The sequence below is a fragment of the Phycicoccus sp. Soil803 genome, assembly GCF_001429685.1.
GTDB lineage: Bacteria > Actinomycetota > Actinomycetes > Actinomycetales > Dermatophilaceae > Pedococcus.
In genome coordinates this window covers 3,261,174-3,316,162 of record NZ_LMST01000001.1, presented here as the reverse complement: position 1 = coordinate 3,316,162, position 54,989 = coordinate 3,261,174, and the positions used below count along the sequence as shown (strand labels likewise).

Here is a 54,989-nt window from a genome sequence, read left to right as displayed (position 1 = left end):
CACCGCACCTGCCGGTCGGCACCGCCCCGACGTGGCCCTGAGCGCCCACGAGGACGTGTCGGTCGCGGACGCGACGGGTCTCGTCGCCGGTGCCGAGGGCGACTTCGAGGAGATGGGCGCCCGGTGAAGGCACCCGCCGCCACTCGCATCTACGCGACCTCGATCGTGCACGCCCGCACGACCCCGCTGCGCCACAGCTTCCGGCACCGCAGCCACACCTGGCTGGTGGACCTCGACGAGCTGCCCCGACTGGGGCTGCTGGGTCCACTCGCGAGCTTCGAGTCCCGGGACCACCTCGGGTCGCCGGACCACACGCTGCGCGAGAACCTCGACACCTTCCTCGCCACCCAGGGGATCGACCTGGAGGGCGGCCGGATCCTTATGCTGGCCATGCCACGCGTGGTCGGGACCGTCTTCAACCCCATCAGCGTCTACTGGTGTCACACGCCGGACGGGCGGTTGGCCTGCAACGTGGTCGAGGTCCACAACACCTACGGCGACCGGCACGCCTACCTCGTCCACGCGGACGACAAGGGCCACGCCGAGGTGGACAAGGCCCTGTACGTCTCACCGTTCAACGATGTCTCCGGCCGGTACCGGCTGACCATCCCGAACCCGGGCGAGACCGTGCAGGTGCAGGTGGTCCTCGAGCGCCCCGACCAGGCGCCCTTCGTGGCCGGCCTGCGCGGACGCGCCTTGCCCGTTCGCGCCACGACGGTGCTGCGCCTTGCCGTCACCCAGCCCCTCGAGCCCCTCGCCGTCGCCGCGCGAATCCGCTGGCACGGCATCCGCCTGTGGTTGCGCCGCCTGCCGGTCCAGCCGCGCCCTTCACACCACCAGGAGGCAGTCCAGTGACCACCGCCACCGCCGGCCTGTCCACGCGGCCCGCCATCGACGCCAGCCGCTGGCCCGACCTCACGGCACGCCGCGCCAAGGCGCGCCGCGCCGTCGAGGGTGCAGTCGCCCGCAAGATCTTCCTCTCGGTCGCACGACGGCTGCCCGTGCGCATCCAGCTCGGGCGTGAGGCCATCGTCGGCGGCGCCGCCACCGACCCCACGGCGCCCCTGATGGTCATCGAGCGCCCCGAGAGCTTCTTCGCCGCGCTCGGCGCCGGTGGGCTAATCGGCTTCGGTGAGTCCTACATGACCGGCGACTGGAACGCCGAGGACCTCGGCGGGCTGCTCGAGGTCTTCGCCGCCCAGATGGGGACACTGATCCCGGAGCCCCTGCAGAAGCTCCGCGCCTTCTACGTCGCTCGCGCCCCGCACACCGAGAAGAACACGACGACCAACACCCGCACCAACATCGCGCGCCACTACGACCTGTCCAACGACATGTTCGCGACCTTCCTCGACGGCACCCTGAGCTACTCCTCGGCCCTCTTCGACGGGGCAGAGGACTCCGGTCGGGCCGTGGCCGGTGAGGTGGTGACGACCAGCGTGCCGACCACCGTCCCCACGTGGGACCAGCTGGCGGACGCGCAACGGCAGAAGATCGACCGGATGCTCGACTCCGCCGGAGTACGTGACGGGAGCCGCGTCCTCGAGATCGGCACCGGTTGGGGCGAGCTGGCCATCCGCGCTGCGTCGCGCGGTGCCCGGGTGCTGTCGGTGACCCTCTCCAGCGAGCAGCAGGCCCTGGCCCGCGACCGGATCGCCGTCGCCGGCCACGCCGACTCCGTGGACGTCGAGCTGCTCGACTACCGGCTGGTCGAGGGTGAGTTCGACGCGGTCGTCTCGGTCGAGATGATCGAGGCCGTCGGGCACGAGTACTGGGGCGAGTACTTCCGCAAGATCGACAGCGTCCTGGCCCCGGGCGGCAAGGTCGCCATCCAGGCGATCACCATGCCGCACGACCGCATGCAGGCCACGAAGTACACCTACACGTGGATCAACAAGTACATCTTCCCCGGTGGCTTCCTGCCCTCGACCGAGGCCATCATCGATGTCAGCGGCGAGGAGACCAGCCTCCACGTCAGCGAGCGGCTCTCGTTCGGGCAGCACTACGCCGAAACCCTGCGACTGTGGGACGAGCGGTTCCTCGACTCCCTCGACCGGGTGCACGCGCTCGGGTTCGACGAGGTCTTCGACCGGATGTGGCACTTCTACCTCGAGTACTCACGAGCGGGCTTCCGCTCGGGCTACCTCGACGTCCAGCAGCTCGTGCTCGAGAGGAAGGCAGCCTGATGACCACCCTCGAGTGGGTCGAGTCCCCAACCGTGACAGGGCGATCCGGCGTCGCGGGCGAGATCGCGAAGGCTCTGGCCCCCTTCGCCGGCGGCGAGCTGCCGGTGCGACTCACCGCATGGGACGGCAGCGAGGCCGGACCTGCTGACGCCCCCCACGTGGTCCTCCGATCGCCGCGCGCGCTGCGCCGGCTGCTGCGCCACCCGGGCGAGCTCGGGGCCGCGCAGGCCTACGTCACCGGTGAGCTCGACGTCGAGGGTGACCTCGACGAGGCGCTGACCCACGTCCGGGCGGTGGCCCACGAGCGCCAGCTCACCGGCATACGTCCCACGCCTGCCGCCATCGCGGCGCTGCTCAAGGTCGCCCGCGGTGCGGGTGCCATCGGACTACCCCTGCCCGCACCGGCCAGCCAGGCCGCGCTGAGCGGACGGTTGCACAGCCTGGGTCGCGACCGTCAGGCGATCCACCACCACTACGACCTGTCCAACGACTTCTACAGCCTCATCCTCGACCCCCACATGGCCTACTCGTGCGGCTACTGGCGCTCCGAGGACGAGGGTTACACCGTCGAGGACGCCCAGCGCGACAAGCTCGAGCTCGTCGGCCACAAGCTCGGGCTGGGCTCGGGATCGCGGCTGCTCGACGTGGGCTGTGGCTGGGGTTCGATGAGCCTGTATGCCGCGGAGCACTTCGGCGCGCAGGTCGTCGGCGTGACCATCGCCGCGGAGCAGAAGCGCTTCATCGACGCCCGCATCGCCGAGCGAGGTCTGCAGGACCGTGTGGAGATCCGGCTGCAGGACTACCGCGACGTGCCCGACGGCGACTTCGACGCGGTCGTGTCCCTGGAGATGGGGGAGCACGTGGGCCGACGCAACTACCCGACCTACGCCGAGGTGCTGCACGACCGGGTGCGCCCGGGTGGCCGCGTCCTCGTGCAGCAGATGTCCCGTCGCGGCCGGCACCCCGGCGGTGGTCCGTTCATCGAGTCCTTCATCGCTCCCGACATGCACATGCGGCCGGTCGGGGCGACCGTCGACCTCATCGAGGCGTCGGGGCTCGAGGTGCGCGACGTGCACGCCCTGCGCGAGCACTACGTGCGCACCGTCGCGGCCTGGCACCGCACCTTCGAGGACAACCTCGACCAGGTCGTGGCCCTCGTCGGCGAGGAGGTCGCGCGCGTCTGGCGGCTCTACCTGGTTGGTGGCGCGATGGCCTTCCGTGACGGCCGGATGGGGGTCGACCAGATCCTGGCCGTCCGCCCCGACCGCGGGCTCGCGGACCTCGAGCCGGCGCGACCGGCGGACTGGTCCTGATGTTCGACGGTTCGAACTTCCTTGCGGTCACTGGGTTCTCGCTCCTGGCCATCGTCCTGCTGATGGTCGCCACCGCCGTGGAGGGGCACCGCCAGGGCAGGGTCAGTGTCGTCGACACCACGTGGGGGCTCGGGTTCGTCGTCGTCGCAGCCGTGGCCGCCGTCGTGGGTGACGGCGCCGTCTGGCGTCGCCTGGCACTGTTCGGCATCATCGCCGCCTGGGGGCTGCGCCTCGCGTGGCACATGCACCAGCGCAACCGCGGCAAGGGCGAGGACCCGCGCTACGCCGCCATGCTCGAGAAGGAGTCCGGCAACCCGACCCTGGTCGCCATCCGGAAGGTGTACGGCATCCAGGGGCTCTCCGTGTGGTTCGTGTCGCTGCCGATCCAGGTCAGCGCCGCGGCGGGCGGGGGAGTGGTGGTGGTCGCTGTGGTGGGCCTGGCCCTGTGGCTGCTCGGCGTCTCCTTCGAGTCGCTGGGCGACAAGCAGCTCAAGGACTTCAAGGCTGACCCGGCCAACAAGGGCACCGTGATGGACCGTGGGCTGTGGTCCTGGACGCGGCACCCCAATTACTTCGGCGACTCCTGCGTCTGGTGGGGGACCTGGCTCGTGGCGGCGAGCGCCTGGCCGGGCGTCCTGACCATCCTCTCGCCCGTGGCGATGACCTACTTCCTGGTGTTCGCCACCGGGGCGAGGCTGCTCGAGAAGCACATGGCGGAGCGTCCCGGCTACGCCGAGTACCAGCAGCGGACGAGCTACTTCCTCCCGCGGCCACCCCGACGCTGACGGTCTCAGACTGGCGCAAACGAGCGCAAACCTCGCTCGGACCCGTTACTGTCCTGCCTTGGCGAGCAGGGCGCCACGGACCAGGTGCGAGTGGAGGTGGAGACCGTGGACAGTGCTCTCATGGACGCCGCCGTCGCCCGGGCGAAGGTGGGCGACCGTCCTGCGTTCGGACAGCTCTGGCTCGACCTGTCGCCCCGAGTGGCCGCGTACCTCCGCTCGCACGGCGTGGCCGACGCCGAGGACGTCACGAGCGAGGTCTTCCTCGCGGTGTTCCGGCAGATGGACCGGTTCTCCGGTGGGGGAGCAGCCTTTCGCGCGCTCGTCTTCACCGTCGCGCACCGCAGGCAGGTGGACTGGCACCGGCAGCGAACCCGCCGCGGGACCTGGCTGACGCTCGATGACCTGGGATCCGAACCAGCTTCCCCCTCGGCCGAGAGCGCGGCCCTCGCGGCCATCGCCGACGAGCAGGTGGTGGCGGCGCTGGGCACCCTCACCGCCGACCAGCGGTCCGTGCTGGCGCTCCGGGTGGTGGCCGAGCTCAGCCTCGAGGAGACGGCGGCCGTGCTCGGCAAGGACCTCGGCGCCGTGAAGTCCCTGCAGCACCGGGCGCTTGCGCGCCTGCGGAGAAAACTCTCGCCGGACCCGTATCCCCGGGACGCCCTCGCGCGATTGAACGCCCGTCATGCCTGAACCCGAAGACCTCACCCCCCGAGGACTGCACGTGCCCGCCAGCGACTCGGCGGCCCCTGCCGTCGAGGCGCTGCGTGCCCTGGCCTCGCAGGGGCCGGTGGCGGCCAGCGCCGAGCTGGCCGCCTTCCTCGACGAACCCGCAGGTCAGGGTCTGGGCACCACATCCCCCCAGAGGAGCGATCTCGTGACCGTTGTCCGACTTCCCATCCGCCGAGCCGGCCGCGTTGCCGTGGCCGTCGGCGCAGCCCTCGCCCTGGCGGCCATCGGCGGCGTCGCCGTGGCCGCGACCGGTGGCGCCCCCGACCGTGAGCCCGCCCAGGTCCAGCAGGACGACCCGAGCGACACGACCACGTCGACGTCCACCGAGACCGAGACCGAGGCCCCCGAGACCGAGGCCCCCGAGACCGAGGCCCCCGAGACCGAGGACACGTCCGACGACGAGAGCACCGACGAGGACGCCGCGACGCACACGGCGAACCCGACCGCCTCGGCCAACCACCACGACGGCCAGGGCAGCGACGACGAGCACGCCGACGTCAACGGCGGTGGTGAGATCGACCACCGGGCCGAGCACTCGCCGACGGCCCACCCGACCGGCGGCGACGACGCCGACGAGCAGGGCGATGACGAGGGCGACGACCAGGGCGACGACCAGGGTGAGGACCAGGGCGACGAGGGTTCCTCGCACCGTGGCGGCTCCCACGGCGGCTGACCGGCACCGCATACCCGGCAGCTGAGCTGGTGGCTGTCCCGCACCCGCGGGGCAGCCACCATCTGCGTCCGGCCCCGACGCGCGGCTAGAGTCCGCCCGTGGACTGTCTGTTCTGCCGGATCATCGACGGCGCGCTGCCGGCAACCGTGGTGCTCGACGAGCCCTTCACGCTGGGCTTCCTCGACACCCGACCGGTCTTCAAGGGGCACGTCCTGCTGGTGCCGAAGATCCACGTCGACACGCTCGTCGACCTGCCCGCTGAGCTGCTCCCCGTGCTGATGGGGGCGGCCCAGCGGCTGTCCGGCGCCGTGGTCGCGGGTCTCGGCGCGCAAGGCTCGTTCGTCGCGGTCAACAACGTCGTCTCGCAGTCCGTGCCACACCTCCACGTGCACGTCGTGCCACGCACCAAGGGCGACGGTCTGCGTGGCTTCTTCTGGCCCCGCACCACCTACGCCTCGGACGACGAGGCGCAGGAGTATGCCGCGCGGCTGGCTGCCGTCCTCCCGCCACCTCCGAGCTGACCAACCCGGCGCCCTGTCACCGGGGGCTGGCAGGATCGGCTCCGTGCGCAGCCACCTCGTCACGCCCTCGCCGCTCGGCGAGCTGACCCTCGTGGCCGAGGACGGCGCCCTGGTGGGGTGTCTGATGGCCCTGCCCGACCGCGACCCGTCCGAAGAGACCCTGGGTGCGGCTGCCGAGCCGGGGTCGGCCGACCAGGTGCTGCGCGGTGCCGCGTCCCAGCTCGCCGAGTACTTCGCGGGGGAGCGCACCGAGTTCGACCTGCCGCTCGCACCCCGCGGCGACGAGTTCCAGCTCAAGGTCTGGGCCCTGCTGCGCGAGATCCCCTACGGGCAGACGCGCAGCTACGGACAGCTCGCCCGGGTATTGGGTGACGTCAGCCTCAGCCAGGCGGTCGGGTGGGCCAACGGCCGCAACCCGATCAGCATCATCGTGCCCTGCCACCGGGTGATCGGGGCCGACGGCACGTTGGTCGGCTACGCGGGAGGGCTGGACCGCAAGCGTTTCCTGCTCGCGCTGGAGGAGCCACCCGCCGACGAGGCGCACCGCCTGTTCTGACGGCTGACCTGTGACGGATGTGACCCCTGTCCGTTTGGTGCTCGTCCGTTCGTCCGGCATTGCCCGGAGTGTGCCTGTCGGTGTGGTCGCGACCGCGAGGATCCACGGTGGAAAGGGGGCGCCATGTGGATGCGGAGGCGCCGGGCGGGCGCGGCGGTGCTCGCGGCTGCGACCGTGCTCCTCAGTGCCTCCACGTCGCCCCCGGCCGGTCGGTCGACCGACGCTCGTCTGCGACCCGCCGCAGACCTCACCACCCCGGCCCTCGTCGCCGTGCCTGCGCTGTACTCGTTCGACGACCTGGGGCCGGCCGAGGCCGTGGCCCTGGAGCACACCGGACCGCCCACCTCGCTGGTGACCGGCCTGCGCCAGCCGCCCCGACCCCCGCGCACCGGTGCCCACGGCAGCTCGCCCGCCCCGGGGACGCCCCAGGCCGTCCTGGTGGCCGCCTACCGCAGGGCCGTGGCCCGGTCGCCGCAGAGCTGCCACCTCCGGCCCGAGCACCTCGCCGCCATCGGGCAGGTCGAGTCGGGCTCGATCGGTGGCCGGTCGGTCACCTCGGGGCACCGGGTCACGCCAGCGATCTACGGACCCCTGCTGGACGGCGGGCCGTTCGCGGTGGTGCACGACAGCGACGGCGGCAGCTACGACGGAGACGGCCAGTACGACCGGGCGATGGGGCCGCTGCAGTTCCTCCCGGGCACCTGGCGCTGGGCCGGCCGCGATGGCGACGGCGACGGACGCCGCGACCCGCAGAACGTCTTCGACGCCGCCCTCGCGACGGCCGGCTACCTCTGCCTCGGCGGGCGAGACCTGTCCAGGACCGGTGACCTGAGGTCGGCGGTGCTGTCCTACAACCAGTCCGGCGCGTACCACTCGGCGGTGCTGGAGTGGGTCTCGTACTTCCGCCAGCACGGTCTGGCCGCGCTGACCAGCGTGGCGTTCCGGGTCGGGTCGGGTGGCCGGGCGAGCGCGCTGGCCGAGCCCGAACCCGACGACGACAAGGCGGAGAAGGCCGACCAGGCCACCGAGCACGCCCAGTCGACGCCCACCAAGGCCCCCCAGAAGCAGCCCCCTCCGACCGCCGCAGACCCACCCGACACCCCCACCACGAGCAGCCCGTCGACCACGCCGACGCAGCCCGGTCCGCCACCCACGACGCCCACGACACCACCCACGACGACACCGAGCGACCCCACTCCGGAGCCGACCGTCCCGGCCCCGACCACGACGACACCACCCCCCGCCTCGTCCACCAGCTCGCCGCCCGACCCCGAGCCGTCACCCGCCGGCTGACCAGCTGGTGGGACGGCGACGTGACGCGCGTCGCACTTCGCGCAGGGAGGTGACCGAACGGCATACCCAGGGGTCTAGCGTCGTTGACGAGAGTGACTGCTGGTCCGCACAGCAGACGTCAGCGAGGACGGCGCCCCAGGCAGGGGTAGCCGTCCTTCGCCTTTCACAGGAGAGTGGTGGAATGACCTCGCAGCAGGTGCCTACAACAACGTCGCGTCACCGGGTCGTCGTCATCGGTTCCGGCTTCGGCGGCCTGTTCGGGACGCAGGCCCTCAAGCGTGCCGACGTCGACATCACGCTGATCGCCAAGACCACGCACCACCTCTTCCAGCCGCTCCTCTACCAGGTGGCGACCGGCATCCTCTCCGAGGGCGAGATCGCGCCCGCGACGCGGGAAGTCCTTGCGCGCCAACGCAATGCGCGAGTGCTGCTCGGCAACGTCACGAAGATCGACCTGACCGCGAAGACGGTGACGTCCCGCGTCCTCGACCGCGACACGGTCACCCCCTACGACACCCTGCTGGTGGCAGCCGGCGCGGGTCAGTCCTACTTCGGCAACGACCAATTCGCGCAGTTCGCCCCTGGCATGAAGTCCATCGACGACGCCCTCGAGCTGCGCGGCCGGATCTTCGGGTCGTTCGAGTGGGCCGAGCTCGCGAGCACGCCCAAGGAGATCGAGCGGCTGATGACGTTCGTGGTCGTCGGCGCCGGTCCGACCGGTGTGGAGATGGCCGGCCAGATCGCCGAGCTGTCGCGTCGCACGCTGCGCAAGGACTTCCGGAACATCGACACCAGCCGCGCCCGCATCGTGCTGCTGGACGCCGCACCCACGGTGCTGGCCGCCTTCGGTGACCAGCTCGGCGCCAAGGCCGCGAAGCGGCTCGCCGAGATCGGGGTGGAGGTGCAGCTGGGGGCCAAGGTCATCGGCGTCGACGCCACCGGCATCGACGTCGAGGACGCCGACGGCACGCAACGCCGGATCGAGTCCGTCTGCAAGGTCTGGGCAGCCGGCGTGCAGGCGTCGGAGCTCGGTGCCCAGCTCGCCGAGCAGTCCGGTGCGCAGCTCGACCGGGCCGGACGCATCGCCGTCAACGACGACCTGACGCTCCCCGGGCACCCCGAGGTCTTCGTCGTCGGTGACATGGCCTCGCTCAAGGGTTACCCGGGCGTCGCCCAGGTCGCCATCCAGGGTTCGCGGTATGCCGCCGACCAGCTCAAGCGCCGACTCGCCGGCAAGGAGCCCAAGGGTCCGTTCGAGTACCACGACAAGGGCTCGATGGCCACGATCTCGCGGTTCAGCGCGGTCGCCTCGATCGGCAACCTGCGGTTCACGGGCTTCGTCGCCTGGGTGCTGTGGCTGGCCGTCCACCTCGTCTACATCATCGGCTTCAAGCACCGCCTGACCACGCTCCTGCACTGGGCCGTCAGCTTCCTCGGTCGCGGTCGCTCGGAGCGCACCGTGACGGAGCAGCAGGTGTTCGCCCGCACGGCGATCGAGCAGCTCGGCTCGGGCTACGCACCGTCGCTGCCGCGAGTCGCCGCCGACAAGAAGTCTCCGACCCAGTCCGTGGCACAGGCACGCGAAGAAGGCAGTCGCATCCTCTGAGCCGTCTCGACGTGCCCGCTGCGTGAGATGCCACGTGCGCGGCGGGTGACTCGCCTAGGGTGGCGCCATGCCGCTGGACTACCCGATCCACGAGACGACGCTGGCCAACGGCCTGCGGGTCGTCGTCTCGCCCGATGCCTCCGTGCCCACCGTCACCGTCAACATCTGGGTGAACGTCGGGTCGCGCCACGAGGTCCCGGGGCGCACCGGCTTCGCCCACCTGTTCGAGCACCTGATGTTCCAGGGGTCACGGCACATCGCCAGCGGCGAGCACTTCACCCGGTTGATGGCCGAGGGCGGGCGCCTCAACGCGACGACCTGGTTCGACCGCACCAACTACTTCGAGACCATCCCCAAGGGTGCCTACGAGCTCGCCCTCTGGATGGAGGCCGACCGGCACGGGCACCTGCTCGACGCGGTCACGCAGGAGAACCTCGACAACCAGCGGGACGTGGTCAAGGAGGAGAAGCGCCAGCGCTACGACAACGTCCCCTACGGCACTGCCCTGATCGAGGTGTACGCCGCGGTGTTCCCCGCCGGGCACCCGTACCACCACCCCACGATCGGGTCGATGGAGGACCTGGACGCGGCCAGCCTCGCCGACGTGCATGACTTCTTCCGCCGCTACTACGGACCCAACAACAGCGTGCTCACGCTCGTCGGCGACGTCACCCCGGAGGAGGGGTTCGCCGCGGCGGAGCGCTACTTCGGCCACCTGCTGCCATCGGCGGAGCCGGCCCGGCCCGCAGTGCCGCCCCTGGAGCCGCTCGCCGAGCCGGTGCGGGTGGACCGACCGGGCCACGTCCCCAACGACCGCCTGCACATCGCCTTCCGGCTCCCGGTCGACAACACCCCTGAGTTCTTCGCGGCAGGTCTGGCCATCGACGCGCTGGGTGGGCTCTCGACCTCCCGGCTGGTGCAGCGGCTGGTCCGCCGTGAGCAGGTGGCCAACTCCGTGCAGGCGCACGCGATGGGTTTTGTCGACGGCGTCTCGCTGGGGTTCCTCGTCGTCGACGTCGCCGACGGCCAGGACCCGGAGGCCGTCGAGGCGGCCGTGGTGGAGGAGCTGGAGCGGTTCGTGGCCGAGGGACCCACCGAGGTGGAGATGGAGTCCGCGATGGCCCAGTCCGAGCGCTCGTGGCTGTCGGCGCTCGCAGGGCAGGAGGAGCGGGCCGACCTGATCAGCCAGCACGTGCTGCTCCACGATGACGGCCAGTTCGTCAACACCTTCCTGGACCGGATCGGCGAGGTCGGGCCGGACGACGTCCGTGCCGCCGCGTCGCGCTGGCTGCAACCCGAGAGCAGGGCCGTCGTCCGGCACCTGTCCGTCCGTGACGAGGAGGCGGTGGCATGAGCGACGTGACCGAGGTGGTCGACCGCACGCTCGACGACGGCACCCCACCCGAGCCCCCCGTCCAGGCCCCCGGCGCGTGGCGGTTCGCGACGCCTGCGCGGCACACCCTGTCCAACGGCATCGAGCTGCTGGCCTACGACATCCCGGGGCAGTACGTCATCTCGGTGCGCACCGTGCTGCCGTTCCCGTTGTCCGTCGAGCCCCGCGAGGTCGAGGGAGTCGCGAGCATCATGGCCAGGCTCCTCGACGAGGGCACTGCGGAGCACTCGCCTGAGGAGTTCGCAGAACTGTTGGAGCGCAAGGGGATTGCCCTCGGCGCCTCGGTGACCGACGGCGGTCTCGGGGTCGACCTCGACGTCCCGAAACGCCGGCTCGCCGAGGCCCTCGACCTGCTCCGCCAGGCACTGGCCGAGCCGGTCTTCCCCGAGCCGGAGGTGGACCGCCACCGCAAGACCCGGCTCGCCCAGATCGAGCAGGAGCGTGCCCTCGCCCCGCAGCGGGCCGCGCAGGAGTTCATCAACACCTTCTTCGACGGGGCCGACCGGGCCTCCCGACCCACGGCCGGCACCACCGCGAGCATCTCCGCCCTGACCCGACAGCACATCGTCGACTTCCACACCGAGCGGGTCGGCCCGACCGGCATGACTGCCGTCGTGGCCGGCGACCTCACCGGACTCGACGTCGTGACCCTGGCCGAGGACACCCTCGGCACGTGGCGCAACGCCAGCCACGTGCCGGCCCCGGCCGCGACCGCGCCCCGGCGTGCCGGCGACGCGGCACGCGTCGTCCTCGTCGACCGACCCGGGTCGGTCCAGAGCGAGCTCCTGGTGGGCTGGGCGGGACCGGACCGGCACACGACGACGGGCTGGGCGGCATACCCGGTCCTGGGTTTCATGGTGGGTGGCTCCCCGAACGCGCGCATCGACGCGGTGTTGCGCGAGGAGAAGGGCTACACCTACGGGATCCGCTCGGTCTTCCGCCCCCGTCGCGTCGGAGGTCTCTTCCTGACGTCCGGCTCGGTGCGGGCCGACGCGACCGTGGAGTCGGTGCGCCTCCTGCTCGACCTGCTGGCGTCGGGTCGCGAGGGGTTCAGCCCCGAGGAGGTGCGCGCGGGTGTCGACTTCATCAGCAAGACGGCGCCGGGCCGCTTCGCCACGGCCGACGCGGTCGCCGACGAGGCCGTCCTGATGGCCCTCGACGGCCTCACCACCGACTTCACCACCCGGACCCTCGAGGCCATGCGCAGGCTCGACAGCGAGCAGCTCACCGCGGCCTACCGCGAATGGGTGCAGGGGGAGTGGACCATCGTGGTGGTCGGCGACGCGAGCTCGTATGCCGATGGCGTGCGTGCCCTGGGTGTCGGCGACGTGAGCGTCGTCCCCGCCTGAGCGACGGCGGCCTCCCGGGTGGGTGCGTCAGGCGCGGGCGCCGGTGCCCAACCGCTCGAGGACCTGGTCGTGCAGCAGGCCGTTGGTGGCGAGCGCGTTGCCACCCCACGGCCCGTCCTTGCCGGCCAGCGACGTGAACCGACCGCCGGCCTCGGTGACGATGGGGACCAGGGCGGCCATGTCGTAGACGGCGAGGGAGGGCTCGGCGGCGATGTCGACCGCGCCCTCGGCGACGAGCATGTAGGACCAGAAGTCACCGAAGGCGCGGCTGCGCCAGCAGTCGTCGGTGAGCTGGAGGAACTCGTCGTGCCGGTCGACGTCACGCCAGCCCTTGATGCTGGAGTAGGAGATGGACGCGTCCGCGATGTCGGAGACGGCCGACACGTGGATCCGCTTCGCTGCCGCGAGGCTGCGCCCGGACCAGGCGCCCGAGCCGTTGGCGGCCCACCACCGTCGCCCGAGGGCCGGGGCGGCCACCAAGCCGAGCACGGGCATGTCGTTGTCGACCAGTGAGATCAGCGTCGCCCAGGCCGGGACCCCGCGCACGAAGTTGTGGGTGCCGTCGATGGGATCGATGACCCAGCGCCTCGGGCCGTGACCCGTGGTCTCGAACTCCTCGCCCTCGACGGCGTCGCGCGGTCGGGTCCGCTTGAGCTGCGACCGGACGAGCTCCTCGGCGTCCTTGTCCGCGTCGCTGACCAGGGACAGGTCGGGCTTGGACTCCACCACGAGGTCGTGCGCCCGGAAGCGGGACATGGTGATCCGCTCGACCGCGTCGGCCAGGACATGGGCAAGGCGCAGGTCGTCGTCGTAGGGCACCCGGCCACGCTAGCCCGTCGGCGCACCACGGCGGTGGACCCCGGCTTCGACGGCGCCGTCCACGGGCGTCGGAGGGGCTTGGGCGACCCGGTCGGGGGCCGAGGGGCATTCCAAATCAAATAGCACCAAATAGGGACAAAAGGCATCCGCGCCGAAGATCTGCTCTCAAGTCGGCGGCAGGACGATCACGTTTTTGTCTCGGGTTGGCCCAGAGCGTCGCCTTTACTCCCTGCTTGCCCTTTCATGGGTGCCACAACACGAACGCCCTGTGCGTTACAGGGCTGCGCTCCACTCGGTGCACAGCCCGGACCGACCGCCCATCAATCTGGGCGGCAGACCCTAAGTAGGAGGACGTCAATGCGAGGAACTACTCGCACGGTGGCCATGCTTGCTGGTATCACTTCCGTCGCGCTGCTTGCTGCAGCCTGCGGCGGCGGCGACAGCAGCGATGACACCAGCTCCAGCGCCGCTGGCAAGACCGGCGGGGCTGTCACGGTCCGCGGGTGCAACCCCCAGAACCCCCTTGTCCCGGGCAACACGAACGAGACCTGCGGCGGCAACGTGCTCGACGCCATCTCGGCCAAGCTCGTGCACTACAACCCCGAGACCGCGGCCCCTGAGAACGACATCGCCGACAAGATCGAGACGGCGGACAACCAGAACTTCACCGTGACCCTGAAGAAGGGCTACAAGTTCCAGGACGGCACCGAGGTCAAGGCGAAGAACTTCGTCGACGCCTGGAACTGGGTGGCTGCTGGCGAGAACGCCGCGCTGGGTAGCTACTTCTTCGACCCGATCGAGGGTTACGCCGAGACGCAGTGCACCGGCTCCGGTGACGACCCGTGTGCAGGTGCTGGCAAGGCCAAGACCAACAAGCTGTCCGGTCTCGCGGTGAAGGACGACTACACCTTCACCATCAAGACGAAGGAGAAGGTCTCGAACCTTCCGGTCCGCCTTGGCTACACCGCCTTCGCGCCGGTCCCGGACTCGTTCTTCAACGACCCGAAGGCCTTCGGCGAGAAGCCGATCGGTGCGGGTCCGTTCAAGTTCGACAGCTGGACCAAGAACACCGAGATCAAGATCAGCAAGTTCGCTGACTACTCGGGCAAGTTCGGCGGCAAGCTGGACAGCATCACGTTCAAGATCTACCAGGACGACGATGCTGCCTACAACGACGTCATCGCCAACCAGCTCGACGTGATCGACACGATCCCGTCCTCGGCCCTGATCGACGACAAGTACAAGACCGACCTGCCGGACCGCAACCTGTCCAAGGCTGTCGGTGTCATCCAGGCGATCAACTTCCCGCCGGCCAAGACCGACCCGAACTACTCGGACGTCAAGCTCCGTCAGGCGATCTCCATGGCCATCGACCGGCCGACCATCGTCAAGCAGATCTTCAACGGCACGCGTGAGCCTGCCACCGGTTGGGTCTCCCCGGTCGTCGACGGCTACAAGGCCAACGCCTGTGGCGAGTCCTGTGTCTTCGACCCCGCCAAGGCCAAGGCCAAGCTCGACGAGGCCGGTGGCTTCAAGGGCGGCAAGATGACGATCTCCTACAACGCCGACGCGTCGCACAAGGCGTGGGTCGAGGCGACCTGCAACTCGATCAAGACCTCGCTCGGTGTCGACTGTGTCGCCACCCCGGTCGTCGACTTCGCCACGTTCCGTAGCCAGATCACGGACCGCAAGATGAAGGGCATGTTCCGCGCCGGATGGCAGATGGACTACCCGTCCATCGAGAACTTCCTCGCCCCGCTGTACGGCACGGGCGCCGGCTCGAACGACAGCGACTACAGCAGCGCCCAGTTCGACCAGCTGCTGAAGGAGGCTGCGGCTGCCAAGGACGGCGCTGCCGCCAACGCCAAGTACCAGGAGGCTGAAGGCGTTCTCGCCAGCGACATGGCTTCCATCCCCATGTGGTACTCCACCGCGCAGTTCGGGTGGTCGAACAAGGTCACCGGCGTGAAGGTCACGGCGTTCGGCACGATCGACTTCTCCACCCTGGCGCTCAAGTAAGCCAACCCCGGTGCCCCCACCTTCTCGGTGGGGGCACCGAGGCAGTGTCGTCGGCCTGCCGGCCCAGTGCCGGCAGGCCGACGACCTGTCCGGGGTCAGTCGAGGGGTTACCCCCGCCTCCTGACGCCCGCACCATCCAAACGACTATGTTGTGAGCAGCAGCACACGGGCGTGCACGTCTCGCCCCACACGACTGGTCTCAGTCACGCCGGCGGGACTCACCCCCTCCCCGCGGCGTCCAACAAGGAGGTGACGTGTACAAGTACATCCTTCGCCGAATGCTCCAGATGGTCCCGGTGATCATCGGATCGACATTCATCATTTTCTGGATGGTCTTCTCCATGCCTGGCGACCCGACTGCCGGCATGTGTGGTGACCGACCCTGTGCGCCCGGGTTCGTGAAGCAGTTCCGTCTCGAGCACAACCTCGACGATCCCTTCCCGGTCCAGTACGCCAAGTACATGGGCAACGTGGTCACCGGCGACCTGGGCACCAACTTCCGCCAGATCAAGGTGTCGGACGAGCTCGGACAGCGCTACCCGATCACCGGCAAGCTCGCCCTCATGGCGATCGTCTTCGAGACGGTGATCGGCATCATCGCCGGCATCCTGTCCGGCGTTCGCAAGGGCAAATTCATCGACAACCTCGTCCTCGTCAGCACCTTGTTCGTGATTTCGGTGCCCGTCTTCGTCATCGGCTTCCTGCTCCAGTTCTACGTTGGCGTGAAGTTGGGCCTCGCCCCCGTGACGTACCAGGCCGACCACCCGACGAGGTCGCTGATCATGCCGGCATTCGTGCTGGGCAGTGCCTCGATCGCCTACGTCGCGCGCCTGACCCGCACCAACCTGGTGGAGAACCTCCGGGCCGACTACGTGCGCACCGCCGTGTCCAAGGGCCTGACGCGGGGACGCGCCATCGGCGTGCACGCCATGCGCAACTCGCTGGTGCCCGTCGTCACCTTCATCGGTGCCGACTTCGGAGGGCTGCTCGGTGGTGCCATCGTCACCGAGCGAATCTTCAACATCCCGGGCGTGGGAGGCTTCCTCTACCAGGGCATCCACAACCACGACGGCGTATCCGTCGTCGGCACGGTCACCGTCCTCGTGCTGGTCTTCCTGCTCGTCAACCTTTTCGTCGACCTGTTGTACGGCGTGCTCGACCCGAGGATCAGCCATGACTGAGTCATCGACCATTGCCATTGGTGCCGAGACAGCTGCCCCGGCCGGAGGCCAGGACGAGGCTCGCTCGCTGACCTCGGACGCCTGGAAGATCCTGAAGGGCAATCCCGTCTTCTGGGTGTCGATCGGGCTCATCCTGCTGTTCGTCCTGATGGCAGCCGTGCCGCAGCTGTTCACCCATGTCGACCCCGACGCCGCCCTCCTGAAGGAGGCCCGGCAGAAGCCCAGCGGAAGCGCCTGGTTCGGCCGCGACATCCAGGGCTACGACATCTACTCGCGCACCATCTACGGTGCCCGTGCCTCGATCCTGGTTGGCTTGTTCGCAACGTTGTTGACCACCCTGATCGGCGTGGCGCTGGGCACTCTGGCGGGGTACTACGGCGGGTGGCTGGACGCCATCGTGTCGCGCATCACGGACATCTTCTTCGCGATCCCGCTGCTGCTCGGCGGCATCCTCTTCATGTCCGTGAAGCCGAACAACCAGGACACCCCGTACCTCGTCGTGGTCGGCAAGGTCGTCATCGTGTTGGCGATCTTCGGTTGGCCGGGTATCGCCCGGCTGATGCGGTCCAGCGTGATGCAGGTCAAGCCGAACGACTACGTACAGGCAGCCAGGGCCCTCGGGGCGACGCCGTGGAGGATCATCCGCGCCCATGTCCTCCCCAACGCCATGGCGCCGGTCATCGTCGTGTCCACGATCAACCTCGGTGTCTTCATTGCTGTCGAGGCAACCCTGAGCTTCCTCGGTATCGGGCTGACGCCTCCCGCGATCTCCTGGGGCGTGGCGATTTCTGACGCCCTCGTCGGGCTGAGGACCACTCCGCACATGCTGCTGTTCCCCAGCCTCTTCCTGAGCCTGGCGGTGCTGGCCTTCATCATGCTCGGTGACGCAGTCCGCGACGCCTTCGACCCGAAGTCGCGCTGAGGCGGGAGAAAGACGACACATGACAACCTCTGAAACCATGGCCCGCCAGTCGGCGAAGTCATCCGGCCAGACCTACGCGCCGAAGGACGGTCTCCTCCTCGAGGTGGAGAACCTCCACGTCGAGTTCCACACGGCCGACGGGATCGCCAGGGCGATCAACGGCGTCAACTTCGACCTCTACGAGGGCCAGACCCTGGCCATCCTCGGGGAGTCCGGGTCGGGCAAGTCCGTGACCGCGCAGGCGATCATGGGCATCCTCGACATGCCACCGGCGGTCATCCCGCAGGGCCAGATCCGCTACTGCGGCCAGGACCTGCTGACGATGCCCGACGAGCAGCGGCGCAGGACGCGTGGCCCGGAGATCTCGATGGTCTTCCAGGATGCGCTGTCCTCGCTCAACCCGGTGTTCCCGGTCGGCTGGCAGATCGCCGAGATGTTCCGCGTGCATCGTGGCATGAACAAGTCCGACGCCCTCGAGCGTGCGGTCAAGCTCATGCAGCGCGTGCAGATCCCCGCGGCGAAGGAGCGGGTCAAGGCCTACCCGCACCAGTTCTCCGGCGGCATGCGCCAGCGCATCATGATCGCGATGGCGATCGCGCTCGACCCGGCGGTGCTCATCGCCGACGAGCCGACCACCGCGCTGGACGTGACCGTGCAGGCGCAGATCATGGCGCTGCTGCAGGAGCTGCAGGAGGAGCGCCAGATGGGCCTCATCCTGATCACGCACGACCTCGGGGTCGTCGCCGACGTCGCCGACAAGATCGCGGTCATGTACGCCGGCCGGATCGTCGAGCGGGCGGACGTCTTCGACCTGTACCGGCAGCCCGGGCACCCCTACACCAAGGGTCTGCTCGAGTCGATCCCGCGCCTGGACCAGAAGGGTCAGCAGCTTGCCGCCATCGGTGGCCTGCCGCCGAACCTGATGCGGATCCCCGCGGGTTGTGCGTTCAACCCGCGGTGCAAGTACGCCCAGGACATCTGCCGTGAGGACCGTCCTGCCCTGCTCGAGGTCGTTCCCGGCCGAGAGAGCGCCTGCCACTTCGCCGAGGAGGTCCTCAATGGCTGAGGCCATTCTTACCGCGACCGACCTGGTCAAGTACTACCCCATCAAGGGCGGCGTGCTGCGCCGGACGGTGGGCAACGTCAAGGCCGTCGACGGTGTCAGCTTCGAGCTCCTCAAGGGCGAGACGCTGGGCATCGTCGGTGAGTCCGGGTGTGGCAAGTCCACCCTCGGCCGCCTGCTGATGCGGCTGGAGGAGCCCACCTCGGGCAGCGTGGTCTTCGACGGCGTCGACATGTACGCCCAGAAGGGCCGCGCGATGCGCCGCCTCCGTCGCGACATCCAGATCGTGTTCCAGGACCCCTACACCTCGCTGAACCCGCGCAAGACGGTCGGCGACATCGTGGGGGAGCCCTTCGACATCCACCCCGACGTGGTGCCGAAGAAGGGCCGCCGCAAGGCCGTGCAGGACCTGCTCGACCTCGTGGGCCTGAACCCGGAGCACATCAACCGCTACCCCCACCAGTTCTCCGGTGGCCAGCGGCAGCGCATCGGCATCGCCCGCGGCATCGCGCTCAACCCCAAGGTGCTGATCTGCGACGAGCCGGTCTCCGCGCTCGACGTGTCGGTGCAGGCGCAGGTCGTCAACCTGATGGAGAAGCTGCAGGACGAGCTCGGCCTGTCCTACATCTTCATCGCCCACGACCTGTCCGTCGTCCGGCACATCTCGGACCGCGTGGGGGTCATGTACCTCGGCAAGATGGCAGAGCTGGGGGAGGAGGACGAGATCTACGGTCGTCCCACCCACCCCTACACGCAGGCCCTGCTGTCCGCCGTCCCGGTGCCCGACCCGACCCTGCGGGACAAGCGCGAGCAGATCGTCCTCAAGGGCGACGTGCCCTCGCCGGCGAACCCGCCGTCCGGCTGCCGCTTCCACACCCGGTGCTGGAAGGCGCAGGACAAGTGCAAGACCGACACCCCGCTGCTCGAGCCGCGTCCTGACGGCGTCGCGGAGCACCTGTCGGCCTGCCACTTCGCGGCTCCGCGCGAGATCATCGAGACGATCGACCTCACCGAGGTCGACCCGAAGGCGCAGACCGCAGGCGCCTGACCGCCTCACCGCACGACCACGGTGCCGCCCTCCTGCACAGGAGGGCGGCACCGCGTCGTCCCCCTGGTCTACGGCCGCCCGGGCAGCCGGCGGTTCAGCGAGAAGATCCGCCCGAGCAGCGGCATCAGCACGATGTTGAGTCCGTGCAGGATCCCGATGATCAGGAGTATGCCGCCGAGTCGCCCGAGCTCGAACGTCACCTGCTCCGCGGTGACCTTGCCCGAGATCGAGTTCTGCCACTCCTTCTGCGGCGCCACGTGCACGCTGAAGAGGATGTAGGCGGCGAAGATCAGGTAGTACACGATGTCGGTCAGCACGATGTAGCTCTTGCCGGTGAGCGGGTTGTCGTGGAACACGTCGGCGGCATACGCCCGCCCGAAGCGCTTGATGAACGGGCCCAGCCACAACGCGATGGCCAGCAGGGCGAGGTTGGTACCCACCTCCAGGATCCACCAGGGCATGTGCAGTCCTTTCCCATCTCTCGGTGTGAAGGTCAGGACGGCTGCCGTCACGGCAGCAGTCCCGACCAGCCAGAGGGCCCCGACCCGGGCCAGGCGGCGCCGTCGGGCGCGGTCGTCGTCGATCGATGCGACCACGCGGGCGAACAGGTCCGGCGACGGCTCGGCGCGGGTCCCTTCGCTCACGAGGGCCTCGTGCAGGCGTTCCTCGAGGGTGCTCATTGCTTCTCCTCCAGGGTGGTCGCGAGGGCGCGCATGCCCCGTTGCAGGTGGGTCTTGACCGAGTTGGTGGAGATGCCAAGGGTCGTGGCGATGGCCTCGACCTGGAGGTCGAGGTAGTAGCGCAGGACGAGGCAGTCGCGTTGCCGGTGCGGCAGCCGGCGCAACGCCTCGACGACCTCCGACCGTGACTCGCGGGCGGCGGCGGTCTCCTCCGCGGAGGGCTCGTCGAGGACGGCCGGTGGCCGGTGCCGGAGCGAGACGAGACCGCGGCGGTTGTGGTCGCGAGCCAGGTTGATGACGATCGACCGCAAGTAGGCAGCGGCCCTCTCGGGGTCGCGGATCCGGTGTGCGCTGCGCGACAGCCGGATGAACGCCTCCTGCACGAGGTCCTCCGCTGCCGTGCGGTCCTCCACGAAGAACCTCGCGAGCGAGACGAGTCGCGATGCCTCGGCGGCGAAGAGCGCGGCGACGAGGGCGTCGGCAGCAGGGACTGCCGACGCCTCCCGTGTGCCACCGTCCAAAACGCCCACAGACTCCATCACCTCGACAGACGAACGAGCAGAGCCGTTGGGTGACAACGAATTTCGGTGAATTCTCCTGTCACCCACCACGTCGTGGTGTCGCGTCAGTGAGTTGTCAGCACCACGGCATCACAGGGCAAGGAGAGCACCATGGAACACATCCAGTCATCACCTCTTTGGCGGAGGACGGCCACCGCCGCTGCGTGCGCGGCGGTCCTCGGCGTGGGCGCCGCAGTCGCCCCTGCGGTCGCGGGGGTGGCGCTCAACTTCGACAGTGGCTTGAGGGACTTCGCCCCGACCGCTTCCGGACCGTTCGACGGGGCGACCGCCAAGCTGACCCTGGTCGGCTCAGACTCGACGCAGGCCGTCTTCGTCGTGCACGGAGCAGACCCCGCAGTTGCGGGCCGGACGTTCGGCGCCCACCTGCACAACGGACCCTGCGTCGAGGGCAACGGCGCGGCAGCCCTCGGCCACTACAACCACTCGACGACGACACCACTCACGGTGAACGACCAGACCGAGATCTGGCTCGACGTGACCATCAACGACGGCGGGAACGGGCAGAGCATGGCCCGGGTCGACTGGGCGCCAGCGGCCGGCCCGCGATCCGTGGTGATCCACGCGAACCCGACGGCAGCAGACGGGACCGCTGGGGCGAGGCTCGCGTGCCTGCCCGTGGAGTGGTGATGACAGGCTCCCGGCGCGCGGTGCTCCGCGCCGCCCTCATCGGCCTCGGCCTGGGGGTGGCGTGGGGCGCGGCCGCGCGGGTCTGGATGCGCCTGGTGTCGACGACGCCGGAGTTCAGCTGGGCCGGCACGGCGATCATCCTCGGGTTCAGCGGCCTGTTGGGCCTGTTGCTGGGGCTCTCCTGGCGCGCGCGACATGCCACGGGACGCCGACGCTGGTTCCGGCTGCTGTTCCTACCGGGCCTGATTCTCTTCGCGGGACAGGGTGCGCCGTTGGCGCCGGGACTGCTCGTCGCCGGCCCGCTGCTGCGCCGCCCCGGTGTGCTGGCGCGGGCGGGGACGGTCCTGGCCGTGGCCGGCCCGGCGGTGGCGCTGTGGTGGACGGAGCGACTCGACGAGGACACCATGCTGTCGGCGCCGACGCGGGTCCAGGTCTGGTTGTTGATCGGAATGCCTGTGCTGTCAACGGCATTGGCCTTCGCCGGCCACCTGGTGCTGGGTCCGCTGGGGCAGCGCGATCACTCGGCGTCGCCCGAGCGCGCCCGCAACAGGCGGCGCAGCGACTCCAGGCGTGAGGTGCCGGCCGGCCCCGCCTGACCGGATGCCACCCACGCGTCGAGGGCGCACTCCTCCTCGTCGTGGGTGCATCCGCGCGGGCACTCGGCCGTGCCGGGCTCCAGGTCGGGGAAGTGCTGGATGATCCGGGCGAGGTCCACGTGGGCCAGGCCGAACGAGCGCACCCCCGGGGTGTCGATCACCCAGCCGCTGCCATCGGGGAGCCGCAGCGCGACCGCGGAGCTGGAGGTGTGTCGACCGCGACCGGTGAAGTCGTTGACCACCCCGGTCGCCCGGCGGGCGTCGGGGACCAGTCCGTTGACGAGGGTGGACTTGCCGACGCCGGAGTGGCCGATGAAGACGCTGATCCGGTCGACCAGCTGCTCCTGGAGGGCTTCGAGACCCTCGAAGCCGGTCTCTCCGGTGGCGGTCACGACGCTGCGGACGTTGAGCGGTGCGTAGTTGGCCATGAAGGCGTCGGCGTCGGCCAGGTCTGCCTTGGTGAGCACGAGCAGGGGGTCGAGTCCGGCGTCGTAGGCGGCCACGAGGCAGCGGTCGATCATGCGTGGTCGCGGCTCGGGGTTGGCCAGCGCCGAGACGATGACGAGCTGGTCGGCGTTCGCGACGATGACGCGCTCGACCGGGTCGGTGTCATCAGCGGTGCGACGCAGCACCGAGCGCCGCGGGGTGAGGCGGACGACCCGGGCCAGGCCGTCGGGGTTGCCCGTCGTGTCACCGACGAGCTCGACGTCGTCGCCGACGACGATGCCCTTGCGTCCCAGCTCGCGGGCCTTCATCGCGGTGACCGTGCGCTCCGGCCACGGCCTGCCGTCCGGGCGCTTGCCACCGGCCCCCGCCGCCACCAGCACGGTGTAGCGGCCACGGTCGACGCCGACGACGAACCCGGGCACGGCGTCCTCGTGGGCGGGGCGGTCCTTGGACCTCGGCCGGGAGCCCCGGCGGCTCGGCCGGATGCGGACGTCGCTCTCGTCGTAGTCCGACGCGCGTCGGCTCACGCCCGGTCACCACCGGGGTCCACGAGGCCGTGCCACAGGTCGACGAACTCGGGCAGGGTCTTGGCCACCGTGCCGGGGTCCGCCACGACCAGTCCGGGCGCGCGCAGGCCCAGGACCGCTCCGGCCATGACCATCCGGTGGTCGGCGTAGGTGTGGAACAGCCCACCCGTCAGGGCGCCCGGCACGATGCGGAGGCCGTCGTCGGTCTCGGTGACGGTCGCTCCGGTGGCGCCGAGCTCGCGGGAGAGGGCGGCCAGCCGGTCGGTCTCGTGTCCCCGGATGTGGGCGACTCCCCGGATCACGCTGGGGGAGTCGGCGAGCGCCGCAAGTGCAGCCACCACGGGGGTGAGCTCGCTGGCGTCGTGCAGGTCGACGTCGATGCCGCCCACTTCGCCATTGCCCGACACGGTCAGCCCCTCGCGGGACAGGGACACGTCGGCCCCCATGGCGTCGAGGATGTCGCGGATCGCGTCACCGGCCTGCGTGGTGTGCTGGGGCCACCCGGGCACGGTGACGCGTCCGCCGGTCACGAGCGCCGCGGCGAGGAACGGTGCCGCGTTGGACAGGTCGGGCTCGACCTGCACGTCGAGGCCGTTGATCTCCGACGGCTCGACCCGCCAGGTGTTGGCCTCGCCGTCGTCGACGATGGCCCCGGCGTCCCGCAGGGTCTCGATCGTCATCTCGATGTGCGGCTCCGACGGCACCGGTTTGCCGACGTGGTGGATCGTCACGCCGTTGTCGTAGCGCGGGGCCGCGAGCAACAGGGCGGAGACGAACTGGGACGACGCGGAGGCGTCGAGGGTGACCGTGCCACCCGGCATACGGCCCGTGCCGTGGACGGTGAACGGCAAGGTGCCGCGCCCCTCGTCCTCGACCGTCGCTCCGAGGACGCGCAGCGCTTCGAGCACCGGGCCCATCGGCCGCACGCGTGCCTGCACGTCGCCGTCGAACGTGACCAGGCCGTCGGCCAGGGCGGCCACCGGAGGCAGGAACCGCATCACGGTGCCGGCCAGGCCGCAGTCGACGTGCGCGCCCCGGTTGAGCGCCGCCGGCGTGACCACCCAGTCGGGGGCGAGGGCGCCGGGCCCGGTGGCGTCGTCCACGCCGGCCCCGAGGTCACGCAGGGCCTGCGCCATGAGGAGCGTGTCGCGTGACCGCAGCGGCCGCCGCAGCCGCGACGGGCTGTTGGCGAGGGCGGCGAGGACGAGGAAGCGGTTGGTCAGGGACTTGCTGCCCGGTAGGGCGACCTCGGCGTCGACGGGTCGGGTCGCGGCGGGCGTGGACCAGTCGTCCGGCACGGCGGTCGATGGGTCAGGTGAGGGCATCGTGCGCCTGGGCTGCCGACAGCTTGGCCTCGCGACGGGCGGCGTGCGCTGCGTGCTTCGCCTCGCGCCTGGCCTTCTTGGCGGTGCGCTTGGCGGAGTCGCTGGCGAGCCCGGCACGATAGGCGAGGCCCGGCCTGCCCTCGGTGTCGACGCTGGCGAGCAGGAGGCCGCCGAGCAGCCCGAGGTTCTTGAGGAAGCCGATCCGCTGGGTGCGCTTCACGGCCGGGTCCGTCTCGGCCCAGAACGCGTGCCCGACATAGGTGGTGGGCACGAGTGCGCCCGCGAGGGCCAGGGAGGCCAGGCGCGGCACCCGACCGGTGGCGAGCAGCGCACCGCCCGCGACCATGGTGGCGCCGTTGGCCCGCACGAGGAGCTCCGGGTCGTTGGGCAGGCCTAGGGGAGCGAGCCGCTCGGCGAAGGGGGCCACCTTCGGCTTCAGGGCCGAGGGGTGACGGAGCTGCTCGAGGCCCTGGACGACGAAGATCGCTGCGAGCAGCGGCCGGGCCACGCGGCGGACGAGGGTCATGTTCACTCCTGGAGGTGCCTTGGGGGTGCGGTCGGTCGGTTCGCACGTCGCCTCCCTGTCTACCGTATTGGCCGGTCAGCGTCGCTGCGTACCCTGTCCACCATGTGCGGCCGATACGCAGCGACAGCAAACCCCGACGAGCTCATCGAGGAGTTCGAGGTGGAGCAGGACCGCACGGCGGAGCCGACCCGCAGCATCCTCAAGAACCCGCAGTCGCCACCGGCCGGCACGCCCGACTACAACCTCGCCCCGAGCAAGCAGGCGCCCGTCGTCCTGGCCCGCGTGCCGCGCGACACCGCGGAGGGGTATGCCGGTGAGCCGGCGCCCGTGCGCCAGCTCCGGTTGCTGACGTGGGGGCTGGTCCCCAGCTGGGCCAAGGACGTCAAGATCGGGATGCGGATGATCAACGCCCGCGCGGAGTCCGTCCTGGAGAAGGGGTCGTTCGCCAAGGCGGCAGCCTCGCGCCGGTGCCTGGTGCCGGCCCAGGGCTGGTACGAGTGGCAGAAGTCGCCGGTCAGCACGGACGCCAAGGGCAACCCCCGCAAGCAGCCGTTCTTCATGCACCGGGCCGACGGCGACGTGGTGGCGTTCGCCGGGCTCTACGAGTTCTGGCGGGACCGCGAGATCGCCGACCAGGACGACCCCGAGGCCTGGCTGACGACCTTCACGATCATCACCACCGAGGCCGAGCCGGGCCTGGACCGGATCCACGACCGGCAGCCGCTCGTCCTCGAACGCGACGACTGGGCCACCTGGCTGGACCCCGCCGTCACCGACCCGGCCGAGGTCGGCCGGCTGCTCGCCTTCGCGTCGCCAGGACGCTTCGAGGCGCACCCCGTCGGGGCGGCGGTCTCGTCCAACCGCAGCAACGGCCCCCAGCTCATCGAGCCGGCCGGCATCGACGAGCTCGACGGCGTCGTCGACCCGATGACCGGCGAGATCATCGGCGCTGCCGGCGCCGGTGCCGCCGACTCGTCCGGAGGGCCCAACCCCGCATGAGCAGCCCACGAGTGGTCGAGGTCGAGACGCCGCTGGGACCCGCGCGGGTGCACCTGGCGAGACCGCCCAGGGCGCACGGGTCGGTCGTCCTCACCCACGGCGCCGGCGGAAGCCTCCGCGCCGGTGACGTGACCGCGGTCGCCACCGGGCTGGTCGAGGCCGGCTGGGCGGTTGCCCTGGTCGAGCAGGCCTGGGTCGTCGCCGGGCGCAAGCTGCCGCCACCCGCCGCGACCCAGGACCCCGCGTGGCTGCCGGTGGTCGCCCACCTGACCACGGGGCGCGGCGCCCTGCCGAGGCCGCTGGTCGTCGGCGGCAAGAGCAACGGGGCGCGGGTCGCGTTCCGCACCGCGCACGAGGTGGGCGCCGACGCGGCGCTCGCCCTGGCCTTCCCGCTCCACCCGCCCGGGAAGCCCGAGCTCTCGCGAGCGGGGGAGCTGCGTGCACCCGTGCCACACGGCATACCGCTGCACGTCGTGCAGGGCGAGAGCGACGCGTTCGGCACCCCCGCCGAGGTGCGCGCCGAGCTGCCGGACCCTTCGTGGGTGACCGGGGTCAAGGGCGGCCACGGCTTCACCCGGAAGCCGGACGACCTGGTCGCGGCCGCGGTGGCGTTCGTGCGCACCCTCGCCTGAGCCTCGTCCGGGTGACGTGCCTGCTCCGCCCTTGAGCCGGCTCCCGAGATCCCACCTCTCGGGCTTCCGGAGACCACGCGGGCCCGAGAGATGGGATCTCGACGTCGGTGGTGGGCGGTCAGCCACCGAACCGGGTCCCGCCCGGCACAGCGCCGCCCGGGAAGGCACCACTTGTCAAGCCGCCGACGGTGCCGCCGAACGTGGTCCGGTTGCCGAAGCCGGTCGTGCTCGAGCTGGAGGTGGGGATCGCCTCGCTCGCATCGGCGAGCAGCACGGTGTCACCGGCGGCCAGGCCCCTGCTGACCTCGGTGCGGGTCGGACCGACGGTGCCGAGGGTGACCGAGGTGCGCGTCGTCACGCCACCGCGTACCAGAGTGACGAAGCCGGCCGTCGCGCTCGTCGTCGTGATGGCTGAGTTCGGCACGGTGAGTACGTCGGTCGCGGTGCCCACCGTGATGCTCACCGGGGCGCGGGCCCCGCTGGCCAGAGTCGGGCTCGGATCGGACACCAGGACGATGACGGCGTAGGTGGCCCCCGACGACGTGGCGGCGGTGTTCGGCGTTTCGGTCGGGATCAGGCTGACCTGCGAGACCGTGCCCACGACGGTCTCGACCGACCCCGGCGGGGTGACGGTGGCGTCCTGACCCACCTTGATCCTCGGGATCGAGGCCACGGGCACCTCCACGGTCACGGCCGCCCCTCGGGTGCCGACGATGGTGATGCCGTTGGACCCCGCAGCCGCACCCGTGGTCAGGCCGACGGCCGCCACAGTGCCGGCCGCGGGGGCCGTCAGCCGCGCGTTGGTGCGGGCCGTCTCGGCCTGGTCGAGGGCGATCTTGGCCTGCGTGACGGCTGCCTTGTCGGAGGCGACCCGGCTCGCCGAGACGCTGGTGGCCGACTGCGACCCGGAGGTGGATGACTTCTGGGTGCCGCTCGACGAAGACGACTTGGTCGTGCCCGTCGTGGAACCGCGACCCCCGCTGCCGGTCGATCCTGTCGCGCTGGTGGACGGGGTGGAGGTCGAGGCCGCCTTGGCGGCATCGGCCAGCGCCTGCGCCCAGACCTGCTGAGCCGTGGTGACCTTCTCCTGCGCGGCGGTCAAAGCATCCTGCGCGGCGGTCACGGCGTGCAGGGCCGACTGCGCGCCGTGCATCGCCTGGAGGCACGCAGCCAGCGCCCCGGAGTCGGTCGACGGGTCCGTCCCGCCGGTGCCGGTCGTGCTCGTGCCGGTCGGCTCGGTGGTGGCCGTCGTCGTCGGGGGGGCCGTGGGTGCGGCCAGGACGTCGGCGCACGCGACATCGGCAGCCGAGAGGGCCTTGGTTGCGGCCTGCTCGGCTGCGGCGACCTTGGCCTGTGCGCTGGTGACCGCGGCCTGGGCCGCGCGCACCGTCTCAGCGGCGTTCTTGCCCCGCGTCGCGGCCTCCGACGTGGTGGGCTTCGTGGAGGTGGGCTTCGTACCCACGGGGCCGGTAGAGGTCGTGCCTGCCGCGATGGTCAGCGCCGTCGGGAGCGCGGAGAAGGCGCCGCCCTGGGGGGAGCTCGACGAGGTGGTCGCGGTGGAGGTGCCCGACTCGTCGGACTCCAGGGTCGCCTTGGCCCGGGCCAGAGCAGCCTTGGCCTGCAGGACGGCGTCGTCGAGGTCGGCGGTGTCGAGGAGGGCGAGCTGCTGGCCCTTGGTGACGGTCTGGCCGACCGCGACGGACACGGCCGAGACCGTGCCCGAGGTCTTGAACGTCGCGGTCTGCTGGTCGACCCGCTGCACAGTCCCGGTGAACGCCAGGGACTGCGACACCGTGCCGGTGGTCGCCGTGGCGGTGCGGTAGCCGCTCGACGGGTCGTCGGACGCGTAGGCCCGGGCTACCAACGCGACGCCCAGCGCCACGGTGACCGCCACGACCCCGGCGACGAGCCGCAGGGCGGTCGCCTGTGTGCGGGCGTGGTCAGCCATTGGTGCCTCCAGTGCTTCCGGAACTTGCCCTGCCACGACCGAAGCCTTGGCTGCACGTGCCGTTCTCCGCCGGGCGGATCGCGATCGAGGTCGCCTTGATCGCGCCCGTGTCGTCAGCGCTGCCCTGCGCCGTGACACAGGTGCCGACGGCTGCGGCCTTCGCCGTGGCCGGGATCGTCGTGGTGTAGCGCGTCGTCGACGAGGTGGTGACGGTGACCGTACGAGTCGTGGCCGTGGGGCTCGCCGTCGCCGTCCCGGCCCCGCGCTCGGGCACCGTGCTCGCCACGGTGAAGCCCCTGCCGGAGACCGCCGTCACCCGGCCGAACGCTCCGCCGCCGAAGCCGCGGCCTTGTCCTCCGATGGGTGCGCCCGACGGGGGTGCGCCGGTGGCGTCCGGGGCCGCGCCTGTCGCGCCACCGGGCGCGCCACCGGGGAAGCCGCCGGGGAAGCCGCCGGCGCCACCTCGCCCGAACCCGCCGGGGCACCCGCCGTTGACGGCTGTCGAGACGGCGACGCTGGTCGCCGCGACCGGCGCCGTGGCCTCCGCGGTCGCCGTGCCGGTCGTTCCGGTGGTGGGCTCGCTGCGGACCACCACGCACGACCCGACCACCAACGCGGCCGCGGTCGTCGCGGCCTCACGGGTGAACTTCGTGGCCGAGGTCCAGGTCACTGCGGTCTGGGTGTCGGCACCCTGGACCTGCAACGTGGTCCCCTCCGCCGCCGCGACCAGCCCGGAGACTCCCGGCAGCCGGCCCTGACCCGCGGGAGCCTGGCCACCGGCTGCGCCGCCGGTGCTGGCGGTGCTCGGAGCCGAGGAGGTGGGGGAGGCGGAGCTGCTCCCGCCTCCGCAACTGCTGACGAGCAGCACCACGGCTGCGACGGATGCTGCGGTCCACGGTGTCTGGGTGAGGGTGGACATGGCGTTGGTGCTCCTGGTCTCGTTGGGGCGCATGGTCATTCGCTGCGCAGGGCGTCGATGGGAGCCAGTCGGGCGGCGCGCGTCGCGGGGTACACGCCCGCGCCGATCCCGATGACGAGGGAGATGAGCAGCGCGCCGACGGCGACGTAGGGCGCGATCGAGACGGGCTGGTCGATCAGCGGGGGGAGCAGGCGCGCTCCGGCATACCCGACGGTGAGGCCGAGCACCCCGCCGGCGAGGCCGAGCACGCTGGCCTCGGTGAGGAACTGTCGTCGCACCGCCCGCGGGGTGGCGCCCAGCGCTTTGCGCAGGCCGATCTCACGGATCCGTTCGGTGACGGATACGAGCATGATGTTCATGACACCGATCCCGCCCACGAGGAGCGAGATCGCCGCGATGCCGGCCAGCAGGATGGTCAGGGTGCGGTCCGTGGACGTCGCCGTCTCCACCAGCGACTCCTGGGTGCTGATCGTGAAGTCCGGCGAGCCCGCCGTGACGCCATGCGAGACCAGCAGTGCGGCATGCGCCTCCTGGTATGCCGCCGAGAGCGTCTCCTGTGACGTCGCCTTGAGGTAGAGCGTGCTGATCGACGAGGCGTTGCCCGAGGAGCTGAGGCGCGCGGCATACGTGGTCAGCGGGACGACCACCGTGTCGTCCTCGTCGGAGCTCGTCGACGACCCGATGGAGGCCAGGGCGCCGATCACGGAGTAGCTCGACCCGTCGATCGTGATGCTCTGGCCGACCGGGCTGCGGCGACCGAACAGCTCGGACGCGGTGCTGGTGCCGATCACGGCGACCTGCGCCGCCGCCGACTCCTCGGCGCTGGTGAAGAAACGGCCGCTGGACATCTTCCGGGACCGGACGTCCGGCCACGAGCCAGTGGTGCCCACCACTTCGGTGGTCCAGTTGGTCGTGCCGGCCACAACCGACTGCGAGCTGGTGCTGACCGGGGCCAGTGCGGCGATGTCGGGGGCCACCGATCGGTCGGAGAGCATCGTCGCGTCACGGGTCGTGAGGGTGGACGCGGAGCCGCGCCCCGCTCGCACGCCACCGGTGGTGGTGCTGCCGGGGGAGACGATCAGCAGGTTCGACCCGAGCTTGCCGATCTGGTCGCGGACGGTCTGCTGGGCGCCCTGGCCCAGCCCCACCGTGAGCATCACCGCGGCGATGCCGATGAGGATGCCGAGCGTCGTCAGCACCGACCGCAGGCGGCGCGCCGAGATGGCTTCCAGGGCACTGCGCAGCGTCTCGGACCAGCTCATCGGGCCGTCCCCGTCACGCTGAGGTGCTCGAGCAGGCCGTCGCGGATGCGCAGCGTCCGTCGGGCGCGGGCGGCGACGTCTTCCTCGTGGGTGATCAGGGCGATGGTGCGGCCGGTGTCGCTGAGCTCGTCGAGCAGCCTGAGCACGTCGTCGGTCGAGGCCGAGTCGAGGTTGCCGGTGGGCTCGTCGGCGAGGATCAGCGACGGGTCCGTCACCAAGGCGCGCGCGATGGCCACCCGCTGTTGCTGACCACCGGAGAGCTCACCCGGGCGGTGGTCCACCCGGTCGGCCAGGCCGACCCGCTCGAGGCAGGCGATGGCCCGGTCGCGGCGTTCCGCTGCCGGGATGCTGGCGTAGGACAGCGGCAGGGCGACGTTGCGCCACGCGGACAATGTCGGCAGGAGGTTGAACTGCTGGAAGACGAAACCGATGCGGGCGTTGCGGATCTCGGCCAGCTCGGCTTCGCTGAGGCCGCCGACGTCCTGGCCGGCAAGCTGGTAGACCCCCGAGGTGGGGACGTCGAGGCAGCCGAGGATGTGCATCAGGGTCGACTTCCCGGAGCCTGAGGGTCCCATGATCGCGACGTAGTCACCGGCCTCCACCGTGAACGAGACGCCGCGGAGGGCGGCGACCTCGAGGCTGCCGCTGCGGTAGGTCTTGCTGACGTCGGTCAGGCGAAGGACCTGCTCTCCCCACTGCGCGGTCACTGGCCCGCTCCGGGCGCCTGGCCGCCAGGCGCCTGTCCGCCACCGGGAAACTGGCCGCCGCCGGGGAACTCGCCCTGGGTGCCACGCTGCCGTTCGGTGGCGCCCGCGCCGCCCTGGGGGAGCTGGAGCTGGCGCACGACGACCTGGGCTCCCTCCGTGAGGCCGGATGTGATCTCGGTCCGGGCCCCGTAGACGGCCCCGACGACGACCTTGGTGCGGGTCTGCTGGCCGTCCTTGGTGACTGTCACGTAGGTGGCGTCACCCTCGGAGCTGATCGCCGCGGACGGGACGGTGAGGACGTCGTCGACCTGCTTGACGACGATGGCGGCGGTCACGGTGCCGCCGGCATACAGCCCGGTCGGCGTGCCGGTGACGGCGATGGTGACCGGGAAGGTGGCCGACCCGCTGCTGCCCGTGGAGGCCATCACGCCTACCGACCGCACGGTGCCGAAGACCTTCTGGTTGCTGCCGTCGGGGGTGATCTCGACCTGCAGACCCTTCTTCACGCTGGCCAGGTCGGAGGCGCCGACCGAGGCGTCGACGACCCAGGCGTTGGTGGAGATCACGACGACCTGGGCCGTAGGGGTGCCCGTGCTGGTGCCCGTGCCCCCAGTGCCACCAGTCGAACCGACCGTGTCGCCAGCGGCGATGTCGACCGCGGCCACGGTGCCGGCGATCGGGGAGGTGAGCGTGGCCTCCGCCAGGGACTCCTTGGCCCGGCTGAGGGTGCTCTTGGCCGCGGCCAGCTGGGCGTCGGCGGAGGCGACCTGCGCGGAGCTGCTGCCGCTGGCGCTGTCGACCTGGTCCTCGGCGGCGTCGACGCCGGCCTGGGCCGAGTCGACAGCGGCCTGGAGCTCGGTGTCGTCGACGGTCGCCAGGGTCGCCCCCTTGGCGACCTTGTCGCCGACCGAGACCGAGACCGTGGTGACCGTGCCTGAGACCTGGAAGGACAGGTCCGAGCGCTGCGCCGGGGCGAGGGTGCCGGTTGCAGAGACGGACTGCCGGATCGTCCCGACGGTGGCGGTGGCGGTCACGGTGGTCGTGGTCGCGGCGCTCGCGTCCGGACGCACGAGGGTCCACATCCCGACGGCTCCACCTGCGACGACCAGTGCGCCTGTCAGCGCGATCCACTTGCCTCTGCCAGCCAGACGCCTGCCCACGGTCCACTCCACTCCTCGACGATGCCGAGAGAAGAGTGACGAGCGGGGCTGGATGGGACGTGCGAGTTCGCTGTGGCTGGGCTGTGGATCCTGTCGGGACCCTGTCAGCGGCCCGGCAGGGGTTCGGCGAGGGAGCCGGCACGGGATCCGGCGAGGGGGTCCCGCTGCTAGAGCGCGCCGCCCGCAGCGGCCGGTGCGGAGGCGTCGTTGCCGCCGTCGCCCACGGCCTCGCGGGCGAGGTGGTCCTCGATCTGGAACCAGTCCTCACCGGCTCGCTGCGCGATGGTCAGCAGCGTGTTCATCGCCGCCACCTCCTCGACCTGCTCCTTGAGGAACCACAGCATGAACTGCTCACCCAGGACGTCGCCCTCGGTGCGGGCGGCCCGGAACAGCGCCTCGATCTGGGCGGTCACCGACTTCTCCTGCTCCAGCGCCAGCGCGATCGGCTCGTGCGGCTTGCCGAACTCGTTGCGCACCTCGTCGACGCCGGGGACGGTCAGCGCCCAGTCCCGGTCCAGCATGTACTGGACCATCATCATGGCGTGGTTCCGCTCCTCGACGCTCTGGAGGTAGAAGTGCGTCGCCAGGCGCGGGAGGTCGTGCCCGTCGAACCACACGGCGATGGCGATGTACTGCTGGCTCGCGGTGAACTCGTGGCGTACCTGCTCCGTGAGCAGCTGGACGAAGGACGGTTCCGGAGCGCGCGACATACCGGAAACCGTAGCGCGTGGGAATGACCACGCCAGGCGCCCCGTTGGACCAAGGGACCGACCGCGACGCGGTCGAACCCATCGATGCACCACCAGGAGCCAGTTCGTGCCCGTCCTGACCGCACCGCCCGACCGCGGCGCCGCGCTCTCCGCGCCTGCCGCCCTGGGCCTGTCCGCCACGACCGAGAAGCCTGTCGCCGCGACCGCGGGACTAGGCTGGAGGGCAATGACTGAGACACCCGCCACCGACACCATCGTCGACGAGGCCACCCCTGACGCCACGGTCGACGTGGCCAGCGAGACCCCCGCCGAGCGCCAAGGGCGCTTCGAGCGCGAGGCGATGCCGCTGCTCGACCAGCTCTACTCCGCCGCGCTGCGCACGACGCGCAACCCGGCGGACGCCGAGGACCTGCTGCAGGAGACCTACACCAAGGCCTTCGCCGCGTTCCACCAGTACCGGCCCGGCACCAACTTCAAGGCGTGGATGTACCGCATCCTCACCAACACCTACATCAACACCTACCGCAAGAAGCAGCGCGAGCCGCTGCAGTCCGACGCAGCGGAGATCGAGGACTACCAGCTCGCGCGGGCCGAGTCGCACAGCTCGAGCGGCCTGCGGTCGGCCGAGATGGAGGCGCTGGACCACCTGCCCGACACCGAGGTGAAGCGGGCGCTCCAGGAGCTTCCGGAGGACTTCCGGATGGCGGTCTACCTCGCCGACGTCGAGGGCTTCGCCTACAAGGAGATCGCCGAGATCATGGACACCCCCATCGGCACCGTCATGTCGCGGTTGCACCGCGGCCGGCGCCAGCTGAGGGAGCTGTTGACGGAGTATGCCGCCGAGCGCGGCTTCGTGACCCAGGGAGCGGACTCATGAGCTGCGGAGAACAGGGACCGGGAGAGGCTGCGGGGTCGGACTGCTCCGAGGTCCTGCACCGGGTCTACGAGTACCTCGACGGCGAGATGACGCACGCCGACACGGTCAAGATCAAGCACCACCTCGAGGAGTGCGGCCCCTGCCTGAAGGAGTACGACCTCGACCACGCGCTCAAGGCGCTGGTGAAGCGCTCCTGCGCCTGCGAGGAGGCCCCGGTCGAGCTGCGCACCTCGATCATGGCCAGGATCACCACCATCAGCTACCAGATCTCGGAGTAGCCGGCACCCACCGCACGTCACCGGGGGCCGACGCAGGCCATCAGACGCCAGACGGGGCGGTCGAATCCAACTGGATTCGACCGCCCCGTCTCGTGCGTCTGGCGCGGGCTCAGGCGTTGGGCTTGCGGCCGTGGTTGGCCGCGTTGCCCTTGCGCGAGCGGCGCTTGCGGGCGCGCTTGCTCATGGGAGTCACTCCGTCAGTGGTGGTGTGGCGCGATGTGCACCGGGTGCACGGCGATTGTCTCACAGGCTCGAGGTGCTGCCGTCCGCCAGAGCCGAAATCGGGATCTCTTCGGGCAAACCCCAGCCAAAGGGTCCACGCAAGCCTCGAAAAGGTGCGACTCCTTGTTCAAGGTTTGGCAAAGAAGGGGCAAGGAAAGTCCCAAGGCTACAGGTTGACCGGCATCATAGTCCTGTCCACGCACCGCACCCCTGGCGGCTAGGGACAACTGATGGTCTGAAGTAACCGAACGGACGAGTCGGGCATCAGACAGAAGGAGCATCTGCCATGAAGGCGATCACCACCATCTTCGAGTCCATCCTCAACAAGGACGACTCGCTCGTCTGGACCCCCGCCGACGGACCCACCAAGGCGATGGCCGACCGTGGCTGGACCTGGACCGGCCTCGAGGCCAACCGTGGTTGGACCTGGACTGGCTGAGCTCCGCCTCAGCGTGTGCTCGTGCCGGTAGGTTGACGGCATGAGTCCGTCGTCGTCGAGCCCCGCTTCCGAGGGCGCCGACACGAGTGCGTTGCGCGTTGCCCTGTTCATCGGGTTCGTGTGGCTCCTGGCGTTGGTCGCCGTTGCCCTGTCGTGGCTCGTGGCGGGCCCGCCGACCAACCTTCCGGCCCTCGTGCTCCTGGTGCTGGTCGCGGTGGCGGGCTGGCTGGGTCGGGACAACCTCGTCGGGACGCGGATCCGCTTCTCCTTCGTCAGCATCGTCGTCCTTGCCTCGATCGTCATCACCGGCCCCGCAGGCGCGGCCCTGGTCGGCGGCGGGGCCAACCTCGTGCGGTTCCGCAAGATGCCCCACCGCGCACGGGTGTTCAACACCGGCATGTTCGCCTTCATCGGCGCGGCCGGGGGGCTGGTCTACCTGGGCGTCGGTGGTCGGGCCGACGTGGCCACCCTGCACTCCGCCTCGACCCTCCTGCTGGAGGTGGGTCTGCCCCTCGTGGCGGCCGATGTCGCCCAGTGCCTCGTCAACGCCCTGCTCCTCGCGGCCGTCCAGACGATTGCCACCGCCACCCCGTTGCGCACGCAGGTCTGGGGGCTGCTGGCCACCACCGGGCCCGCCTACATCGGCTACGGCCTGATCGGGTTCCTCTTCGTCGTGCTGTGGATCCCGGCCCAGGTGGGCTGGTTCAGCGCGATCCTCGTGCTCGCGCCGCTGTTCGTCGCGCGGTGGGCGTTCGCGCAGTACGGCGACGAGCTGCAGGCGCACGAGCGCACGCTGCGGGCCCTGGTGACGGCCGTCGAGACCAAGGAGCCGCACAACGCCGGCCACAGCGAGCGGGTGGCCCAGCTGAGCGAGTGGATGGCCGAGGCAGCGATGCTGGGCCACAAGGAGATCGAGGACATCCGCACCGCAGGGATGCTCCACGACGTCGGCAAGGTGGCGATGCCGACCCGGCTGCTGGGGTCGCGACAGGCCCACACCGACGACGACCTCGCCACCATGGCCGGTCACGCGCTGGCCGGCGTCGAGCTGGTCAAGGACGTCGACTTCCTCTCCGGGTCGGTCGACGGGATCGCCCACCACCACGAACGGTACGACGGGCGGGGCTACCCCGACGGGCTCGCGGGCGAGGAGATCCCGATGGCGGCCCGCCTGATCGCCGTGGCGGACGGCTTCGAGTGCCTCACCTCGGCTCGGTCCTACCGTCCGGGCCTGCCCGTCGACGCCGCGTTGGCGGTCGTGCGTGGCCAGTCCGGCACCCAGTTCGACCCGCAGGTCGTCGAGCTGCTGGCCAAGGCGCTGTCGCGCCACGAATGGAGCGTCACCGAGCGCACCCCCGACGAGCTGGCCTCGGCCGGTGTCGCCCTCGACCACGACGAGCCCGAGGTGTCCGACCACATCGCCACCACCGAGCGGCTTCGCGCCCTCATCACCGGACGCGCTGCAGCCGGACTGCACCACGCCGGTGGAGAGGTGCGCTGATGCGCGAGCGGCTTCGGCGCATCGACCTGAGGGGGGCCATCGGGGTCGTCTGCGGGGCCTGCGTCGTGGTCTCCGTGTGGCTGGCGCGTGACTCGGTCAGCGGCCTGGCCGGCGATGTCGGCCTGGAGATGCTGATCTTCCTCGTGGCCATCGCGCTGGGCGAGACGGCGCGGCTGACCATCCTGACCGGGCGCGAGACGGCGCCGATGTCCACCGCCGCAGCGCTGGGGCTGTCGTTCACCGCGTTGACCGCACCCGGCGACCAGCAGGTCGACGCCAGCGTCGTGGTGGCCACCATCTCGCTCGGCATGGCCTGTGGGTTGCTGATCCTGCGCCTCGCCACGGGGTCGGGTCACTGGGGCGGCACGGCGGCCCGTCTGCTCGCAGCAGCCAGTGCGGCGGTGGTCTACCGGTCGGTCGACTTCAACGGCCACACCCTGATCGTGTGGCAGGAGGAGTGGTCCCATCACCGCTGGCTCGTCGCGGTCCTGATGCTCTCCGTCGGCGCGCTCGCCATGCTGGTCGACCTCACGCTCGAGGCCGCCGTGCGAGCCGGACGCGACCACGCCCCGCTGCTCAGGTCGGTGGTCGACGAGGTCCGGTCCAGTGGCGGGCTGGCCACCGCCCTGGTGTCGTCGGGTGCGCTGATCGCCCTGGCCGAGGTCGCCGTCGGGGTGGCCGCGCTGCCGCTGTTCCTCTTCCCGCTGCTGCTGACCTACTTCGCCGTCCAGCGCTACGCCTCGATCCGCACCACGTACCGGCAGACCATCGGGGCACTCTCCTCGCTGACCGACCGAGCCGGCTACACCCGCACGTCGCACGCCCAGCGGGTCGCCGACATCGCCGTGGCCGTCGGCCGTGACATGGGCATGGGCCAGCGCGAGCTGACCGACCTGGAGTATGCCGCGCTGCTGCACGACCTCGGCCAGGTCGCCCTGCGGGCACCCATCCCCGAGGGCGCGACCGTGATGGCGGCCCCCGCCGACCAGCAGCGGATCGCCCACGACGGCGCCGAGATCGTCCGCACCACCGGGGTGCTCGACAACGTCGCAGCCATCCTCGAGTCCCAGACGACTCCCTACCGGCAGGTCCGGGAGTTCGGGCAGGAGCTGCCGATGTCCAGCCGCATCATCAAGGTCGCCAACGCCTACGACGACCTCTGTGCCCCCAGTGGCAACGACGACCGCGCGATGGAGCGGATCCACCTCGGGCTGGGCTACGAGTACGACCCCCGGGTGGTCGACTCGCTCACCCGGGTGCTCGAGCGCCGTCGGGGTCGCACGCCGCTGTCGACCGGCTGACGCGGCCGAGCCGCAGCGCGGCATACCTGCTCCGCCTCCTGGCGGACCGCACGGCCCACCTGCCGGCGGCGGCCGGACCACGCACGCAGTGGGCGGTGCCGGGACCTCGTCCCGACACCGCCCGACCCTGCTGGAGGCTCGTCGCTAGGGCGTGCCCGTGGTGAGGTGGGCGTCCATGGCGAGGTTCTTCTCCACGCGGGGGTCGCCCGCGTCGGCGAAGTAGTCGCCCCGGATCGTCTCGTCGCGACCGGCGTCGACCTTCATCGCCGTCAGCACGAGGGTCAGGACCACGGCCACCACGAGGTTGATGACGAACGCCGTCATCGCGATGTAGCCCAGGTCGCCGAGCACCGGGATCGGGTCCAAGGACCCTCCGAAGTGCGCGACCTTGCTGCGCGGGTTCGCCACGCCCCACGCCGCATAGGTGCCGTAGGCCATGCCGGCCGCCCAGCCGGCCAGCAGGGCCCACCGGTGGAACCACCGCGTGTAGAGGCCGAACACGATGGCAGGGAGGGTCTGCAGGATCCAGATGCCACCCAGGAGCTGGAAGTTGATCGCGTTCTGCTTGTCGAGGGTCAGCACGAAGACCAGGGCGAAGGCCTTGACCAGCAGCGAGACCAGCTTGCCGACCTTGGCCTCCTGGGCGTGCGTCGCGTCGGGCTTGAGCCACTCCTTGTAGATGTTGCGGGTGAAGGTGTTGGCCGCCGCGATCGACATGATCGCCGCTGGGACCAGCGCCCCGATCGCTACCGCGGCGAAGGCGACGCCGGCGAACCAGCTCGGGAACGAGTCCTCGAACAGCTGGGGGATCACCAGCTGGGCGTTCGGCTTGCCGTCGAGACCGATCGGCTTGGTGCCCGCCGCGATCGCGACCCAGCCGAGCAGGGCCAGGAGGCCGAGCACGAACGAGTAGGCCGGGAGGATCGAGGCGTTGCGCCGGATCGTGTTGCGGCTCGAGCTCGACAGGGTCGCCGTGATCGAGTGGGGATACATGAACAGCGCGAGCGCGGAGCCGAAAGCCAGGGTGGCGTAGGCGACGAACTGCTGCTGCGACGGGATGAACGCGCCATTGGGCTTGCCGTCGATCGCGTTGGGGGCCGCCATCTTCTTCTCGGCCGCACCGAAGATCGCGTCCCAACCGCCGAACTTCGTCGGCAGGTAGATCACGGCGACGATGATGACGAGGTAGATCAGGGCGTCCTTGACGAACGCGATGACTGCCGGAGCGCGCAGGCCGCTGGAGTAGGTGTAGGCGGCCAGCAGTGCGAACGCGATGAACAGCGGGAGGTCGCGAGCCAGCACGCTCTCGCCACCGATGCCGGCCACCTCGAGGACGGCCTGGATGCCGACCAGCTGCAGCGCGATGTAGGGCATCGTCGCGAGGATGCCGGTGACGGCCACCGCGAGCGACAGGCCACGGGAGCCGTAGCGCCCGCGGACGAAGTCGGCCGGCGTCACGTAGCCGTGCCGGTGGCTGACCGACCACAGGCGGGCCATGAAGATGAAGATGATCGGGTAGAGCACGATCGTGTAGGGGACCGCGAAGAACCCGGCGACGGCACCGGTCGCGAACATCGCGGCGGGGACCGCGACGAACGTGTACGCGGTGTAGAGGTCGCCACCGAGGAGGAACCAGGTGACCCAGGTGCCGAAGCGACGACCGCCCAGGCCCCACTCGTCGAGCGACTCCATGCTGTCGGCCTGGCGCCACCGGGTGGCCCAGAAGCCCATCCCGGTCACCAGCGCGAAGAGCAGGATGAGGACGGTCAGGGCGACGCCGTTGACGCTCGAGTCGGTCACGGCGGGTGCGAGCGCGGTCATCGGCCGGCCTCCTCGTCGTCGCGGCGGCGGGTCTCAGCGTCCCGGTGGCCCGGCATCGGCCGGTGCGGGCGGGCCCTGAGGACCAGCTTGTAGGCCGTGAAGGTCAGCGCGGAGCAGAGGAAGACCCAGAGGAACTGGTACCAGATGAAGAAGGGGAACCCCCAGAGCTCGGGGTCCTTGCGCGCGTAGCTGCCGACCCAGGCCAGCGCCACCAGTGGGAGGGCGAGCAGGACGCCGGCAATGGCCAGCAGGCCCTTGTTGGCAGGGGGGACTGTGTCGTGATCGACGTCGGTGTCGATGCTCACCGTGACCTCCAATGGAGAGTGGGCGGCTGCGGGAGGGCAGCCAGTGCGTACGATATGCCCGACTCGTCGGTAACTGTGGGAGAAAACAGGGGTCACTTCAGCACCAACCCGCAGGTGGCAGGCGCGGCGGCTCACCGCCGGCTGGCCCCCCGGGACGACGAACGCCCGCCCCGCGGTGCGGGACGGGCGAACGGCTGGAGCGGGCCTCAGGCGGCCTTGGTCTCCTTGAAGATCTTGTCGATCTCGTCGATCTTGGCGAGCAGCTCGTCCGCCTTCGCGGCGTCGAACTCACCCTTGGTGCCCGACGCGCCAGCCAGCTTGGTGGCCTGGTTGAACAGCGTGTGCAGGTCCGGGTACTTCTCGAAGTGCGGGGGCTTGAAGTAGTCGGTCCACAGCACCCACAGGTGGTGCTTGACCAGCTCGGAGCGCTGCTCCTTGATGACGACCGCGCGGGTGCGGAAGTCGGGGTCGTCGTTGTCGGCGACCTTGGCGATGATCGCCTTGATCGACTCGGCCTCAATGCGCGCCTGGGCGGGGTCATAGACACCACAGGGCAGGTCGCAGTGGGCGCTGACCTCGGTGGTACGGAAAATGCGGGAGAGCATGCGAATCCCTTCTGCGAGGTGGACCTCCGGGCGTAGCAGGAAAATGTGAACTTCCGGGCGTAGCAGGAGATCAGAAACTTTCACGTGCGTCTTCGACCCTACCCCGCAGGTCAGCGGGCCGCACGGCACCCCCCGGGGCTGCCCGGCATACGGAACGGGTATGCCGCGTGAGCGGCTCCCACCCGTGGCGACGCGGGGAGCCGCTCACTCAGCCGAGGTCGGGTCGACCCCGGCGCGGGCCGGGGATGCGGACCCGGTGGGGGATCCGGAAGAGCACGATCGCGCGGATCTGCTCGCGAGCCAGCGAGCCGATGCCGTGCGTCCACGAGTCGGCGACACCGAGCGCACTCTGGTTGTCGCTCTCCACCCAATAGCGCCGCCGGTCGCTCGGGTCGCGCATCGTGACCCGCTTGATGGCCAGCGGTCGCGGGTTCCCGGAGTCGTCGTCGGGCAGCCGGACGATGGCGAGTCGGCCCAGCCGCGGTGGTGCGCCGCGCAGGACGAGCATCCGGTCACCGGTGTGGAGGGTGGGCTCCATGGACCGTCCGCGGACGACCACGACGCCGAGCCCCACCGGCATCAGGCGGGACCCTCATCGCCCAGGCCGGCGAGGTGCGCGGCCTCTTCCAGGGCCTTCTCGTGCGCCTCCTCCTCCTGCCGCATGCGCCGGAGGAAGCTGCGGGTGCGCTCGTGCTGCGGGTTGGAGATCACCTCGCTCGGCGGACCCTGCTCGACGACCACGCCACCGTCCATGAAGACCACGCGGTCGGCCACGTCACGGGCGAAGCCCATCTCGTGGGTCACCACGATCATGGTCATGCCGTCCTGGGCGAGCTGGCGCATCACCCGGAGGACCTCGCCGACGAGCTCGGGGTCGAGCGCCGAGGTGGGCTCGTCGAAGAGCATCAGCTTGGGCTGCATGGCGAGGGCCCGGGCAATGGCGATGCGCTGCTGCTGACCGCCCGAGAGCTGGGCGGGGTAGGCGCTGGGCTTGTCCTTGAGCCCCACCTGGTCGAGCAGGGCGAGGGCGCGCTCGCGGACCGCCTTCTTCTTCTCTCCCTTGACCTGGATCGGCGCCTCCATGATGTTCTCGAGCGCCGTGAGGTGGGGGAACAGGTTGAACCGCTGGAAGACCATGCCGATCTCACGGCGCTGGGCGGCGATCCGCTTGTCCGTCAGCCGGTGCAGCGTCCCGCTGCGGTCCTCGTAGCCCATCAGGTCGCCGTCCACCCAGATCCGGCCGCCGTCGATCGACTCGAGCTGGTTGATGCAGCGCAGGAAGGTGGTCTTGCCCGACCCGGACGGGCCGAGCAGACAGACCACCTCACCGGGGTGGACGTCCATGTCGATGCCCTTGAGGACCTCGTTGCCGTGGAACGCCTTGGTGACGTTGACGGCGTGGACCAGGGGGTCCCCGGTGCTCTTGCCGGTGTCCGTGCTGGAGCCGGTGCGGGTGTCGGTGCTCATCAGTGACCTGCCGTGATCGTGTCGAGCTTGCGCCGGGTGGCCTTGGACGGGGCGCCGAAGCCGCGTCCGTAGTAGCGCTCGAGGTAGTACTGCCCGACCATCAGGATCGAACACACGATGAGGTACCACAAGGTGGCGGCCATGAAACCGGGCACGATCTGGAAGCTCCGCGAGCCGAAGCCGTAGGCCTGGAAGTAGAGCTCGGTGATGATCGACGCGGCGATGAACAGCGAGGTGTCCTTGACCATGGCGATCGTCTCGTTGCCGGTCGGGGGCACGATGACGCGCATCGCCTGCGGCAGCACGATCCGCCGCATGGTCTTGCCCGGCGGCATGCCGAGGGCGTGCGCCGCCTCGGTCTGGCCTCGGTCGACCGACAGGATGCCGGCGCGGGCGATCTCGGCCATGTAGGCGGCTTCGGAGAGCCCGAGGCCAAGGATGCCGATCCAGATCGAGGACGAGATGTCGTTCCAGCTGAAGCTGAAGAAGGTCAGGTCGTTGCCGAGGCCGAGCGCCTTGGACAGCTGCTGCCCGAACGGGATGCCGATGTCGATCGGGTTGTACAGCACCGCGATCGCGCCACCGAGGATGGCCAGCAGGACGTAGCGCGGCATCGCCCGGAAGAACCAGGTGTAGACGAACGCCACCCCTCGCAGCACCGGGTTGGTCGACAGCCGCATGACGGCCAGCGCGATCCCGAGCACGATGCCGAGGACCATCGCACCGATGGTGCCGAAGATGGTCCCCTTCCACAGGCCGTCGATGACCGGCCGCTGCTGCATGATCTCGAACGCGAAGGACCAGTTCCAGTTCGGGTTGGTGACCACCGAGCTCACCATCATGGCGACGACCACGAGGATCACGGCGATCGCCACCCAGCGCCAGGGGTGCCGGACCGGCCGGGCGTGGATCTTGCCCGGCCGGTCCGCTGCAGCGGAGGGGGTGGACATCAGGGCTGCGGGTTCACAGCGAAGTCGCTGATCGCGCCGCCCTCGGTCTTCCACTTGGTGAGGATCGACTTGTACGTGCCGTCGGCCTCGAGCGACTTGAGCGCGTCGGCGATGGCCTGCCCGAAGTCGGTCTGGTCCTTGGGGAGCACGTAGCCGTAGGGCGCCGAGTCGTACTGCTCACCGAGCAGCTCGAGCTTGCCCTGGGTCGTCGCGACGGCGCTGATGGCCGGCGGCAGGTCGACGAGCATGGCGTCCGCCTTGCCGGTCAGCACGGCCGACGTCACCTTGGCCTGGTCGGCGTCGACGATCGGCTTGATGGCGGGCTTGCCGGCATCCGTGCAGTCCTTGCTGCGCTTGGGCAGGTCGACATCGGCCTGGACGGTGGCCTTCTGGACCGCGATGTTGAGGCCGCACGCGCTGGCCGGGTCGACCTTCTTGGGGTTGCCCTTCTGCGTGACCCACTGGGTGCCGGCCGTGAAGTAGCTGACCATCGTGGCTTCCTTCTCGCGGTCCGCATTGACCGTGAAGGACGAGACGCCCACGTCGTACTTGCCGCTCTTGACACCGAGGATGATCTGGTCGAAGCCGGTCGGGACCCACTCGGTCTTGATGCCGAACTTGGCCATCACCGCGTCGAAGAGCTCGACGTCCATCCCGATGACGGTCTTGCCGTCCGTGTCGAGGTACTCGTTCGGCTGGTAGGTCGCGTCCGTGCCGATGACGATCTTCCCGGCGCTCTTGACCTTGGCGGGCAGCTTGGCCACCAGGGCCTGGTCGACGGTCGCCTTGGTCGTGGAGCTGCTCGAGCTGCTGGTGTTCGTGGACAGCGAGTCGGATCCACAGGCGGAGAGTGCCAGTCCGGCGGTGGCCAGCCCCGCGATCAGGAGCGTGGCAGGGCGAAGGCGGTGGGTCATGCGGTGAGGTTCCTTCCTCGATGGCGAGTGGCGGGCAGGGGCGCGGCGCCACGTGGGGGACTGACCGGCATACTGCCACTCCGATGGGGCGACGCGGGTCACACTCGCGTTACGACAGTGGTTTCGCGGTCGCCGTTGTGCCACCATGAACTCGCGGGTAACCCCCGCACCTTGCGTTTGAGAGGCCACACCCGGCTGTCGTTCGACCGCGCGGCTCGATCCGTGCGCGGTGTGTGCCCCACGCAGTTCTGCTGTGAGCAACTTCTTTTGTTCGCAGCTCCGACCCCTTTTGAGGTGACTCGTCCATGTCTGCCATCCCGTCGTACCCGCTGTTCGACCCGTCCGACCCGGTCTTCCGGGCGCACGAGGGCGGCAAGCTGGGGGTACACGCCACGCAGCCACTGCGGGACCGCGCCGACCTGGCCCTGCTCTACACGCCGGGCGTGGCGGATGTCTCCCGCGCGATCGCGGTCGACCCGACGCTGGCCGCCCGCTACACCGCTCGGGCCAACACGGTGGCGGTCGTCACCGACGGGACCGCCGTCCTCGGGCTCGGCGACATCGGCCCGCTCGCCGCGCTGCCCGTGATGGAGGGCAAGGCGGTGCTGTTCAAGCACTTCGGGGACGTCGACGCCGTTCCGGTGTGCATGGAGTCGGGCACGGTGGAGGAGCTGGTCGACGCCATCGCCCGGATCGCGCCCACCTACGGCGGCATCAACCTCGAGGACATCTCGGCGCCGCGCTGCTTCGAGATCGAGCGCCTGCTGCAGGAGCGCCTCGACATCCCGGTCTTCCACGACGACCAGCACGGCACGGCCATCGTCGTCCTGGCCGGGCTGCTCAACGCGGCCACCGTGGTCGGCCGCTCGCTGGAGTCGCTGCGCGTGGTCGTCTCCGGAGCCGGCGCCGCCGGGGTGGCCGTGACCAAGCTGCTGGCCCGTGCCGGTGTCGCCGACATCGTGGTGTGCGACTCGCGCGGCATCATCGCCCCGGATCGCAACGACCTCGCCGACCACAAGCGCCGGTTGGCCGCCACCACCAACCCACGCGGCCTGTCCGGCGGGCTGTCCGACGCCCTCGCGGGCGCCGACGTGTTCGTCGGGGTGTCCGGGGGGCAGGTGCCGGAGGAGGACGTCGCCCGGATGGCACCCGACGCGATCATCTTCGCGCTGGCGAACCCCACTCCCGAGGTGCACCCCGACGTGGCTGCCCGGTATGCCGCGGTGGTCGCCACCGGGCGCTCGGACTTCCCCAACCAGATCAACAACGTGCTGGCGTTCCCGGGGATCTTCCGTGGCGCCCTGGACTCCGGCGCCGCGCAGGTCACCGAGGCCATGAAGCTGGCCGCGGCGCACGCGATCGCCGGGTTGGTCGAGCACCCCACCGCCGAGGAGATCGTGCCGAGCGTCTTCGCCCCCGGGGTGGCCGACGCGGTGGCGGCGGCGGTGTCGAAGGGGGCCTGAGCCCAGGTCGGCAGCCGCCTCGAACCGCCCTTGAGCCGGCTTGGAGTCGGCCGTGGGGCCGGCCCCGGAGCCAGCTCTGGAGCTAGTCCTGGTCCTGGTCCTGGTCCGCGAGCTCGCGGGCCAGGGCCTGGCAGGCGGCGTAGGAGGGCAGCAGGCCCTGGTCCAGGGCCTGGACCAGCGACGGCGCCGCTGCGTCCTTGGGCGACAGCAGGGGTTCGAGACCGTCCGGGAAGAGCAGGCCCACCTCGGCGTCGAGCGGGTGGATGCCGTGCTCCCGGCCGGGGTTGTAGGCCGCGGTGCACAGGTACATCGCCGTGGTGTCGTCCTCGAGCGCCACGAAGGCGTGCCCGAGCCCCTCAGCGAGGTAGACCGCCCGCCGGTCGACGGTGTCGAGCAGGACCGAGTCCCACTGGCCGAAGGTCGGCGATCCCACCCGCAGGTCGATGACGAAGTCGAGGAGGGCGCCCGACAGGGCGGTGACGTACTTCGCCTGCGACGGCGGGACGTCGGCGAAGTGGATGCCTCGCACGGTCCCGCGCGACGACACCGAGATGTTGGTCTGGACGACCTGGGGGCGGTGCCCGATGACCTCCGCGAGGAGGTCACCGCGGAACGACTCGAGGAACACGCCCCGGTCGTCGGGGAACTGGCGCGGGGTGACCTCGAACGCGTCGGCGATCGAGAGGGGGCGGATCTGCACTAGCCGGCCCCGGCCTCGTCGAGGAGCCTGGCCAGGTAGGCGCCGTAGCCGCTCTTGCGCAGCGACTCCGCGAGCTCGGCGAACTGCGTGTCGGTGAGCCAGCCGTTGCGCCAGGCGATCTCCTCGATGCACCCGATCTTCTGTCCCTGCCTGGCCTCGACCACGTGCACGAACTGCGCGGCGTCCATCAGCCCCTCGAACGTGCCGGTGTCGAACCACGCGGTGCCGCGCGGCAGGACGGTGACGGTGAGGTCGCCCCGCTTCAGGTACGCGTCGTTGACACCGGTGATCTCCAGCTCGCCGCGGTCGCTGGGCTCGAGGCCGCGGGCGATCGCGACGACGTCGTTGTCGTAGAAGTAGAGACCGGGCACCGCGTAGGAGGACTTGGGGTGCTCCGGCTTCTCCTCGATGGAGATGACGCGGCCGTCCTCGGCGAACTCGACGACGCCGTAGGCGGACGGCTCGGTCACGTGGTAGGCGAAGATCTGGCCCCCGGTGACGTCGGTGTTCGCCGCCAACGAGGTGCCGAGGCCGGTGCCGTAGAAGATGTTGTCGCCCAGCACGAGGGCCACCGAGTCGTCGCCGATGAAGTCGGCACCGATGATGAAGGCCTGGGCGAGGCCGTCGGGGCTCGGTTGCACGGCGAAGGTCAGCTCGACGCCCCACCGCGACCCGTCACCGAGCAGTCGCTGGAACTGCGCCTGGTCCTCGGGGGTCGTGATCACCAGCACCTCGCGGATCCCGGCCATCATCAGCGTCGAGAGCGGGTAGTAGATCATCGGCTTGTCGTAGACAGGCATGAGCTGCTTGCTGATGCCGAGCGTGATCGGGTGCAGCCGCGTGCCTGACCCCCCTGCCAGGATGATGCCCTTCATGGGACCCGACCCTAGTGCGAGCAAGCCCGCCGTGAGGCGTGTCCCCGCGCGATAGCCTCGGCGCCATGAAGGTCCTCGTCACCGGCGCCGCCGGTTTCATCGGCTCGAACTTCGTGATCAGGGCCCGTGCGGTGCGGCCCGAGTGGCGGCTCACCGTCCTCGACTCGATGACGTATGCCGCGAACCTCGCCTCCCTCGACCCTGTCGCCGGCGAGGTCGACGTGGTGAAGGGCTCGGTGACGGACGCGGACCTCGTGGACGAGCTCGTCGCGGCGCACGACCTCGTCGTCCACTTCGCCGCTGACTCGCACAACGACAACTCGCTCGAGGACCCCTGGCCGTTCATCGACACGAACATCATCGGCACCTACCAGCTGATCCAGGCCGTGCGGCGGCACGACAAGCGGCTGCACCACGTGTCCACCGACGAGGTCTACGGCGACCTCGAGCTCGACGACCCGGCCAAGTTCACCGAGAGCACGCCGCTCAACCCGTCGAGCCCCTACTCGGCGTCGAAGGCCAGCGCGGACCTCCTCGTGCGGGCCTGGGTGCGGTCGTTCGGCCTCAGGGCGACGCTGTCCAACTGCTCCAACAACTACGGCCCCCGCCAGCACCCGGAGAAGTTCATCCCGCGACAGGTCACCGGGATCCTCGACGGGGTGCGGCCCAAGCTCTACGGTGCGGGCCTCAACGTCCGCGACTGGATCCACGTCGACGACCACAACGACGCGGTCCTCGCGATCATCGAGCAGGGTCGGCTCGGGGAGACCTACCTCATCGGCGCCGACGGCGAGATGAACAACCGCGACGTCGTCGCCCTCATCCTCGAGCTGATGGGCAAGCCGGCCGACTGGTTCGACCACGTGCCCGACCGACCGGGGCACGACCTGCGCTACGCCATCGACGCCGCCAAGCTCCGGGCCGAGACCGACTGGCGCCCGGCCCACCCGGATGTCCGCTCGGGCCTGGTCGACACGATCGCCTGGTACCAGGACAACCAGGACTGGTGGCGCACCGCGAAGGTGGTCGCCGAGGCTCGGTACGACCGGATCGGGCGCTGATGGCGCGGTGGCTGGTGACCGGCTCGGGCGGCATGCTCGGGCTCGACCTGCAGGTGACCCTGGCGCTGGCCGGGGTCGACGAGGACGACGTCACGGCACTCACCCGCGCCGACCTCGACGTCACCGATGCCGACGCGGTGCGCGACGCGGTCCGGGGGCACGACGTCGTGGTGAACTGCGCGGCATACACGGCCGTCGACGATGCGGAAACCCATGAGGGGCAGGCGTTTGCGGTCAACGCGATCGGCGCGGCCAACGTCGCGGACGCGTGCCGGTCGGTGGGCACGCGGCTCGTGCACATCTCCACCGACTACGTCTTCTCCGGCGACGCCGACGAGCCCTACGCCGAGGACGCGGCCCTGTCGCCGCTGTCCGCCTACGGCCGGTCGAAGGCTGCGGGGGAGTGGGCCGTGCAGGCACGCTGCCCGCAGGCATGGATCGTCCGGACGGCCTGGCTCTACGGAGCCGGGGGCCCGAACTTCGTCAAGACGATGGCCAGGCTCGCCGAACGGCACGACACCCTCGACGTCGTCGACGACCAGCGCGGACAACCCACCTGGACCATGGACGTGGCGCGGGCCGTCCTGCGCCTCGTCGACGAGTCCGCCCCGTTCGGGGTGTGGCACGCGACCAGCCAGGGCGACACCACGAAGTTCGGCCTCACCCGCGAGATCTTCCGCCAGCTCGGGTTGGACCCAGACCGGGTGCGACCCGCCACGAGCGACGCCTTCCCCCTGCCGGCCCCGCGTCCGGCCTACAGCGTGCTGGGACACGACGCGTGGCGGATGGCCCGGCTCGCTCCGCTCCCGCACTGGGAGGCCAGCCTCGCCGAAGCGCTGCCGGACGTCGTCGCCGAGCCGCCGAGCAGCTGAGCGGCTGAGCGGCTGAGCGGCTGAGCAGCCGCACGACGCGAGGGTGAACGGATGGCTCCACCCGGCCGGTCACCTTGCAGTCGAGGGGTCCGGTGGTCGAGAGTGGCCGCCATGGCAACTGAGACGCAGCGCACCTCCCAAGAAGACCTCTGGGCCGGCGAGTTCGGCGCCGACTACATCGAGCGGAACCGGGGCACCAACCTGATCGCGAGCAACACCGAGCTCTTCCGCAAGGTCTTGGAAGCCACGGACGGCGTGGGCTCGGTCCTCGAGCTGGGCTGCAACATCGGGAACAACCTGATGGCCCTGCGCACCCTGCTGCCCGACGCCGACCTGCACGGTGTGGAGATCAACACCCAGGCCGCCGCCGAGGTGGAGCGCTGGGGCGGCGCGACGGTCGAGGTGGCCTCGATCCTGGAGTACCAGGCAGAGCGCGGCTTCGACCTCACCTTCACCAAGGGTGTCCTGATCCACATCAACCCCGACCGGGTGCGCGACGTCTACAGCGCCCTGGTGGAGTCGTCGAACCGCTACGTGATGGTCTGCGAGTACTACAACCCGACGCCCGTCGAGGTCAGCTACCGCGGTCACGAGCAGGCGCTCTTCAAGCGCGACTTCGCCGGGGAGATCCTCGACGCGTTCCCGGAGCTCACCCTGGTCGACTACGGCTTCACCTACCACCGCGACCCGCAGTTCCCGCTCGACGACTCGACCTGGTTCCTCATGGAGAAGTCCGGCTGAGTCGTCCGGATGGGCGTGCGGCTAGGGTCGGGACATGCTCGCCGTCTACGCCGCACGCCAGTCCGCCGACGACCCGCTCTCGGGGCTGGAGGTCGGTGAGCGGCCCGACCCCACCCCGCGCGAGGGCTGGACGACGGTCACGCTCCGGACGGCCGGGCTCAACCACCACGACGTCTGGTCGCTGCGGGGAGTAGGGCTGCCCGCCGACCGGCTGCCGATGATCCTGGGCTGTGACGGCGCGGGCACCGCCGAGGACGGCACCGAGGTGATCGTCCACGCGGTCATCCCCAGCGACGGCTGGCGGGGTGACGAGACCCTCGACCCGCGGCGCACGCTGCTCTCGGAGCTGCACGACGGGACCCTCGCCGAGAAGGTCGCCGTCCCCACCACGAACCTGGTGCCCAAGCCTGCCGAGCTGCCCTGGGAGCACGCCGCCTGCCTCTCGACGGCGTGGCTCACCGCCTACCGCATGCTGTTCACCAACGCGGGGCTGACGCCCGGCGCCACCGTCCTGGTCCAAGGGGCCGGTGGCGGGGTGTCCACCGCCCTCGTGCAGCTCGGGGCCGCGGCGGGTTACCGGATGTGGGTCACCAGCCGCGACGAGGAGAAGGGCCAGCGCGCGGTCGAGATCGGCGCGGACCGCGCGTTCGGCAGCGGCGAACGCCTCCCCGACCGCGTCGACGCCGTGATGGAGACGGTCGGGGCGGCCACCTGGTCGCACTCGGTCAACTCGCTCAAGCCCGGCGGCACCATCGTCATCTCCGGGGCGACGTCGGGCGACGCGCCCAGCAAGGCGGAGCTGACCAAGATCTTCTTCAAGCAGCTGCGCGTCGTCGGGTCGACGATGGGCAGCCGTGGCGAGCTCGAGCGGCTGGCCCAGTTCGTGGTGCAGCAGCGCATCGCGCCGGTCATCGACACGACCCTGCCGCTGGCCCAGGCCCGTGAGGGGTTCGCCCGGATGGCCGCCGGTGAGCTGTTCGGGAAGGTCGTCTTCACCGTCTCCTGACCCCCGCGACCCCCTGTTGGAAGCGAAACTGCCGGGTTTCCGGGCGTTTCGCTTCCAACAGGGGGGTCGTAAGGGGGTCAGAGGAGGGCGGTGACCAGCCAGACGATCCCGGCCACCGCGAGGATCGCCACGGTGGCACCGGCGACGATGACCGCACCCTTCTGGGTCCCGCCCATCTTCTCGTCCCAGCCCTGCGCCTTGGCGACGTCGCGGATCAGGTCGCGACCGGCGGTGGCGTCGAAGCTGTAGTCGACGACCTTGCCGACCTGCCCGGTCTTCAGGTCGACCCCGAGCTCCTTGCGGAACGACTTCTCGTAGACGCGGCCGCGCTGCGTGGACGCCGATGCCTGCAGGCGCGGTGACGAGCCGCCGCCGCTCCACGAGAACGTGTTGCTGACGTCGGTGATCGTCATAGACTGACCGGCCTCGTCGAGCCGGACCCGGTGCGTGAACACCTTCTTCAGCCCGTGCGCCTTGAACACGGCCAGCCACTGGGCGTCGGCCACGTCGATCGTCAGGTCGAAGCCCTGCGGCGTCTCGCGCACGGCATACGGGGTGCCGGCGGCAGCAGCGCGCACAGCAGTGATCAGTTCAGCGGACGTACCCATCGAGGGCCCCCTCGGTCGTCGGTGGTGATGCGATGTCGTGCCGGTCAGCAGGCGGTCAGCTCGGCGAGATCTGCAACCAGTCGTACCAGCCGTTGTGCAGGACCAGCCAGGCGATCAGGCCGTACCCCGCCTGCCCCGGATGGTGTTGCACCCGGCTGGCGGCCAGGTCACTCTGCCACTGCTCGTGCCCCAACAGCGGCCGGAAGCAGTCGACGAACGGCACCCCGCGCCGGGAGCAGACGTCGGCCTGCGCCTCCACCAGCACGTCGAGCTTGGCGTTCAGCTCCTCGTCGTCGCCCGGCGGAGGGCTGACGACGAAGGTGCCGATGCCGGCGCTGGCGGCGTCGTCGAGGATGTTGGCCAGGTTGAGCCGGTGCCGGGCCAGGGTCACACCGGTCGCCGCGTCGTTGCCGCCGACCGAGATCACCAGCCGCTTCTCGGCCCGGCCGCGCCAGCGTGGGGCGCACTCGGCCTTCCAGCGGGCCAGCACGTCAGCGGTGGTGTCGCCGCGGACGCCGAGGTTGTAGGCGGTCAGCTCGAGGTCGGAGTGGTGGGTGCGACCCACGACCCGCGAGACCCAGCCCTGACCCTTGGGGTCGCCGACGCCGGCCACGAGCGAGGCACCGACGAAGACGATGCCCACGTCCCGCGGACCGTCAGCGGCGACCTGGAACTCGGCACTCGGGGTGAAGGTGGGCTCGCTCACGCGTCAGTCCTCGTCGTCGTCGAGCCGGGCCAGCCAGGTGGCCAGGCGCTCGACGGGGGTCTCGAAGTCGGGGTTCAGGTCCACGAACGTGCGCAGCTGGTCGGCCAGCCACTCGAAGGAGACTTCCTCTTCCCCTCGGCGAGCGGCCAGCTCCTCGATGCCACGATCCGTGAAGTACACGTCTGCAAGGTTAACGGGGGTATGCCGCGTGGCTGAGCCAGCCACGCGGCATACCTCCCGTGGGTGTCAGCGGGCGAAGGCCGCCGTGATCAGCTCGGCCTGCTGCTCGGCGTGCCGCTTGCTCGACCCGGTGGCCGGCGAGGCGGAGGGCTTGCGCGACACGATCCGCAGCGGGCGGGTCTCGCCGAGCTCGGCGAGGGCCTGCGGCAGGTTCATGGCCACGAACGGCCAGGCGCCCTGGTTGGCCGGCTCGTCCTGCACCCAGACGAAGTCCGCTCCCGGGTACTTGGCCAGCTCGGCGGCGATCTCCTTGGCGGGCAGCGGCGCGAGTTGCTCGACCCGCACGATGGCCGTGGTGGTGTCCTCGGCCTTGTCGCGGGCGGCCTCGAGGTCGTAGACGACCTTGCCGCTCGCGAGCAGGACCCGGGTCACGCCACCGTTGTCGAACGAGGCGCGGTCGGGCAGCACCGGGCGGAAGGTGCCCTCGGTGAAGTCCTCGGGCATGCTGCTCGCCGCCTTGAGCCGCAGCATCGACTTCGGGGTGAAGACGATCAGAGGTCGGCGCGGCCGGGCGTAGGCCTGGCGGCGGAGCAGGTGGAAGTAGCTCGCCGGGGTCGAGGGGTAGGCGACCGTCATGTTGTCCTCGGCGCACATCTGCAGGAAGCGCTCGATGCGGGCGGAGGAGTGGTCCGGTCCCTGGCCCTCGTAGCCGTGGGGGAGCAGCAGCACGACGGACGAGCGCTGGCCCCACTTCTGCTCGGAGGAGCTGATGAACTCGTCGACGATGGTCTGCGCACCGTTGAAGAAGTCGCCGAACTGCGCCTCCCACAGGACCAGGGCATCGGGCCGCTCCACCGAGTAGCCGTACTCGAAGCCCATCGCCGCGAACTCGGACAGCAGGGAGTCATAGACCCAGAACCGGGCCTGGCCCTCACCGAGGTAGAGCAGCGGGGTCCACTCCTCGGCCGTGTGCTTGTCGATCAGCACGGCGTGGCGCTGGACGAAGGTGCCGCGACGGCTGTCCTGTCCGGCGAGGCGCACCGGGGTGCCCTCCATGAGCAGCGAGCCGAACGCGAGCAGCTCGCCGGTCGCCCAGTCGATCCCACCGTCGTGGGTGGACTGGGCGCGCTTCTCCATGGCCTGCAACAGCTTCGGGTGGACGGTGAAGCCCGGCGGGGGGTTCACGAACGCGTCACCGATGTGCTGGAGCTGGTCGCTCGGGATGGCGGTCTGGTCGGCCGATCGGGTCGCCTGGTCGGTCGCCTGGGCGGTCGGCGGCTCGAGGCCGGAGTGGCCCTCGGCGTCGGTGCCGACGAGCGTCGGGTCGCTGGTCTCCTCGGAGGCCTGCTTGAGCGCGGCCTTGGTCTCGACGAAGACCCGCTCGAGCTGCTGCTGGTAGTCGCGCAGCGCGCCCTCGGCGTCCTCCTGGCTGATGTCGCCGCGGCCGATGAGGGACTCGGTGTAGAGCTTGCGGACCGAGCGCTTGGCCTCGATGAGGTTGTACATCAGCGGCTGGGTCATCGAGGGGTCGTCGCCCTCGTTGTGACCGCGGCGCCGGTAGCAGACCATGTCGATGACGACGTCCTTGTTGAACGTCTGCCGGAACTCGTAGGCGAGCTCGGCCACCCGGACGCAGGCCTCGGGGTCGTCGCCGTTCACGTGGAAGATCGGCGCCTGGATCATGCGGGCGACATCGGTCGAGTACGTCGAGGAGCGGCTGGCGCTCGGCGACGTGGTGAACCCGACCTGGTTGTTGATGACCACGTGGATGGTGCCGCCGGTGCGGTAGCCACGCAGCTGGGACAGGTTGAGCGTCTCCGCGACGACACCCTGGCCGGCGAACGCCGCGTCGCCGTGCATCAGCAGGGGCAGCACGGTGAAGTCCTCGCCCGCGAGGTCGAGCCGGTCCTGCTTCGCGCGGGTGATCCCCTCGAGGACCGGGTTGACGGCCTCGAGGTGCGACGGGTTGGCCGCGAGGTAGACCTTGGTCTTGCTGCCGTCCTCCGCGACGAACTCGCCCTCGGTGCCGAGGTGGTACTTCACGTCGCCCGAGCCCTGCACGGACTTGGGGTCCTGCTTGCCCTCGAACTCACGGAAGATCTGGCCGTAGGACTTGCCCGCGATGTTGGCGAGCACGTTGAGGCGCCCGCGGTGCGGCATACCGATGCAGACCTCGTCCATCGAGTCCGCGGCGGCGCGGCACAGGATCCGGTCGAGCAGCGCGATGACCGACTCGCCGCCCTCGAGGCTGAACCGCTTCTGCCCGACGAACTTGGTCTGCAGGAACGTCTCGAAGGCCTCGGCGGCGTTGAGCCGGCGCAGGATCCGCAGCTGCTCGTCGGGGCCGGGCTTGGCGTAGCCGACCTCGATCTTGGCCTGCAGCCAGCGGCGCTGCTCGGGGTCCTGGATGTGCATGTACTCGGTGCCGATGGTGCGGCAGTAGGAGTCGCGCAGGATGCCGAGGATCTTGCGCAGCCGGAGCATCGGCGCCCCGCCGAAGCCGCCGGTCGCGAAGTCGCGCTCGAGGTCCCACAGCGTGAGCCCGTGGGACGTGACGTCGAGGTCGGGGTGGCGCCGCTGGCGGTACTCCAGCGGGTCGGTGTCGGCCATCAGGTGGCCGCGCACGCGGTAGGCGTGGATGAGCTCCTGGACGCGCGCCGTCTTGTTGACGTCGTCGTCGTGGTGGGCCGAGATGTCCTGGACCCAGCGCACCGGCTCGTAGGGCAGGCGCAGGCTCTCGAAGATCTCGTCGTAGAAGCCGTTCTCGCCGAGCAGGAGCTGGTGCACGATGCGCAGGAAGTCGCCCGACTGCGCGCCCTGGATGATGCGGTGGTCGTAGGTGCTGGTCAGCGTGAGGATCTTGGACACGGCGTTGCGGTTGAGCGTCTCCTGGCTCGCGCCCTGCCACTCGGCCGGGTACTCCAGCGCGCCCACCCCGATGATCGCGCCCTGGCCGGACATCAACCGCGGCACCGAGTGGTTGGTGCCGATGGTG

Annotated in this window: 58 protein-coding genes (2 of these 58 cut by a window edge); 32 read left to right on the top strand and 26 right to left on the bottom strand. The window is 70.4% G+C overall.

All coding sequences use genetic code 11. From position 1 onward, the window contains the following. The 13 genes from ASG95_RS15345 to ASG95_RS15285 form a co-directional block, all read left to right on the top strand. Positions 1-127 carry the 3' end of an NAD(P)/FAD-dependent oxidoreductase gene (locus tag ASG95_RS15345; protein ID WP_082592668.1) on the top strand. Its footprint begins 1,280 nt before the window's first position, so 127 of the gene's 1,407 nt are visible here — the last part of the coding sequence; its start codon lies off the left edge, out of view; the stop codon is at positions 125-127. Beyond that, complete coding sequence (locus ASG95_RS15340; protein WP_057378009.1) at positions 124-855, top strand: DUF1365 domain-containing protein; 732 nt, start codon at positions 124-126, stop codon at positions 853-855. The genes ASG95_RS15345 and ASG95_RS15340 overlap by 4 nt, the downstream gene beginning before the upstream one ends. Next, positions 852-2,186, top strand: coding sequence for a cyclopropane-fatty-acyl-phospholipid synthase family protein (locus ASG95_RS15335; protein ID WP_057378008.1), 1,335 nt, complete (start codon positions 852-854; stop codon positions 2,184-2,186). Before ASG95_RS15340 ends, ASG95_RS15335 begins: the two co-directional genes overlap by 4 nt. Further along, positions 2,186-3,499, top strand: a complete 1,314-nt coding sequence (locus ASG95_RS15330; protein ID WP_057378007.1) for a cyclopropane-fatty-acyl-phospholipid synthase family protein — start codon at positions 2,186-2,188, stop codon at positions 3,497-3,499. The genes ASG95_RS15335 and ASG95_RS15330 overlap by 1 nt, the downstream gene beginning before the upstream one ends. Next, positions 3,499-4,284, top strand: coding sequence for a DUF1295 domain-containing protein (locus ASG95_RS15325; RefSeq protein WP_057378006.1), 786 nt, complete (start codon positions 3,499-3,501; stop codon positions 4,282-4,284). Before ASG95_RS15330 ends, ASG95_RS15325 begins: the two co-directional genes overlap by 1 nt. 105 nt (positions 4,285-4,389) lie before the next feature. Then, a complete protein-coding gene (locus tag ASG95_RS15320) occupies positions 4,390-4,974 on the top strand; it encodes an RNA polymerase sigma factor (protein ID WP_157582141.1) in 585 nt (194 codons plus the stop codon). Next, positions 4,967-5,686: a hypothetical protein gene (locus ASG95_RS15315; RefSeq protein ID WP_157582138.1), complete on the top strand. Its 720-nt coding sequence runs from the start codon at positions 4,967-4,969 to the stop codon at positions 5,684-5,686. Before ASG95_RS15320 ends, ASG95_RS15315 begins: the two co-directional genes overlap by 8 nt. A gap of 98 nt (positions 5,687-5,784) precedes the next feature. Beyond that, positions 5,785-6,207 carry an HIT family protein gene (locus tag ASG95_RS15310; protein WP_057378003.1) on the top strand — a complete coding sequence of 141 codons (423 nt, stop codon included), beginning with the start codon at positions 5,785-5,787 and terminating at the stop codon, positions 6,205-6,207. A 43-nt stretch (positions 6,208-6,250) separates the two neighbouring features. Next, the gene (locus ASG95_RS15305; protein ID WP_057378942.1) at positions 6,251-6,763 is read left to right on the top strand and encodes a methylated-DNA--[protein]-cysteine S-methyltransferase; all 513 of its coding nucleotides are present in this window, start codon (positions 6,251-6,253) and stop codon (positions 6,761-6,763) included. A gap of 123 nt (positions 6,764-6,886) precedes the next feature. Next, the gene (locus ASG95_RS15300; protein ID WP_057378002.1) at positions 6,887-8,056 is read left to right on the top strand and encodes a lytic murein transglycosylase; all 1,170 of its coding nucleotides are present in this window, start codon (positions 6,887-6,889) and stop codon (positions 8,054-8,056) included. Positions 8,057-8,237: 181 nt separating this feature from the next. Then, on the top strand, positions 8,238-9,662 hold the full coding sequence (locus ASG95_RS15295; RefSeq protein WP_057378001.1) for an NAD(P)/FAD-dependent oxidoreductase: 1,425 nt from the start codon (positions 8,238-8,240) through the stop codon (positions 9,660-9,662). Between the two features lie 67 nt (positions 9,663-9,729). Next, a complete protein-coding gene (locus tag ASG95_RS15290) occupies positions 9,730-11,016 on the top strand; it encodes a pitrilysin family protein (RefSeq protein ID WP_057378000.1) in 1,287 nt (428 codons plus the stop codon). Continuing rightward, complete coding sequence (locus ASG95_RS15285; protein ID WP_057377999.1) at positions 11,013-12,404, top strand: pitrilysin family protein; 1,392 nt, start codon at positions 11,013-11,015, stop codon at positions 12,402-12,404. The genes ASG95_RS15290 and ASG95_RS15285 overlap by 4 nt, the downstream gene beginning before the upstream one ends. Before the next feature lie 27 nt (positions 12,405-12,431). Here ASG95_RS15285 and hisN read toward each other — a convergent pair whose 3' ends face one another. Next, complete coding sequence (gene hisN, locus ASG95_RS15280) at positions 12,432-13,223, bottom strand: histidinol-phosphatase (RefSeq protein WP_056922367.1); 792 nt, start codon at positions 13,221-13,223, stop codon at positions 12,432-12,434. Between the two features lie 357 nt (positions 13,224-13,580). Here hisN and ASG95_RS15275 point away from each other — a divergent pair, with 357 nt between their 5' ends. From ASG95_RS15275 to ASG95_RS15255, 5 genes are all read left to right on the top strand, one after another. Further along, positions 13,581-15,242: an ABC transporter substrate-binding protein gene (locus ASG95_RS15275; RefSeq protein WP_057377998.1), complete on the top strand. Its 1,662-nt coding sequence runs from the start codon at positions 13,581-13,583 to the stop codon at positions 15,240-15,242. A 254-nt stretch (positions 15,243-15,496) separates the two neighbouring features. Then, the gene (locus ASG95_RS15270) at positions 15,497-16,423 is read left to right on the top strand and encodes an ABC transporter permease (RefSeq protein ID WP_057377997.1); all 927 of its coding nucleotides are present in this window, start codon (positions 15,497-15,499) and stop codon (positions 16,421-16,423) included. Continuing rightward, the gene (locus ASG95_RS15265) at positions 16,416-17,345 is read left to right on the top strand and encodes an ABC transporter permease (protein WP_057377996.1); all 930 of its coding nucleotides are present in this window, start codon (positions 16,416-16,418) and stop codon (positions 17,343-17,345) included. Before ASG95_RS15270 ends, ASG95_RS15265 begins: the two co-directional genes overlap by 8 nt. A 37-nt stretch (positions 17,346-17,382) precedes the next feature. Then, positions 17,383-18,411, top strand: a complete 1,029-nt coding sequence (locus ASG95_RS15260) for an ABC transporter ATP-binding protein (RefSeq protein ID WP_057377995.1) — start codon at positions 17,383-17,385, stop codon at positions 18,409-18,411. Then, on the top strand, positions 18,404-19,456 hold the full coding sequence (locus tag ASG95_RS15255) for an ABC transporter ATP-binding protein (protein ID WP_057377994.1): 1,053 nt from the start codon (positions 18,404-18,406) through the stop codon (positions 19,454-19,456). Before ASG95_RS15260 ends, ASG95_RS15255 begins: the two co-directional genes overlap by 8 nt. Before the next feature lie 68 nt (positions 19,457-19,524). On the opposite strand, the gene ASG95_RS15250 is transcribed toward ASG95_RS15255, so the two are convergent. Both ASG95_RS15250 and ASG95_RS15245 read right to left on the bottom strand, forming a co-directional pair. Continuing rightward, entirely contained in the window at positions 19,525-20,136 is a 612-nt protein-coding gene (locus ASG95_RS15250) for a hypothetical protein (RefSeq protein ID WP_057377993.1), read from the bottom strand. Then, positions 20,133-20,666, bottom strand: coding sequence for a SigE family RNA polymerase sigma factor (locus tag ASG95_RS15245; protein WP_235543915.1), 534 nt, complete (start codon positions 20,664-20,666; stop codon positions 20,133-20,135). The genes ASG95_RS15250 and ASG95_RS15245 overlap by 4 nt, the downstream gene beginning before the upstream one ends. 141 nt (positions 20,667-20,807) lie before the next feature. Here ASG95_RS15245 and ASG95_RS15240 point away from each other — a divergent pair, with 141 nt between their 5' ends. Then, entirely contained in the window at positions 20,808-21,344 is a 537-nt protein-coding gene (locus ASG95_RS15240) for a hypothetical protein (protein ID WP_157582135.1), read from the top strand. Further along, positions 21,344-21,940, top strand: coding sequence for a hypothetical protein (locus ASG95_RS15235; protein WP_057377990.1), 597 nt, complete (start codon positions 21,344-21,346; stop codon positions 21,938-21,940). Before ASG95_RS15240 ends, ASG95_RS15235 begins: the two co-directional genes overlap by 1 nt. On the opposite strand, the gene rsgA is transcribed toward ASG95_RS15235, so the two are convergent. Genes rsgA through ASG95_RS15220 form a run of 3 tightly spaced genes read right to left on the bottom strand, consistent with a single transcriptional unit; the run spans position 21,862 to position 24,765 of the window. Further along, positions 21,862-22,914, bottom strand: coding sequence for a ribosome small subunit-dependent GTPase A (gene rsgA, locus ASG95_RS15230; protein ID WP_057377989.1), 1,053 nt, complete (start codon positions 22,912-22,914; stop codon positions 21,862-21,864). The two genes, ASG95_RS15235 and rsgA, sit on opposite strands and share 79 nt — an antisense overlap. After that, positions 22,911-24,239 (bottom strand): 3-phosphoshikimate 1-carboxyvinyltransferase, encoded by a 1,329-nt coding sequence (gene aroA / locus ASG95_RS15225; RefSeq protein WP_057377988.1) that lies wholly within the window; start codon positions 24,237-24,239, stop codon positions 22,911-22,913. Before aroA ends, rsgA begins: the two co-directional genes overlap by 4 nt. Then, positions 24,226-24,765: a DoxX family protein gene (locus ASG95_RS15220; RefSeq protein ID WP_057377987.1), complete on the bottom strand. Its 540-nt coding sequence runs from the start codon at positions 24,763-24,765 to the stop codon at positions 24,226-24,228. The genes aroA and ASG95_RS15220 overlap by 14 nt, the downstream gene beginning before the upstream one ends. 102 nt (positions 24,766-24,867) lie before the next feature. Here ASG95_RS15220 and ASG95_RS15215 point away from each other — a divergent pair, with 102 nt between their 5' ends. Together ASG95_RS15215 and ASG95_RS15210 are read left to right on the top strand one after the other, a co-directional pair. Continuing rightward, entirely contained in the window at positions 24,868-25,764 is an 897-nt protein-coding gene (locus tag ASG95_RS15215) for an SOS response-associated peptidase (protein ID WP_057377986.1), read from the top strand. Further along, a complete protein-coding gene (locus ASG95_RS15210) occupies positions 25,761-26,396 on the top strand; it encodes an alpha/beta family hydrolase (protein ID WP_057377985.1) in 636 nt (211 codons plus the stop codon). Before ASG95_RS15215 ends, ASG95_RS15210 begins: the two co-directional genes overlap by 4 nt. A gap of 118 nt (positions 26,397-26,514) precedes the next feature. Here ASG95_RS15210 and ASG95_RS15205 read toward each other — a convergent pair whose 3' ends face one another. From ASG95_RS15205 to ASG95_RS15180, 6 genes are all read right to left on the bottom strand, one after another. After that, positions 26,515-28,344, bottom strand: a complete 1,830-nt coding sequence (locus tag ASG95_RS15205; RefSeq protein WP_057377984.1) for an HlyD family efflux transporter periplasmic adaptor subunit — start codon at positions 28,342-28,344, stop codon at positions 26,515-26,517. Beyond that, positions 28,337-29,263 (bottom strand): DUF5666 domain-containing protein, encoded by a 927-nt coding sequence (locus ASG95_RS15200; protein WP_235543913.1) that lies wholly within the window; start codon positions 29,261-29,263, stop codon positions 28,337-28,339. The genes ASG95_RS15205 and ASG95_RS15200 overlap by 8 nt, the downstream gene beginning before the upstream one ends. A 35-nt stretch (positions 29,264-29,298) precedes the next feature. Beyond that, entirely contained in the window at positions 29,299-30,525 is a 1,227-nt protein-coding gene (locus tag ASG95_RS15195; RefSeq protein ID WP_057377982.1) for an ABC transporter permease, read from the bottom strand. Continuing rightward, positions 30,522-31,232 carry an ABC transporter ATP-binding protein gene (locus ASG95_RS15190; RefSeq protein WP_057377981.1) on the bottom strand — a complete coding sequence of 237 codons (711 nt, stop codon included), beginning with the start codon at positions 31,230-31,232 and terminating at the stop codon, positions 30,522-30,524. The genes ASG95_RS15195 and ASG95_RS15190 overlap by 4 nt, the downstream gene beginning before the upstream one ends. Beyond that, positions 31,229-32,314, bottom strand: a complete 1,086-nt coding sequence (locus tag ASG95_RS15185) for an efflux RND transporter periplasmic adaptor subunit (protein ID WP_157582132.1) — start codon at positions 32,312-32,314, stop codon at positions 31,229-31,231. Before ASG95_RS15185 ends, ASG95_RS15190 begins: the two co-directional genes overlap by 4 nt. Positions 32,315-32,559: 245 nt before the next feature. Continuing rightward, positions 32,560-33,102, bottom strand: coding sequence for a ferritin (locus ASG95_RS15180; RefSeq protein ID WP_056922382.1), 543 nt, complete (start codon positions 33,100-33,102; stop codon positions 32,560-32,562). A gap of 226 nt (positions 33,103-33,328) precedes the next feature. Between ASG95_RS15180 and ASG95_RS15175 the strand changes: the two genes are divergently transcribed. Both ASG95_RS15175 and rsrA read left to right on the top strand, forming a co-directional pair. Next, complete coding sequence (locus ASG95_RS15175) at positions 33,329-33,979, top strand: sigma-70 family RNA polymerase sigma factor (protein WP_056922383.1); 651 nt, start codon at positions 33,329-33,331, stop codon at positions 33,977-33,979. Further along, positions 33,976-34,257, top strand: a complete 282-nt coding sequence (rsrA, locus tag ASG95_RS15170) for a mycothiol system anti-sigma-R factor (RefSeq protein ID WP_057377980.1) — start codon at positions 33,976-33,978, stop codon at positions 34,255-34,257. Before ASG95_RS15175 ends, rsrA begins: the two co-directional genes overlap by 4 nt. Positions 34,258-34,366: 109 nt before the next feature. Here the strand turns inward: rsrA and ASG95_RS22450 are convergent, their stop codons facing one another. After that, positions 34,367-34,441 (bottom strand): 50S ribosomal protein bL37, encoded by a 75-nt coding sequence (locus ASG95_RS22450; RefSeq protein ID WP_369791897.1) that lies wholly within the window; start codon positions 34,439-34,441, stop codon positions 34,367-34,369. A gap of 324 nt (positions 34,442-34,765) precedes the next feature. On the opposite strand from ASG95_RS22450, the gene ASG95_RS21440 reads away from it, so the two are divergent. The 3 genes from ASG95_RS21440 to ASG95_RS15160 are packed head-to-tail and all read left to right on the top strand — an operon-like array spanning position 34,766 to position 37,720. Then, a complete protein-coding gene (locus ASG95_RS21440) occupies positions 34,766-34,918 on the top strand; it encodes a hypothetical protein (RefSeq protein ID WP_157582129.1) in 153 nt (50 codons plus the stop codon). Positions 34,919-34,958: 40 nt separating this feature from the next. Then, positions 34,959-36,419, top strand: coding sequence for an HD-GYP domain-containing protein (locus ASG95_RS15165; protein ID WP_057377979.1), 1,461 nt, complete (start codon positions 34,959-34,961; stop codon positions 36,417-36,419). Further along, on the top strand, positions 36,419-37,720 hold the full coding sequence (locus tag ASG95_RS15160; protein WP_057377978.1) for an HD-GYP domain-containing protein: 1,302 nt from the start codon (positions 36,419-36,421) through the stop codon (positions 37,718-37,720). The genes ASG95_RS15165 and ASG95_RS15160 overlap by 1 nt, the downstream gene beginning before the upstream one ends. A gap of 144 nt (positions 37,721-37,864) precedes the next feature. On the opposite strand, the gene mctP is transcribed toward ASG95_RS15160, so the two are convergent. The 7 genes from mctP to ASG95_RS15125 form a co-directional block, all read right to left on the bottom strand. Then, positions 37,865-39,541 (bottom strand): monocarboxylate uptake permease MctP, encoded by a 1,677-nt coding sequence (gene mctP, locus ASG95_RS15155; RefSeq protein WP_057377977.1) that lies wholly within the window; start codon positions 39,539-39,541, stop codon positions 37,865-37,867. Beyond that, positions 39,538-39,846: a DUF3311 domain-containing protein gene (locus ASG95_RS15150; protein ID WP_200961273.1), complete on the bottom strand. Its 309-nt coding sequence runs from the start codon at positions 39,844-39,846 to the stop codon at positions 39,538-39,540. The genes mctP and ASG95_RS15150 overlap by 4 nt, the downstream gene beginning before the upstream one ends. A gap of 206 nt (positions 39,847-40,052) precedes the next feature. Continuing rightward, positions 40,053-40,451 carry a superoxide dismutase, Ni gene (gene sodN, locus ASG95_RS15145; protein WP_056922388.1) on the bottom strand — a complete coding sequence of 133 codons (399 nt, stop codon included), beginning with the start codon at positions 40,449-40,451 and terminating at the stop codon, positions 40,053-40,055. A 208-nt stretch (positions 40,452-40,659) separates the two neighbouring features. After that, the gene (locus ASG95_RS15140) at positions 40,660-41,031 is read right to left on the bottom strand and encodes a S24/S26 family peptidase (protein WP_056922389.1); all 372 of its coding nucleotides are present in this window, start codon (positions 41,029-41,031) and stop codon (positions 40,660-40,662) included. After that, positions 41,031-41,918: an amino acid ABC transporter ATP-binding protein gene (locus tag ASG95_RS15135; RefSeq protein WP_056922390.1), complete on the bottom strand. Its 888-nt coding sequence runs from the start codon at positions 41,916-41,918 to the stop codon at positions 41,031-41,033. Before ASG95_RS15135 ends, ASG95_RS15140 begins: the two co-directional genes overlap by 1 nt. Further along, complete coding sequence (locus tag ASG95_RS15130; RefSeq protein ID WP_057377976.1) at positions 41,918-42,868, bottom strand: amino acid ABC transporter permease; 951 nt, start codon at positions 42,866-42,868, stop codon at positions 41,918-41,920. The genes ASG95_RS15135 and ASG95_RS15130 overlap by 1 nt, the downstream gene beginning before the upstream one ends. After that, on the bottom strand, positions 42,868-43,782 hold the full coding sequence (locus ASG95_RS15125) for an ABC transporter substrate-binding protein (protein WP_056922392.1): 915 nt from the start codon (positions 43,780-43,782) through the stop codon (positions 42,868-42,870). The genes ASG95_RS15130 and ASG95_RS15125 overlap by 1 nt, the downstream gene beginning before the upstream one ends. Before the next feature lie 305 nt (positions 43,783-44,087). On the opposite strand from ASG95_RS15125, the gene ASG95_RS15120 reads away from it, so the two are divergent. Continuing rightward, complete coding sequence (locus ASG95_RS15120; RefSeq protein ID WP_057377975.1) at positions 44,088-45,245, top strand: NADP-dependent malic enzyme; 1,158 nt, start codon at positions 44,088-44,090, stop codon at positions 45,243-45,245. An 82-nt stretch (positions 45,246-45,327) separates the two neighbouring features. On the opposite strand, the gene ASG95_RS15115 is transcribed toward ASG95_RS15120, so the two are convergent. Together ASG95_RS15115 and rfbA are read right to left on the bottom strand one after the other, a co-directional pair. Then, a complete protein-coding gene (locus ASG95_RS15115; RefSeq protein WP_057377974.1) occupies positions 45,328-45,945 on the bottom strand; it encodes a dTDP-4-dehydrorhamnose 3,5-epimerase family protein in 618 nt (205 codons plus the stop codon). Further along, a complete protein-coding gene (rfbA, locus tag ASG95_RS15110) occupies positions 45,945-46,820 on the bottom strand; it encodes a glucose-1-phosphate thymidylyltransferase RfbA (RefSeq protein WP_057377973.1) in 876 nt (291 codons plus the stop codon). The genes ASG95_RS15115 and rfbA overlap by 1 nt, the downstream gene beginning before the upstream one ends. Positions 46,821-46,885: 65 nt before the next feature. Between rfbA and rfbB the strand changes: the two genes are divergently transcribed. The 4 genes from rfbB to ASG95_RS15090 all read left to right on the top strand — a co-directional run bounded on the left by rfbB (position 46,886) and on the right by ASG95_RS15090 (position 50,500). Continuing rightward, a complete protein-coding gene (gene rfbB, locus ASG95_RS15105; protein ID WP_057377972.1) occupies positions 46,886-47,881 on the top strand; it encodes a dTDP-glucose 4,6-dehydratase in 996 nt (331 codons plus the stop codon). Then, complete coding sequence (gene rfbD / locus ASG95_RS15100; protein WP_057377971.1) at positions 47,881-48,753, top strand: dTDP-4-dehydrorhamnose reductase; 873 nt, start codon at positions 47,881-47,883, stop codon at positions 48,751-48,753. The genes rfbB and rfbD overlap by 1 nt, the downstream gene beginning before the upstream one ends. Positions 48,754-48,864: 111 nt before the next feature. After that, positions 48,865-49,494, top strand: coding sequence for a pseudaminic acid biosynthesis-associated methylase (locus ASG95_RS15095; protein ID WP_057378940.1), 630 nt, complete (start codon positions 48,865-48,867; stop codon positions 49,492-49,494). Positions 49,495-49,528: 34 nt separating this feature from the next. Next, a complete protein-coding gene (locus ASG95_RS15090; RefSeq protein WP_057377970.1) occupies positions 49,529-50,500 on the top strand; it encodes a zinc-binding dehydrogenase in 972 nt (323 codons plus the stop codon). A gap of 77 nt (positions 50,501-50,577) precedes the next feature. On the opposite strand, the gene ASG95_RS15085 is transcribed toward ASG95_RS15090, so the two are convergent. The 4 genes from ASG95_RS15085 to ASG95_RS15075 form a co-directional block, all read right to left on the bottom strand. Continuing rightward, a complete protein-coding gene (locus tag ASG95_RS15085; RefSeq protein ID WP_157582123.1) occupies positions 50,578-51,108 on the bottom strand; it encodes a hypothetical protein in 531 nt (176 codons plus the stop codon). A gap of 55 nt (positions 51,109-51,163) precedes the next feature. Next, complete coding sequence (locus tag ASG95_RS15080; protein WP_056922401.1) at positions 51,164-51,814, bottom strand: GDSL-type esterase/lipase family protein; 651 nt, start codon at positions 51,812-51,814, stop codon at positions 51,164-51,166. Positions 51,815-51,817: 3 nt separating this feature from the next. Beyond that, positions 51,818-51,994 carry a DUF6104 family protein gene (locus ASG95_RS21830; protein WP_157582120.1) on the bottom strand — a complete coding sequence of 59 codons (177 nt, stop codon included), beginning with the start codon at positions 51,992-51,994 and terminating at the stop codon, positions 51,818-51,820. A 66-nt stretch (positions 51,995-52,060) separates the two neighbouring features. Next, positions 52,061-54,989 carry the 3' portion of a multifunctional oxoglutarate decarboxylase/oxoglutarate dehydrogenase thiamine pyrophosphate-binding subunit/dihydrolipoyllysine-residue succinyltransferase subunit gene (locus tag ASG95_RS15075; RefSeq protein WP_082593244.1) on the bottom strand. Its footprint extends 932 nt past the window's final position, so only the last 2,929 of its 3,861 coding nucleotides appear in the window; its start codon lies beyond the right edge, outside the window; it ends in the stop codon at positions 52,061-52,063.

Excerpts from the sequence above, each read along its gene's own strand:
- ASG95_RS15330 (WP_057378007.1), top strand. The coding sequence starts at position 2,186 with ATGACCACCCTCGAGTGGGTCGAGTCCCCAACCGTGACAGGGCGATCC.
- ASG95_RS15325 (WP_057378006.1), top strand. The coding sequence starts at position 3,499 with ATGTTCGACGGTTCGAACTTCCTTGCGGTCACTGGGTTCTCGCTCCTG.
- ASG95_RS15315 (WP_157582138.1), top strand. The coding sequence starts at position 4,967 with ATGCCTGAACCCGAAGACCTCACCCCCCGAGGACTGCACGTGCCCGCC.
- ASG95_RS15300 (WP_057378002.1), top strand. The coding sequence starts at position 6,887 with ATGTGGATGCGGAGGCGCCGGGCGGGCGCGGCGGTGCTCGCGGCTGCG.
- ASG95_RS15295 (WP_057378001.1), top strand. The coding sequence starts at position 8,238 with ATGACCTCGCAGCAGGTGCCTACAACAACGTCGCGTCACCGGGTCGTC.
- ASG95_RS15290 (WP_057378000.1), top strand. The coding sequence starts at position 9,730 with ATGCCGCTGGACTACCCGATCCACGAGACGACGCTGGCCAACGGCCTG.
- ASG95_RS15285 (WP_057377999.1), top strand. The coding sequence starts at position 11,013 with ATGAGCGACGTGACCGAGGTGGTCGACCGCACGCTCGACGACGGCACC.
- ASG95_RS15275 (WP_057377998.1), top strand. The coding sequence starts at position 13,581 with ATGCGAGGAACTACTCGCACGGTGGCCATGCTTGCTGGTATCACTTCC.
- ASG95_RS15265 (WP_057377996.1), top strand. The coding sequence starts at position 16,416 with ATGACTGAGTCATCGACCATTGCCATTGGTGCCGAGACAGCTGCCCCG.
- ASG95_RS15260 (WP_057377995.1), top strand. The coding sequence starts at position 17,383 with ATGGCCCGCCAGTCGGCGAAGTCATCCGGCCAGACCTACGCGCCGAAG.
- ASG95_RS15255 (WP_057377994.1), top strand. The coding sequence starts at position 18,404 with ATGGCTGAGGCCATTCTTACCGCGACCGACCTGGTCAAGTACTACCCC.
- ASG95_RS15250 (WP_057377993.1), bottom strand. The coding sequence starts at position 20,136 with ATGAGCACCCTCGAGGAACGCCTGCACGAGGCCCTCGTGAGCGAAGGG.
- ASG95_RS15240 (WP_157582135.1), top strand. The coding sequence starts at position 20,808 with ATGGAACACATCCAGTCATCACCTCTTTGGCGGAGGACGGCCACCGCC.
- ASG95_RS15235 (WP_057377990.1), top strand. The coding sequence starts at position 21,344 with ATGACAGGCTCCCGGCGCGCGGTGCTCCGCGCCGCCCTCATCGGCCTC.
- aroA (WP_057377988.1), bottom strand. The coding sequence starts at position 24,239 with ATGCCCTCACCTGACCCATCGACCGCCGTGCCGGACGACTGGTCCACG.
- ASG95_RS15220 (WP_057377987.1), bottom strand. The coding sequence starts at position 24,765 with ATGACCCTCGTCCGCCGCGTGGCCCGGCCGCTGCTCGCAGCGATCTTC.
- ASG95_RS15215 (WP_057377986.1), top strand. The coding sequence starts at position 24,868 with ATGTGCGGCCGATACGCAGCGACAGCAAACCCCGACGAGCTCATCGAG.
- ASG95_RS15210 (WP_057377985.1), top strand. The coding sequence starts at position 25,761 with ATGAGCAGCCCACGAGTGGTCGAGGTCGAGACGCCGCTGGGACCCGCG.
- ASG95_RS15205 (WP_057377984.1), bottom strand. The coding sequence starts at position 28,344 with ATGGCTGACCACGCCCGCACACAGGCGACCGCCCTGCGGCTCGTCGCC.
- ASG95_RS15200 (WP_235543913.1), bottom strand. The coding sequence starts at position 29,263 with ATGTCCACCCTCACCCAGACACCGTGGACCGCAGCATCCGTCGCAGCC.
- ASG95_RS15195 (WP_057377982.1), bottom strand. The coding sequence starts at position 30,525 with ATGAGCTGGTCCGAGACGCTGCGCAGTGCCCTGGAAGCCATCTCGGCG.
- ASG95_RS15185 (WP_157582132.1), bottom strand. The coding sequence starts at position 32,314 with ATGTGGACCCTCGTGCGTCCGGACGCGAGCGCCGCGACCACGACCACC.
- ASG95_RS15180 (WP_056922382.1), bottom strand. The coding sequence starts at position 33,102 with ATGTCGCGCGCTCCGGAACCGTCCTTCGTCCAGCTGCTCACGGAGCAG.
- ASG95_RS15175 (WP_056922383.1), top strand. The coding sequence starts at position 33,329 with ATGACTGAGACACCCGCCACCGACACCATCGTCGACGAGGCCACCCCT.
- rsrA (WP_057377980.1), top strand. The coding sequence starts at position 33,976 with ATGAGCTGCGGAGAACAGGGACCGGGAGAGGCTGCGGGGTCGGACTGC.
- ASG95_RS21440 (WP_157582129.1), top strand. The coding sequence starts at position 34,766 with ATGAAGGCGATCACCACCATCTTCGAGTCCATCCTCAACAAGGACGAC.
- ASG95_RS15165 (WP_057377979.1), top strand. The coding sequence starts at position 34,959 with ATGAGTCCGTCGTCGTCGAGCCCCGCTTCCGAGGGCGCCGACACGAGT.
- ASG95_RS15160 (WP_057377978.1), top strand. The coding sequence starts at position 36,419 with ATGCGCGAGCGGCTTCGGCGCATCGACCTGAGGGGGGCCATCGGGGTC.
- mctP (WP_057377977.1), bottom strand. The coding sequence starts at position 39,541 with ATGACCGCGCTCGCACCCGCCGTGACCGACTCGAGCGTCAACGGCGTC.
- sodN (WP_056922388.1), bottom strand. The coding sequence starts at position 40,451 with ATGCTCTCCCGCATTTTCCGTACCACCGAGGTCAGCGCCCACTGCGAC.
- ASG95_RS15140 (WP_056922389.1), bottom strand. The coding sequence starts at position 41,031 with ATGCCGGTGGGGCTCGGCGTCGTGGTCGTCCGCGGACGGTCCATGGAG.
- ASG95_RS15135 (WP_056922390.1), bottom strand. The coding sequence starts at position 41,918 with ATGAGCACCGACACCCGCACCGGCTCCAGCACGGACACCGGCAAGAGC.
- ASG95_RS15130 (WP_057377976.1), bottom strand. The coding sequence starts at position 42,868 with ATGTCCACCCCCTCCGCTGCAGCGGACCGGCCGGGCAAGATCCACGCC.
- ASG95_RS15125 (WP_056922392.1), bottom strand. The coding sequence starts at position 43,782 with ATGACCCACCGCCTTCGCCCTGCCACGCTCCTGATCGCGGGGCTGGCC.
- ASG95_RS15120 (WP_057377975.1), top strand. The coding sequence starts at position 44,088 with ATGTCTGCCATCCCGTCGTACCCGCTGTTCGACCCGTCCGACCCGGTC.
- rfbA (WP_057377973.1), bottom strand. The coding sequence starts at position 46,820 with ATGAAGGGCATCATCCTGGCAGGGGGGTCAGGCACGCGGCTGCACCCG.
- rfbB (WP_057377972.1), top strand. The coding sequence starts at position 46,886 with ATGAAGGTCCTCGTCACCGGCGCCGCCGGTTTCATCGGCTCGAACTTC.
- rfbD (WP_057377971.1), top strand. The coding sequence starts at position 47,881 with ATGGCGCGGTGGCTGGTGACCGGCTCGGGCGGCATGCTCGGGCTCGAC.
- ASG95_RS15095 (WP_057378940.1), top strand. The coding sequence starts at position 48,865 with ATGGCAACTGAGACGCAGCGCACCTCCCAAGAAGACCTCTGGGCCGGC.
- ASG95_RS15090 (WP_057377970.1), top strand. The coding sequence starts at position 49,529 with ATGCTCGCCGTCTACGCCGCACGCCAGTCCGCCGACGACCCGCTCTCG.
- ASG95_RS15085 (WP_157582123.1), bottom strand. The coding sequence starts at position 51,108 with ATGGGTACGTCCGCTGAACTGATCACTGCTGTGCGCGCTGCTGCCGCC.